The sequence below is a fragment of the Pseudomonas sp. GW822-FHT06B12 genome, from assembly GCF_058799675.1.
Window position 1 is genome coordinate 166607 of the sequence record NZ_JBXALR010000004.1, and the last position, 57671, is coordinate 224277.

Here is a 57671-nt window from a genome sequence, read left to right on the forward strand (position 1 = left end):
TCATCATGCCGAGCATAGACGCCCTCGCCGATCGCTTATCGACCTACCTCGGCACTGACCAGGTCAACCTGGTCCGCCGAGCGTACTTCTACGCCGAACAAGCACACGACGGCCAACGCCGCCGCAGCGGCGAGGCGTACGTCACGCACCCGTTAGCGGTCGCGAATATTCTTGCCGACATGCACATGGACCATCAGAGCCTGATGGCCGCGATGCTGCATGACGTGATCGAAGACACCGGCATTGCCAAGGAAGCGCTCTCTGCGCAGTTTGGCGAAACCGTGGCCGAACTGGTCGACGGGGTCAGCAAACTGACCCAGATGAACTTCGAGACCAAAGCCGAAGCCCAAGCCGAAAACTTCCAGAAAATGGCCATGGCCATGGCGCGCGATATTCGCGTGATCCTGGTCAAATTGGCCGACCGCCTGCACAACATGCGCACGCTGGAAGTCCTGTCCGGTGAAAAACGCCGGCGGATCGCCAAGGAAACCCTGGAAATCTATGCGCCCATCGCCAACCGGCTGGGTATGCACGCCATCCGCGTAGAGTTCGAAGACCTGGGCTTCAAGGCCATGCACCCGATGCGTTCCGCGCGGATCTACCAGGCGGTCAAACGCGCCCGGGGCAACCGCAAGGAAATCGTCAACAAGATCGAAGAGTCCCTCAGCCACTGCCTGGCCGTCGACGGCATTCAGGGCGAGGTCAGCGGTCGCCAGAAACACCTCTACGGCATCTACACGAAAATGCGCGGCAAGCGTCGGGCTTTCAACGAGATCATGGACGTCTACGCGTTCCGGATCATCGTCGACAAGGTCGATACCTGCTACCGCGTGTTGGGGGCTGTGCATAATTTGTACAAACCGTTGCCGGGGCGCTTCAAGGATTACATCGCAATTCCCAAGGCCAACGGCTATCAGTCGCTGCACACCACGCTCTTCGGCATGCACGGCGTACCGATCGAAATCCAGATCCGCACCCGTGAAATGGAAGAGATGGCCAATAACGGCATCGCCGCCCATTGGCTGTACAAATCCAGCGGCGACGAGCAGCCAAAAGGCACTCACGCCCGCGCCCGCCAGTGGGTCAAAGGCGTGCTGGAAATGCAGCAACGCGCTGGCAACTCGCTGGAATTCATTGAAAGCGTGAAGATCGACCTGTTCCCGGACGAGGTCTACGTGTTCACGCCGAAAGGCCGGATCATGGAGCTGCCAAAAGGCTCCACGGCGGTCGACTTCGCTTACGCAGTACACACCGACGTCGGCAACAGTTGCATCGCCTGCCGGATCAACCGTCGCCTGGCGCCGCTGTCCGAACCGCTGCAAAGCGGCTCGACGGTCGAGATCGTCAGCGCTCCGGGCGCACGGCCGAACCCGGCCTGGCTCAACTTCGTGGTCACCGGCAAGGCCCGCACGCACATTCGTCACGCGCTGAAATTGCAACGCCGCTCCGAGTCCATCAGCCTGGGCGAACGCCTGCTGAACAAGGTGCTGAACGGTTTTGACAGCTCGCTGGAAAAAGTCCCGGCCGAGCGCATCAAGGTGATGCTCAACGAATACCGCCTCGAACTGATCGAAGACCTGCTCGAAGACATCGGCCTGGGCAATCGCATGGCTTATGTCGTCGCTCGTCGTCTACTCGGTGAAGGCGAACAGCTGCCAAGCCCGGAAGGTCCGCTGGCGATTCGCGGGACCGAAGGCCTGGTGCTCAGTTACGCCAAGTGTTGCACGCCGATCCCGGGCGACCCGATTGTCGGCCACCTGTCCGCCGGCAAAGGCATGGTCGTGCACCTGGACAACTGCCGCAACATCAGCGAAATCCGGCACAACCCGGAAAAATGCATCCAGCTCTCGTGGGCCAAGGATGTCACTGGCGAATTCAATGTCGAACTGCGCGTCGAGCTGGAACACCAGCGCGGCCTGATTGCCTTGCTGGCCAGCAGCGTCAATGCCGCCGACGGCAACATCGAAAAAATCAGCATGGACGAACGCGACGGTCGTATCAGCGTGGTCCAACTGGTGGTCAGCGTGCACGACCGTGTACACCTGGCTCGCGTGATCAAGAAACTGCGCGCCTTGACCGGGGTGATTCGCATCACCCGCATGCGCGCGTAAGCCCCCCCCTCATAACAAGGAGTCATCCATGACCAAGACTGTTATCACCAGCGACAAGGCCCCGGCCGCCATCGGTACTTACTCCCAGGCGATCAAGGCTGGCAACACCGTCTACATGTCCGGTCAGATCCCGCTCGATCCAAAAACCATGGAACTGGTCGAAGGCTTCGAAGCCCAGACCGTCCAGGTGTTCGAGAACCTGAAAGCCGTGGCCGAAGCCGCTGGCGGTTCGTTCAAGGACATCGTCAAACTGAACATCTTCCTCACCGACCTGAGCCACTTCGCCAAGGTCAACGAGATCATGGGCAAGTACTTCGACCAGCCTTACCCGGCGCGCGCCGCCATCGGCGTGGCGGCCCTGCCAAAGGGTTCGCAGGTTGAAATGGATGCCATTCTGGTCATCGAGTAATACGCACGGCGCGGCCTCCCAGGCTGCGCCGACTTCGTTCTGTAAGGATCTCCTCATGCGCAAAGCGCTAGCTCTCTCGTTGCTCGCGGTGTTTCTCGGTGGCTGTGCCAGCAACCCTGCCGATCGCGACATCAGTGGCACCTGGATCAACCAGTCAGCAATCGATGCGGCGTCCAAGGGCGGCCCGTTGCGTGAAGCACTGCAAGCCTATGGCCCGAACCTGGAGTGGGACGTCAACACCAAGGCTGGCCAGGCGCGCTACAGCAATGGCTTCGAGAAAATCGAAGGCAAGGTACTGGGCGAGCAGTCCGGCGCCTGGAACGTCGAAATTTATGGCAGCCCTGCCACCGTATTGAAGCGCGACGGCAAACAACTGCAGCAAGTGGCCAACGACAACGAGCCAGGGCAACTGTTTGACCGCGCCATAGATGCCGCTCCTGAAGGCGCGCCATTGGGCGCCAGCTTCGAGCGCGCGCTGTATTCAGCCTATCTGGGCGGCAGCTGGAAGATCGTCAACGGTCCAGGCGAAGGCAGCACCGTTCAGTTCCAGGCCGATGGTGCCGTTCAGGGACTGCCCGGCGCCGACCGTTACGCGCTGTGCCTGGCGGGCGACTGCGCCTCGATGAGCGGCGGCCACGACACCGTCTGGCTGCAACAGAGCGGCCAGGGCAACCCGTGGATCTTTACCCGCAACGGTAAACAGATGGAGATCTTCCAGGCGGTCAACGGATCCCAGGCGGACGAAGTGCCTTCGTTCGCCCCTGGCAATCGCCAATGGACACTGGAAAAACAGTGATCCTGCTCTAATTGCAACGTAGATCCAATAATGTGGGAGCGGGCTTGCTCGCGAAGAGGCAATAACATTCAACATCTTGGTTGACTGTTACACCGCCTTCGCGAGCAAGCCCGCTCCCACAGTTGTTTTGGCGGCTTGAGATTCAGCAGCGGCCTTCAAGAATCGCTGCGTACCCTTCGCGAAAGCTCGGATAGAGCGGTGTCCAGCCCAGCGCCTTGGCGCGAGCATTGCTGCAACGCTTGCTGCCCGTACGGCGCACGCTGGCGTCGTCGGCCCATTCGGTCACCCCAAGGTACTCGCGCAACCAGCCCACCACCTCTGCCAACGGCGCGGGCGCGTCGTCGACGCCGATATAGCAGTCATCCAGTACGGCACCCTGATGATCCGCCTTGAGCAAGAAGGCCAGCAAGCCTGCGGCGTCGTCGGCATGAATACGATTGGCATACAGCGGCGGGTCGATGGCCACGCGATACCCCCCACGCACCTGCGTCAGTAACCGCTCACGACCCGGACCGTAAATCCCGGTCAAGCGCACCAGACTGGCAGGAATGCCGCTGTTTAAAGCGACCTGCTCAGCTTCCAGCATCACTCGCCCGGAATAGCCGTCTGCTTGAGTCGGCGAAGTTTCATCGACCCATTCACCATTCTGCTGCCCATAAACGCTACTGCTGGAAACGAACAGCAGGTGCTTGGGCGCCTGACCGTAGTCGTTCAGCCAACCCAGCACATACTGCAAGCCCTGGACATAAGCGGCGCGGTAGCCGGCTTCATCGTGATCGGTGGCGGTCGCGCAATACACCAGATAATCCACCGCACCGACGGGCCAGGTTGCCGGGCAGTCTTCATTGAACAAGTCGCCGGCAACGCCAATAACGCCCTCGGGCAGGCGCGAGATGTCACGCCGCAAGCCATGAACCTCCCACCCCGAAGCCAGCAATTGAACGGCCAGACGGCCGCCGACATCACCACAACCGGCGATCAAAACAGAAGGCGCGGACATCAAAATTCTCCCATCAGAAAGGTACAGGCTAGCCCCGACATTGGACGTGCGGCTAGCAATCAAAGAAAAAAAGAGACTCTATTACTTTTGTTAACAAGAATTACTTGCAATAATGCCAGCCACTTTTGTTCTCGGCCTACGAGGCCTGGAAGGACATCAAACCCTCTTTTTTTCTCTCAGGTCCGGCCAGCATGACACGTAATCCTCTCTCCGCTTCGCCAACCACGCTTGCTCGTCCAACTCGCGCCCTGAGCGCGGTCGCCGCGCTGTTGTTCAGCCTGCTGCTGGCCCCGACCAGCGCATTCGCCGATGAGCCGACTACCGCCACCGCACCGGCTGTAACAGCAGCCTCCGCGCCAACCGTTCATGCAAACGCCGACCACGCGGCCCCGGTCGTGACGCCCGTCGCCGCCGAAGACGCTGCCGCTGATGCACCTGAAGTCCTCGAAGCCGACAACTCCCTGGGCATGGCCCATGACCTGTCGCCGTGGGGCATGTACCAGAACGCCGACATCATCGTGAAAATCGTGATGATCGGCCTGGCTATTGCCTCGATCATCACCTGGACTATCTGGATCGCCAAGGGCCTTGAGTTGTTGGGTGCCAAACGTCGTCTGCGCGGCGAAATCGCCCACCTGAAAAAAGCCACCACCCTTAAAGAAGCCAGCGCCAGCGCGGCCAAGGAAGGCACCCTCGCCAACCTGCTGGTCCACGATGCCCTGGAAGAGATGCGCCTGTCGGCCAACAGCCGCGAAAAGGAAGGCATCAAGGAACGCGTCAGCTTCCGTCTTGAGCGTCTGGTGGCAGCCTGTGGCCGCAACATGAGCAGCGGCACCGGCGTGCTGGCCACCATCGGCTCCACTGCACCGTTCGTCGGCCTGTTTGGCACCGTCTGGGGCATCATGAACAGCTTCATCGGCATCGCCAAAACCCAGACCACCAACCTCGCCGTCGTTGCTCCCGGCATCGCCGAAGCCCTGCTGGCCACCGCACTGGGCCTGGTGGCCGCGATTCCTGCGGTGGTCATCTACAACGTCTTCGCACGCTCCATCGCCGGTTACAAGGCCCAGGTTTCCGACGCTTCGGCTGAAGTCCTGCTGCTGGTCAGCCGCGACCTCGATCACCAGCCGGCCGAGCGCACCGCCTCGCAACCGCACATGGTCAAAGTAGGGTAATCCGCCATGGGCTTGCATTTAAAGGAAGGCGCGGACGACGATCTCGCCGAGAACCACGAAATCAACGTCACGCCGTTCATCGACGTGATGCTGGTACTGCTGATCATCTTCATGGTGGCCGCCCCGCTGGCCACCGTGGACATCAAGGTTGACCTCCCCGCCTCGACCGCCAAACCGGCGCCGCGGCCAGAGAAACCGGTGTTCCTCAGCGTCAAGGCCGACCAACGCCTGTACCTGGGCGAAGACGAAGTCAACGCCGAAACCCTCGGCGCGACCCTCGATGCGCGAACCCACGGCAAGAAGGACACGACCATCTTCTTCCAGGCCGACAAAGGCGTGGACTACGGCGACCTGATGCACGTGATGGATGCCCTGCGGGCCGCCGGCTACCTGAAAGTCGGCCTGGTCGGACTTGAGACGGCAGCCAAGAAATGATCACGACGCGCCAAAAGCTGACGCGTTACGGCGCTAGCCTGGCCGTGGTGCTGGGCGTCCATGCGGTCGCGATTCTGCTCGCGCTCAACTGGAAGTCCTCGCCGCCTGTCGAGCTGCCGCCGATGGCGATGATGGTCGAGTTGGCGCCGCTTCCGGCACCACCGCCACCGGCACCGCCCAAAGTCGTCACGCCGCCACAGCCACCAACTCCGGTGGAAGAGCTGCCATTGCCGAAACTCGCCGAAGCGCCAAAACCGACGATCTCGGTGCCCAAGCCAGTCAAACCCAAGCCCAAGCCTCAACCGCCCAAGCCTGTGGAAAAAAAGCCTGAGCCGCCGAAGGAAAAGCCGGCCGAGGAGAAACCGAGCGACACACCGCCGACCAACGCTCCGACGGAGAAATCCGCGCAACCTGCCCCCGGCCCGTCGCTGGCGCAGACTGCCGCCAAGGAAAGCTGGCAAGGCACGCTGTTGGCGCACTTGCAGAAGTACAAAAAGTACCCGCAAGCTGCTCAATCGCGTGGCAAGGAAGGCTTGAACCGTCTGCGCTTCGTGGTCGATGCTCAAGGTCAGGTGCTGTCGTACGAACTGGTCGGTCGTTCCGGCAACGCCGATCTGGACCGGGCCACCCTGGAAATGATCCGCCGCGCCCAGCCACTGCCCAAGCCACCGGCCGACATGCTGAACAACGGCTCGATCGAAATCGTTGCGCCGTTTGTGTACTCGCTGGAAAAACGCCGGCGCTAAGACGCAGTAGATTCCCATGTGGGAGCGAGCCTGCTCGCGATGACGGCGCAACATTCAACATTGACGTCGACTGTCATACCGCTATCGCGAGCAGGCTCGCTCCCACAGGGTTCTCCAGCAGCAGGAAGATCTTCGATCTTTTATGAAAGGCACCGAAAGGTGCCTTTTGCATATCTGCCAGCGCCAAACATGCATTGCCCAGTGTCGCGCTCCTGCCCCAGTCTGATAACGTGCGTCTATCGATTGCAGCCGGTATGCTTGGCCGCATCATCATGGACGCCCGCTATGACCCTCACAGAATTACGCTACATCGTTACCCTCGCCCAAGAGCAGCACTTCGGCCACGCGGCCGAGCGTTGCCACGTCAGCCAGCCGACCCTGTCGGTGGGCGTGAAAAAGCTTGAAGACGAACTCGGTGTGCTGATTTTCGAGCGCAGCAAAAGCGCGGTGCGCCTGACCCCGGTTGGCGAAGGCATCGTCGCCCAGGCCCAAAAAGTCCTCGAACAGGCCCAAGGCATTCGTGAACTGGCCCAGGCCGGCAAGAACCAGCTGACCGCTCCGCTGAAAGTCGGCGCGATCTACACCGTCGGCCCGTACCTGTTCCCGCACCTGATTCCACAACTGCACCGGGTCGCCCCGCAGATGCCGTTGTACATCGAAGAAAACTTCACCCACGTGCTGCGCGACAAACTGCGCAACGGCGAGCTGGACGCGATCATCATCGCCCTGCCGTTCAACGAAGCCGACGTGCTGACCCTGCAACTCTACGACGAGCCGTTCTACGTCCTGATGCCGGCCCAGCACCCGTGGACCGAGAAAGAATCCATCGACGCCAGCCTGCTCAACGACAAGAGCCTGCTGCTGCTCGGCGAAGGCCACTGCTTCCGCGATCAGGTGCTCGAAGCCTGCCCGACCCTCGCCAAGGGTAACGACGGCGCCAAGCACACCACCGTCGAATCCAGCTCCCTGGAAACCATTCGGCACATGGTCGCCTCAGGCCTGGGCATCTCGATCCTGCCGCTCTCGGCTGTCGACAGCCACCACTACGCCCCCGGCGTGCTCGAAGTGCGCCCACTGGCGCCGCCGGTGCCGTTCCGCACCGTGGCCATCGCCTGGCGCGCCAGCTTCCCACGGCCGAAAGCGATTGAAATCCTCGCTGACTCGATCCGCCTATGCTCGGTGGCCAAGCAGCCAGCGGTTGCGGGTTAAGCGTTAGTAATGGCTGAGCTGTCGCAAGTGTCGGTCACGGCACTCAAGGGTGTCGGCGAAGCCATGGCCGAAAAACTCGCCAAGGTTGGCCTGGAAAACCTCCAGGACGTGCTGTTCCACCTGCCGCTGCGCTACCAGGATCGCACCCGTGTGGTACCGATCGGCCACTTGCGACCGGGTCAGGATGCGGTGATCGAAGGCACCGTCAGCGGCGCCGACGTGGTCATGGGCCGACGCCGCAGCCTGGTCGTGCGCCTGCAGGATGGCACCGGCGGGCTCAGCCTGCGCTTCTACCATTTCAGCAACGCGCAAAAGGAAGGCCTGAAACGCGGCACCCGCGTGCGCTGCTACGGCGAAGCCCGGCCCGGTGCGTCGGGGCTGGAAATCTACCACCCGGAATACCGCGCCATCACCGGCGACGAACCGCCGCCAGTGGATGAAACCCTGACGCCGGTCTACCCGCTCACCGAAGGCCTGACCCAACAGCGTCTGCGCCAACTGTGCATGCAAACCCTGACCCTGCTCGGCCCCAGCAGCCTGCCTGACTGGCTGCCACAAGAGCTGGCGCGGGACTACCAACTGGCGCCTCTGGCCGACGCGATCCGCTACTTGCATCACCCGCCCGCCGATGCCGATGTCGATGAACTCGCCCTCGGTCATCACTGGGCGCAGCACCGTTTGGCCTTCGAAGAACTGCTGACCCATCAGCTGTCGCAGCAACGCCTGCGCGAAAGCATGCGCGCACTGCGGGCGCCGGCCATGCCCAAAGCCACCCGGCTGCCGGCCCAATACCTGGCCAACCTGGGCTTCCCGCCGACCGGTGCGCAGCATCGGGTCGGCAATGAAATCGCCTACGACATGAGCCAGCACGAGCCCATGCTGCGGCTGATTCAGGGCGACGTCGGCGCCGGCAAAACCGTGGTCGCCGCCCTCGCTGCCTTGCAGGCGCTGGAGGCCGGTTATCAAGTGGCGCTGATGGCGCCCACCGAAATCCTCGCCGAACAGCACTTCATCACCTTCAAGCGCTGGCTCGAACCGCTGGGCCTGGAAGTCGCCTGGTTGGCCGGCAAGCTCAAAGGCAAAAACCGCGTCGCGGCACTGGAACAAATCGCCAGCGGCACGCCGATGGTTGTTGGCACCCACGCGTTGTTCCAGGACGAAGTGCAGTTCAAGAACCTCGCGCTGGTGATCATCGACGAACAACACCGCTTCGGTGTACAGCAACGGCTGGCGCTGCGGCAGAAAGGCGTTGGCGGGCGGATGTGTCCGCATCAACTGATCATGACCGCCACGCCGATTCCACGCACCCTGGCCATGAGCGCCTACGCCGACCTCGACACCTCGATCCTCGACGAACTGCCGCCCGGCCGAACCCCGGTGAACACCGTGCTGGTCACCGACACCCGCCGGGTTGAAGTCATCGAACGAGTGCGCGCCGCCTGCGCCGAAGGGCGTCAGGCGTATTGGGTGTGCACGCTGATCGAAGAGTCGGAAGAGCTCACCTGCCAGGCCGCCGAAACCACCTATGAAGACCTCACCGCCGCCCTTGGCGAGCTGAAGGTCGGCTTGATCCACGGCCGCATGAAGCCCGCCGAGAAAGCCGAAGTCATGGCGCAGTTCAAGGCCGGCGCGCTGCAGTTGCTGGTGGCGACCACGGTGATCGAAGTCGGCGTCGACGTGCCCAACGCCAGCCTGATGATCATCGAAAACCCGGAACGCCTCGGCCTGGCGCAACTGCACCAGTTACGCGGCCGCGTGGGCCGGGGCAGCGCCGCCAGTCACTGCGTGCTGCTCTACCATCCGCCGCTGTCGCAGATCGGTCGTCAACGCCTCGGTATCATGCGCGAGACCAACGACGGCTTCGTGATCGCCGAGAAAGACCTCGAGCTGCGCGGCCCCGGCGAGATGCTCGGTACCCGGCAAACCGGCCTGCTGCAATTCAAGGTCGCCGACCTGATGCGCGACGCCGATCTGCTGCCGGCAGTGCGCGACGCGGCCCAGGCATTGCTGGAGCGTTGGCCGCATCACGTCAGCCCGTTGCTCGACCGCTGGCTACGACATGGGCAGCAATACGGCCAAGTGTGAGCACCGTCTCAGTTTCTGGGCGATGGTTTTAAACAAGCTGGTTATACTCCTGCAATTGTTTGAAAACGGACACACACCATGACCGAAGTTGCCCTCGCACCCGAAGCCCCGCACGCCCCGTCTGTTATCCGGATGCTGCTCGGCAAGCTGGGCATCAGCTACGCCGAAGTGCTCGATCGCCCGGGCCTCAACCCCGCCCGCAAGGTGCAAGCGGTGTTGCTCGACGACGCCGTCGGCGCGCTCATGGTGCTGTTCCCGCAGAGCCAGTTGCTGGACCTCAACCGCCTCGCCGAACTCACCGGCCGCCGGCTCACCGCCGTGCCGACCGAACGCCTGGAGCGCATGCTCGGCAAACACAACCTGAGCTTTTTGCCCGGCCTGCCGGCGCTCACCAGCTCGCCGTGCCTGTACGAAGAAAGCCTGCTGCGCGAACCGCAGTTGCTGATCAACTCGGGTGAGCCGGGCGTGCTGCTGGAAATCACCAGCGAAGACTTCAAAAGCATGCTGACCAAGGCCAGCGCCGCAAACTTCGGCGAAGCCCTGAGCAGCATCCGCCCGAACCTCGACCGCCCCGACGATGACCGCGAGGAAATCACCCAGGCGGTGCAAGCGTTCACGGCACGGCGCATCCAGCAACGCCTGGAAGCGACCATCGAGATTCCGCCGCTGGCTGAAACTGCACAAAAAATCATCAAGCTGCGGGTCGACCCCAACGCCACCATCGACGACATCACCGGCGTCGTCGAAACCGACCCGGCGCTGGCCGCGCAAGTGGTGAGCTGGGCGGCGTCGCCGTACTACGCCTCGCCGGGCAAGATTCGTTCAGTGGAAGACGCAATCGTCCGCGTGCTGGGTTTCGATCTGGTGATCAACCTGGCGCTGGGCCTGGCCCTGGGCAAAACCCTGAGCCTGCCCAAGGACCACCCGCAACACACCACGCCGTACTGGCAGCAATCGATCTACACCGCCGCCGTCATCGAAGGCCTGACCCGCGCCATGCCGCGCGCCCAGCGCCCGGAAGCCGGCCTGACCTACCTCGCCGGCCTGCTGCACAACTTTGGCTACTTGCTGCTGGCCCACGTCTTCCCGCCGCACTTCTCGCTGATCTGCCGGCACCTGGAGGTCAACCCGCACCTGTGCCACAGCTTTGTCGAACAACACCTGCTGGGCATCAGCCGTGAACAGATCGGCGCGTGGCTGATGCGCTACTGGGACATGCCGGATGAGCTGGCCACCGCACTGCGTTTCCAGCACGACCCAAGCTACGACCGCGACTACGCCGAATACCCGAACCTCGTCTGCCTGGCCGTGCGCCTGCTGCGCAGCCGCGGCATCGGCTCCGGCCCCGACGAAGAAATCCCCGACACCCTGCTCGACCGCCTCGGCCTGACGCGCGACAAAGCCGAAGACGTCGTCAGCAAAGTCCTCGAAGCCGAAGTGTTGCTGCGCGAACTCGCCTCGCAGTTCACCCAGCCCTAAAAGCATTCGTCGGATCGCCGCCCGGAGCAAGCCCGCTCCCACAGGGTTTAGGTGATCCCTGTGGGAGCGAGCCTGCTCACGATGAATCCACCCCGGTCTACCTGAAAGACCTCAAGCCTTATCCTTCCTCGGCCTCAAATACTTGGTCAGCCCCTGGAATCACTCACCAGCGCCGGGTTGCCCTTGATCTGAATCGGGTACTTGAAGGGCTCTTTCCTTCGATCTCGGCCTATGCGCCCACGAAGACAAAAAACAAGCGCCCTGCTATGATTTGACGGCAAATAGAGGGCTTTCCGATGACCCAAACAGCCGCTGTCAGTGTTGCAAGTCAAGTCCGCGAGCTTGCAAAAGATCACAAGGTCACTGCTGAACGTGACGGCATGAGTCGTATGGCCATGACCATTACCCGTTTGGCTGGCGACGTCGTCGAGTTGGATGGCGTTGAACAGTTGCTCGTCAATCTCAAGAAAAAAGGCGTTCTGAGCAAATCCGAGACCCTGGCGCTCCAGGGACGCTACCTTCAGGAGAGGCGTTCCCAGAAACGTAGCGCATGACTTTTGATCCGTTCGGCGATTTCGAAACGGCTGGATACCTTCAAAATTCGCTGCAGCTGAAAGATCCCACTGAAGTAAAAGAGTCAGAGCATTTCTCGTTCGAATTGAGTATCGAAGAGGCACTTGCCTATTTGGCCAAGAAGAAGCCCATCGACTACAAGACAGTACTCAGCGTTCACAAAATCCTGTTCTCCGGCTTCTATCCTTGGGCAGGGAAAGACCGGAATGAGCTCGTGCCTCACCTGGCAGTCTTCAAAGGCTCACACGACGACCCCAGAAGCACCGTCTTCGAGCACCCGAACTCCATCAAGATGTCTGTCGACTATGCACTTGAGCTGGCAGCAGATAAAAAACACTTCAGAGGCCACCCTGGCGGGGTCATGGGCCAGCTGGCTTTCGCACACCCCTTCCTGGACGGCAACGGGCGCACGATTCTATTAGTCTTCATGGAGCTCTCCTATCGGGCCAAGTTCGCCATCGACTGGTCAAGGACAAGCAAGGACGACTACCTGCGGGCGCTCAGCGACGAGATCCGAGAGCCTCGCGAGAGGCATCTCGATAACTACCTGAAACCGTTCATAGTCGACATATCCAGTCGCGACGAGTGGCCAGCGACCATCAGTGGCATCAGGGGCCTCGATGGCCTGGACAAGGAAGGCATCACCCACGCGAGCCTGGACAACCCAGAAGTCCAGCAGATCTACAAGACATACAGAGCACAGCCACTCGACACCCAGGAGCCTCCTGAATCGGATGACTGAAGAGGCGAACTTGCTCGCGGAGAATCTCCGCCTACCTGAACGACCTCACGCCTTAGGCTTGGCCTTCCTCGGCCTCAAATACTTGGTCAACCCCTGGAACCACATCACCAGCGCCGGGTTGCCCTTGATCTGAATCGACTTGTCCTGAATCCCGGTCATGAACGCCAACTGCTTGTTCTTCGCCTGCATCGTGGCAAAGCCGTAAGCCGCATCTTTAAAAGCAATCGCAAACGCCGGCTCTGCATACACACCGGCCTTGCTGCTAATGCGCTGATCCTTCACCACGAAGTGCCGCGCCACCTTGCCGTCCAGCGTCTGCAACTGGAACACCAACTCTTTATCACCCAACTGCTGCTGAAACGCCGGATTGGTCCGACTGGCCTTGCGCATCAGCAAGCCCATCATCCACAGAAGAAAACGAAATTTCATGCTCAAACCCCAAAAGAAAAATGAACGCTGGCGCAGTGTAGCGGCTTAACACCAGAACGCCACCGTTGCGCAGCGTTAGCAGAAGATGAAGCGCTTTTTCAGCACGATGACCACCAAGTCACGCCCTCCCCCCCGGCTGATTGATCATTCCCACACCCCACATGGAACGACCTCCATCCCCGTGGGAGCTGCCGAAGGCTGCGATCTTTTGATCTTAAGCCTCCCAATCGCAACCCCCCGTCCTCGGACATTTCCTTCAAGTTGTAGCGGTGTTCGGTAACTAGCCCGGCCTGCGAGTCAGGGCTAGTCTCACCCTGTCACCAAAAAACGGTGACACGGACGTGCAAGTCCGCCCTGGAACACAATTGGTTATGGCTAATGACCGAGCATTTTCTTATGCTCGCGAATCGTTATGGCGACTGTGTATGGGAGACCTTCGGGTCTGCTGGTATCTCCGGGCCGGTCTTGCACACCTATGCACAGTTGCCACCACTTTCGAAGCGCAAGCGAAACGGTGTCAGCTCCAATTACCGGAAGACACCTAATGATCAAGCCAACACCAAATCCACCAGAAGACCCAACCACCTCCCCCTACGAATCCCTCGATTCGAAAAAACTCCACGAAGCCGCCGAACGCGCCCTCGACCACCACCTGATCCCACCACGCCACAAAATCCACCTGGCCGACGCCCGCAAAGGCCAACTCTTCATCGTCGCCCCAGACGTCGACACCGACAGCCTCCTGGCCAACGCCTCCGAAGACATCGCCTCCATCAAAGCCATCGCCGGCGACCTCGCCTTCGAAATCGAAGGCTCCCGCCGCAACGTCGCCCTGGCCATCTACCGCATGGCCGAAGGCGCACAACTGCTGATCGACCGCGCCATGGACAACCTCGATTCACCGAATCCGGTGGAGTATCGGGTTAAGGTGTAAGCCTGCCGAGGGGCACGACAACACTGGCGCGCCCCTCGGTGCCTCTCTAAATCGCAAAATCCAAAACCTCACTGAGCATCCAGCACTTACCACGCACGAATCGATACTCAACCAAGTAGTCGGTATCAGGCTTATTCAATATGGCCGTAGCGTGATCCCTGCTCAGCTCTTTCACGCTTAACGCCAGACCCTCAGTCTCTCGGTGGACGCGATCAGGCAAGAGCGGAAATTTAATCTGCTCTCCTCCCAATGCCCGCTTTTCCTGTCGCGGCTCGGGCTCAGCATCTACCGTGGCCACAAATTGCAGAGGTCGTTGAGTAAAGGCTTTCTGCACAGCCGGGCTCTCCGAAAAGGAAGTGAGGAACGCATTGAAGTCAGTAGATGGGCAGGAAATGCCAAAAACATCAGGCACGATATTGTCCAGATAGGCAGAACGCTCCCGGCTCATTCTTGCGATGCAATTGTCCACCGTTGTCATATACGCGGGCATGCTCGACTCAATCTCAAAAGCTTCGAGCGGACAATCCGTATCGCGTAACTTAATCCAGTTGCGCTGTGATTCTTTTACCTTCGCCTTGAATGCCTGCCCCGCGTCGGGCTGGGCTCGATACTGGGAGTCGAGCCGCGCCATCAGCTTCTGGTAACTGGCATTAAGCTGGGAATCCGCAACCTTCTTCGCGATTCCTGCACACGTCTCAATCTGCTGACTTGCAGTCATTTCGTTGCAATCCACCTGCGCAAACGCAATGGAGATCGGCACAGATGCACCGCCTGCTAACGCGCAAACAAACACCACCATAAAACGCTTCAATACTTTCACGCGGTAATCATTGCTCATCTGCATCACCAGCCTTGGCCAAGCACTGCGCATACCCCTTCGCGAATCCAGTATCAAAGGTCAACGCTATTGGTTCCTCAAGCTCCGCCGAGGTATTGCGCAGTACATGCTTGGAGACGTCGTACTCAACCCAACCAATGATTCCCGTGCCATCCGTCTCATAGAAAAGCTGAGCCCGGATCTTTTCACCGTCATCTTCATCGATCAGCAGATTGACCTTGTCCTTGGTGACGTAGCGAAATGGGAAATTACTGCTGCGGACCATCTCGGTGAGATAGCCGTAACAACCACCGTCAGTCGCAGACGCTACGGGCACAAACAACAGAATCCCTACCATCGTCGCCATAAAAAACCTGATAAAACTGCCCATCCATATCATCCTTGTTCAATATCCGAACACCTTGAAACCCTAAGTCACCAACGATCAGGAACCCTCAACCTTCAATAAACGAAAGTCGTTGTTCGTAAACTCGTAATAGCGGACTCGATCACCACTGACTAGCGTCTCTCCGCTCAAGTCCACTTCAGCGTCAGCGGTAACCCCAGAAACCATAATCAGGTTACTGCCGGGCTTGAAGGTCATATGGAAATAGCCGCCCTCTTCTCCAGCCATGTAGTAGGCATTCGGCAGGCTCGCGACCACCGCGCCCGTGCGAGCGTCCAACACCTCACCGCAGATAGTCCCGCCACCACAACCCATGGTGTGCACAATATAGTGTCCGGCAAAATTGACCTTGCGCGTGATGGCCTGCGCCCGGTACTCCCCCCAAAGCGGGTTGCTATTTTCGACCGGCAACAACGCATGGTTCTGCCCGGTAAACACCTCGGCAACCTTGAAGTCCTCGAACTTCAGATCGGCGGCGAAACACAATGATGTTGAGATGGCGAGGAAGCTGCCAAATAACGCTGAAAGTCCTTTCACTCTGATACTCCTGGATTTCAACAGTCTTAAAAGAACAAATGCAGAATGACCACAGCCTCATTGAAAGCCTATGGTTGATACGGTTTTCTTGACCCCTTCAAACGCCTCCGCGCTAAGCCGCAACGGTGCGGAATCGTTTTCCGCCGCCCCGACCAAAACCTGGTCGTCATGCACAAGGCAGAAGCTAATGCGCTTAAAAATGTGCCGAGCCGTGTCGACATAACCAATGATGAAGCCATGCCAGTTCGCACCGTTTATAGCCTCAAACACGTAGTCCTCTGGCCTTCCGGCGTTCGGCGCCGCCACCCAGCCGTTATCGGTCAAGGTCCCGGGGCACTTGAGGTCGTTACCCTCTCGGATCAACTGCAGCTGCGGGCTGACCTCTACTCGCTGAACGGTGGCCTCAGGCGTGAGCCGCGAAAAGTTCTCGGTGTTTTCACAGATCAAGCCAAACCATTTATCCGCCAAACTGCCGCGCTTGCGAAAACCCCACTCATAACCTGCAGACATTTCGGCCTGCCAGAGGTAAGGCAGGGTCTTTTCCGTCGGTGCGGTAATCGACTCGATAAACAGCACATCCGGGCTGTTGAACTGAAGATACTGATGCTTCAACAAGCCTAATGAAAAATGACAATTGTCCAAGAACACCAGGGCATGAACCGGGCCTTGGACAAACTGCACGTTACCTGACGCATTACCTACAACGACGGTGTTATTGACGGTTTCGTCCACCGAAGATGCCCATGCCAACGAAGGCAACATCACGATTCCTGTCAGTATGCGCCTCACACAACACCTCCTTGTGCCCATTGCCATTGAAGATAGAAATCAGGGACAGACTGCGATTCTTCAGCCAATATCGTGGTCTGCCCCAAATACTTCCAACTCTAGACTCTCAAAACTCAACATGGTTAAGAGCATTACTGCGTATCACAGATCGGCCCACTGAGCGCTTCACCTTCAACCTTAAACTTACATACCTCAGTAATGTCTGCGCCCTGCGTTAGAGGCATAAGCGTTAGAGTGAGCAAAAGCTCATTATTGGAAAACTCTCCTTTTTCCAGAACAACCTCGGAGAAATCAGTATTGAAGCTTTTCCCAGAAACACTGCAAAGCCCCGTTGAATTACTGGCAGCACCTTTGCCGCCTGGTTTCAGGACCTCAACTTTTATGCATGGACTGCCAAGCAGCTGGTAATAGCGAATCAACTTACCAGAAATGACAGCCGTATCAGCTTTATATATATTTACGACTGAATTCTTATCATCCATGGCCAAGGCACAGCAGGAAAAAACCATACCTACCAACAACATTAAGCTTTTCATTTCTCACCCTAAGAAAATCAAGGGACAGACCACGATTCTTCTTAAGCCAATATCGTGATCTGCCCCTGACATACTTACTCACGCCCGCTCAACAGTCATTTCTTTTGACCATCTATTGAACTAAGCAACCCTTTCAACGCAAATATATCACCTTCAAAAAAACTATTACACTGAGAAACAACCACATAACCTTCGTTTATTTCCCTCTCAAGGGTACTACACACTACTCCCGCGCCCTCGTTACCACCTTGCCCTTCGTATGCAACATCTTTCATACTGATCAACTTCCAATTTTTCTGCGTCATCTTTAACTTTGCCGCAGTTGACGCATCGGAATAACTCAAAATCGCATCAGGATATGGCAATTTAATTAAATTATTATAAGGCGGCGAGGCCCCATCCCCCACCACTTTCAAAACAGCTTCCAAATCCTTCCCCGCAACAATAAATGTTGGAAGATCCTCAAGATTTGTCTCATAAGAAGGCTGATCACGAGGGGCTAACTTCAGTATATTTACATTTCCTTCCTGGATACAACCAGCAACTTTAAGCTTTGATTGCGACATATCAAATGTGCACTGCCTTTCTTCAGCAGATACCAACACTGAAAAAGAAACAGAGCAAATAAAACTCAATACAGAAAAAGCAAATTTATACTTTATCACCCAACACATCCCATTTTCGCCGACCTATTCCAGATCGAGACCAGGTGCAATCTTGCCCAGATAGTCCGAGTGCTCGGACAAAGCGGACGAATCTTTTTATTAAGGCAACCCAACACACCTTTCAAATAAATTTGTCCTCTTTAGCCACTTAACATCACATGTATTATCTAACGTCAGCATCCGTCCACATTTTCGCAAAGGACCCAACCGCGTACTTCTTTTTTCTTCACTGTTATGTAAAGAATAGAAACCCATCCGGCTGAGACAGCCTCCTGTTTTACCTTGTCACCCTTTACCAAATACATCTTTGTATCAGCTGCCATGGACTTCGACAAATATATTGACGTCTTTTTATTAACATTTAGATCAGGTAGGTTACCGCTCGCCCAGCCACGGTAATTTTTAGACGTCAGTTGAGAAACAACAGTATCGCGAGTTTTGAAAGGATAGGTGTAAATCGGCTTATCATCATTGTCGTCTGAAGAGAGAACGTCAGCACCACTTCCGAAGTAATCCGTTAATCTTTCATCAAGGGTGAATTCCCCCTCGTTTTTGTGAAATGCCATTACGCTGAAATAGTCGCTTCCGTAGCTTATCCCGGTAAAGGCACGAATAGGTGCGCTATGAATGACAAATAACTCCTTATCACCATTCACTACATTTGCTGTGAAAACGTCTCGTACTTCGCCGGGATCTGCAACATAAGGCAACCGTGAAATGAATTTTGTGATACCGGTAGAGCAATCAAAAAAGCTGACGCCAAACCCCATTTCCGGGTTTGGCTTGCCCTCATCCTCAAGTACGGCGATTGAGCTGAAAACAATCATCCCCCCCTCCACCGCTAACGGTGGATAAGGTGCGTCCTTAAGTGCTTCACATGCAAAAGTATAGGAAGCACCAAAAAAGATCACCAAAACCAATAACCGCATAAATCTCTGGAAAAAAATCATCCCACCCTCAAAAAATTAGGCACAAGGGACAAAGCACGATTCTGTTTCAACCAATATCGTGATCTGCCCCTGATATATTTCCCCAAACACTCAGTTAACGTTTATATTTTTTTAATGTATTCCTTTATTGAGGCAGCGTCTTTATATGCGAATGTTTGCTCCTCACCCTCTTGATACCCATCAATGCCGCTCAAACGCTTATCAAAACGAATCAATTTATTGACAACCAAGTTATTCTTTGCACCTTGCTCGTAACCATAGACTTGATGAAGAGTCCCATAAGTACCAATACCTCTACTCGTGAGCTCCCAGGAAACCAATACAAACACATTCTTTTTCCCCCTGACAGGATAAAAGAATATCGACTCTATCTTCGGAGCCGATCCAGCAACATCGTACTTATCTACCAGCGTTCTTACAGCACTGCCACCACTTTTTATCACATCCAACACTAGCGACACAGGAAACTCCGCATTACCTGTTTCTAAAAACGATAGCTCTCCCCCCTCTACAACTGTAGTTTTGTATGGCCCTTGAACTACTTTGCCCTGTAAATACTTCCCATTGTCTTGAGCGACGGCTACCCCCGTCAACACAAACAAGAAAACGAACGCAAAAATCCTGAGCATTACAGATAGCCTCTTAATCAGAGATTCACTAACGTCGCTAGAGCTTGGTATCTGATATTCCTATCTGTGATAGCCCCTGGGGACAGGCCGCGACTTCTCTTCTATCGAAATCGCGGCCTGCCCTTGATGTACTTTCCTCTCAATTAAAAACAGAGAATAATTCCACCAGAATATCTGCTAACATCCGTCCGTATCGACACATTGGACCCATCCCCGAATCTCTTTTCCTTTTGATGTTTTAAACATAACTCCGATCCACCCTGCCTCCACCGACTCCTGCAAGACCGAATCTCCCTTTATTAAATACATTTTTGTCACATCAAACAAATTTGCAGAGCTATAAATCGATGTCTTCTTACTAATAGTAAGCTTGACCACTTCCTTATCAGCCCATTTCTTATATGCTGCAGAGTTAATTTTCGCGACAATTTCATCAGCAGTCTTATATGGATACCTGTATGCCAAAACTGACTCATCGGCATCGGATGCGATATCCCCACCCACCCCAAAATAATTTGATAGCCGCTCATCCCTTACATAGCCAGATGGCGCATTAGAATAGACATGAACAGTGTAATAGTCCCCTAGATACTTTACACCCGTATCTGCTCTAATTTCGACACTATGAATGACAAACAGTTTAGGTTTAGCATCGACTTTGTCATCTGCCAAGAAGGCGGCCTTAACATTTCCCGTCGCCGCTAGAAATGGAAGCCCCCCTATACGCTTTTTTACACCGTCAGCACAGTTTACAAAGTCAATCTCGATAGCAATATCGTCGGAGTCTTGACCCTCTTCACCCGCCAAAGGCGCATTATTAAAAACTACAAACCCCTCATCTGTTTTAACAGCTGGAAACGCATCACTTTTTGGTGACTCACAAGCCAGAGAATTTATTGCATAAAAGGCAAACAGAAACACAAAGAATTTAAACAGCTTAATAGTTTTCATACCGAGCAGGCTCCGTACAGCTCTTCAAAAATATTAGCAATATCTTTCGTAAACTCAACCCTTTCAACGAGCCCCTTTAGGCCTGGGTTAATCACTCTAGTTACCGCCCTGATTTTTTGATCCATTGACAAACCGCTGTCATCTGCAATAGGACCGATGCTATTCGACTTCCAGAACCAAAGCCCTGTTTCAATAATAACTTTCGTATCGCTTTCCACCAACCCTGGGTTTGCATCAATCGCTACACCAATAGCTTGAGCACAAGAGTGGTAATTAGCATAGTGGGTCAGGTGAAGTAGACCCCGCCCCCGGTAATCATTTTGAGGGTATTGAGTACTACCAAAGCTGTGCCTACCATAACCCGGATCATTATCGATCAAATGATCATCAACGTACTGAATTTTCTCTGCTTGAGTTAAGTTCAACCCCAGCCTTGTAAATCCTGAGTTTATCGCTGTTGGCGCCATATTATATAGAGAAGTCGGAGTATAACTCTGTCGACTATACCGCAGACTCTCACGAAACTTCTTAAACCTCCCAGTCTCGTGCTTACCCTGCCCCAATAGATGGATTATCTGAGAGCATGAATTTACCTCGTACTTCGAAAACATTAGGTTCGCAGCATTGATGAAGTCATCTACGAACCCATCAGTAACTGATGGAGCAGAAATCCTTTTCATAAATTCATGTGACAAAGCGATATTTTTCCCGCATTTCTTACACTTGCTAGACCCAGACCTAAGAAAACTTGAAACTAGTCCAACAGGATGAATATGCTGCACATTAATATCGCTAGTTATTCCTTGCTGTCCAACCAACTTATCCCACCAACTCAAACTCTCGATCCGCGCCTTCTCTTCAACCCATCCCTTATGCGGATCCGAGTCGCTGTGCCCCATTAGCTCATCCAGGGCATCCCATTTTTCTGCCTTATATTGCCACTCGCTCTCGTAGCGCGTAACCATCTGAGAAATAGGTTGTGAGAACCAGGGCTTACCGAGGGCCGCTGTTATTTCTTCAGGTTTCAGTTTGCTATCGCCATTCTTATCGAGGATTTTATATAACCGCTTCTTCGCAAGACTATCGTCAGCGTTTCCGACGTTCGGCAGGTAAGTCGCACGCTCCTGTTCGGTGAGACTTTCCTGCGCGTGAAGGAAGGCAGCTAGGTGATCCACATTACTGACGGTTTCTTCAATAAAAGTGAAGCCTTCCCACTCAAAGGGCGAATGGCGCGACAGAGTGATGTCTGGCTCCGCAAACCAACCGTTGATCTCGTTGCCATCCGCGTCGCACAGCAATCCATCTAGACGCCACCAAAGCGTGTAGGTGGTTGCTCCGTCCATGACAATAGGCGCCTTGATTTTCTTCTCAGCGGGTAACGCTTCCAGCACACTTACAGGAACAAAAAAATCATAGCCAACTACTTTATTTGCATCAGCCGCTTTAGGAGGGTTCGTAGCGCTCATGCCCTGCACATGAGTGATCAACAGGCTGTTTTTTTGAATTTTGAGCAACGTTTTTTCTGCGGCCGGCAAACTTGCGGCCTTGGACTTGCTCAGCTCAGTAAACGCCTTGACGTCTTCGCAACTGAACACCTCCAAGTGCAACAAGTTCTTAGGTGCTGCGTCCGTATGATTTTGATATTTACCGACATGCCCCAAAACCTCACCGGCCCTTATTTTATAGGTCTGTGTTAAAGGGACTACCTCTCCCCTAGGGCTTTTCGGTTCATTCTTTGGTTCGAGGGAGTCCAGCCAAACGTAGCCGGGCAGCTTTCCATCTGCACCCGGGCTCAGCATGGGCGTGGACTGACCGCTTACGATCTCCACCAACTTACGAAATTTGTTGGGCGTCTGCTCGTCACCGAGTTTGATCTGTGTCCCAGCAGGTAAAAATCCAATCGGCTGGCCATTGGTGTACGCGCTTCGAATGTTTGCCCCTTTTTGCTCACCCGGTAGAGGATCCTTAGCATCCTTGCCTACAAGATACTGATCCCCGGAAAGGTGCTTCATCTGGCCTTTAAACACCCAACCGGTATTTGCCGCTAACCCCGGAAACTCAGGAGTGACACTGATGATCTCAAGCCAATTCTGAGTTGCCGGAGCAGGCTTTGTCAGCACTGTGGTTCCGCAAGGCAATACCGCTAATACCGGAAACTGTGTTGAGTTTCCGCTACGAACCCTGATCCCCAATGAACTATCCGGGGCACTCGCTTTTACTTGATACAGCCCTTTCCCCCAGAAGTCGGGTCTTTTAAGCGCCGGATTCAACTTGTAGGTGTCCCAATCCAGCAAATGCATATACAGACTGAAAAAGGTCAGGCTTGGCCCTGGCGCCGCTGCCGCAGGTTGCGCGCCGGGGGCAGGTGCTGGCGCAGGAGGTACGGGAACCTCCAAACGGTGTTTAACCAACACGAAACCTGTTGAAAAGACTGAATGCGTCGAGCCGAAATCTGATTTTGGATAAACCTCATCAATGCGATAGGCAACCACCTCGCCATCCGCAATGCAGCGAACCTCAGCCTTGTCCCCCACCACCAGACCACTGGCCTCGTCGAAGTGAACGCCGCCATGCCAGAGACCGTTAGAGCCCAATGGGTAATAACCATCCTCGGCCTGCGCCAACGCCTTGTAGTACTGCTGCGGATCCGTCGCATCTGCTCCCCCTACTTTGAAGGGATACGACCATTTCTCTACTTTGCTGGTTGTTTCAGTCATTACCAATTACCTGAATCCTGATCCCTGGTGGCTTGGAGTGCCGTCGGTGTCTGTTAGCCGGAAAAATTGAGCATTCGTTTCGGTTTGCGTTTGATCTGTTCCTCAGGCGCATTCCCCAACGCCTGATCCATCAAACTCCCCGCCTTATCCTTATCCGCAGCCCCCGGCAACACCGGCGGCTTAATCCCAATCCCCGTCCCACTCCCCGCCGAGCCCCCAGCATTAACCTTCACCACCGGCCCAACGACAGTCACACCACCCGCATCCAGCTTGATAAAACTCCCACCGCCCTTGATCGTCAGTTCCGAGCCCGCCTCAATGACCATTTTGTCGCCAGCCTTGAGGTGGATTTCTCTCCCTACGCTGGTGAGCTGCGCGGTGCCGAGTTTGATGTGTTGGTTCTGGCCGATGGTCAGGTGGTCGTCCATCCGCGCTTCAACTTTGCGGTCGGCAATGGTGGTGCGGTGTTCTTCGGCTTTGAGTTCGGTGTAGGTGTTCTTTTCGACGGTGTCGTGGCGTTCGTTGCCGACGCGGATTTTCTGGTCGTGCTCGATGTTTTCATCCCAGTCGCGTTGGGCGTGGATGAAGATTTGTTCGGCGCCTTTTTTGTCTTCGATGCGCAGTTCGTTGTAGCCGCCACCACCGGGGGAGCTGAGGGTTTTGAAGACGGTGCGGGTTTTGTTCGCCGGCAAGGCGTACGGCACCTGGTTTTCGGTGTGGTACAGGCAGCCGGTCACCAGCGGTTGGTCGGGGTCGCCTTCGAGGAAGGTGACGAGCACTTCCATGCCGATGCGCGGGATGGCGATGGCGCCGTAGCGGTCGCCGGCCCAGCTGCTGGAGACGCGCAGCCAGCAGCTGGTTTTGTCGTCGGCCAGGCCTTCGCGGTCCCAGTGGAATTGCACCTTCACGCGGCCGTATTGGTCGCAGTGAATTTCTTCGCCTTTGGGGCCGGTGACTTGGGCGGTCTGGCTACCGAGCACGCGGGGTTTGGTGTGCAACAGCGCCGGGCGGTAGAACACGTCCCACGGGGTGGCGAGGAAGCGGTTGCGGTAGCCCTGGTGGAAGTCATCTTTGTTGGCGGTGGTGTCGCTGGTCACCGACTCTTCGAGGACTTGCGGTTGTTTACCTTCGTGGATGACTTCGGTCAGCAGCCAGAGGTCGTTCCACTCGGTGCGCGGGTGGTCGGAGATCTCCAGGAAGTGGCCGCTGACCAGGGTGGTCTGGTCGCCATGGCCTTCGGCTTGCTGGTAGTCGGCGCGGTGACGTTCCAGCGCTCGCTGGCTGAGGAACTTGCCGCGTGCGCGCTCGGTGAAACGGCCCGGATAGTCGTAGTCTTCCAGGTCCGGTTCGTCACTTTTGCCATCGGGTTTGTAGGCCGATTCCAGTTGCAGACGCGGCTTCTCGAAATCGTAGTCGCGGCGCGTGGTGCGGTTGGTGCGGGTTTCCAGGCGCAGGGTGAAGCCTTTGATCACCGGCTCGTCGGCGACCATGCCGCTGCCCTGCACGTAGGCGGTGGGCTGGCCGAGTTTCGGGAACACGGTCTGGTCGTCGCCGAACACCAGTTTGTGACCCTTGGCGTCGTGCTGGAAGTGGTAGTGAATGCCTTCTTCCTCGCACAGCCGCTGGACGAAATGCAGGTCGGTTTCATCGTACTGCACGCAGTAGTCGCGATCCGGGCACGGCTGGCTCAGCTGGAAGCTGTAGGCGTTGCCCTTGATGCCGTGTTCTTCGAGGATCAGCGCGATGATTTTCGGCGCCGACATCTGCTGGTAGATGCGCTGGTTGGTGCGGTGGCGCAGGTATTCGAGTTGCGGCACCAGCGACACTTTGTAGCGGGTCAGGCGCTTGCCGGCATCGCCTTGGGCGACGCGATAGATCTGCCCGTGGATGCCGCTGCCTTTGGGATCGAACGCCAGGAATGCCTGCTTGTGCAGCAGCGTTTCCAGGTCCAGATCGGGGTTTTCGCTGACCAGTTCCAGGTCAAAACGAAAGGTCTGGCTGATGCCTTCGGTGCCGGTGAACGACAGCACTTGCAGGTCACCCTGAAAGTCCGCAACGGTCAGGCTGAAATGGGTTTCGTTAGAAGGGTTGAACATTGCTTGCTCCCTGTTCGGTAGTCATCCGTTGCGCCTGCTGCGCAGACGTTGCAGCCAGGACGAAGTGGCGCCCATGGCGGCACGCGCCAATGTGTCATGCAGCTGGGCGGCAGTCACGGTGCGTGCCGCCGCATCGAAAGCCAGCGCCGTGCGCAGCGCCGGCCAGCAGTGTTTCGGTAGATGTTTGGGCGCTTGCAGTTCACGGTCCAGGCGTTCGTCACGGGCCTGGGTCGACGGCAAGCGGCGGAACGGGTGTTTGCCGCCCGCCAGCTCGTAGATCACGCAGGCCACCGCGAAGAGGTCGGCGCTGGCGGTCAGCGGCGCGCCTTCCAGCAACTCCGGCGCGGCATAGCCCGGCGTCCAGGCGTTGAAACGGCTGCGGCTCAAGTGCGGCAGGCCGGGTAATACGCCCTCCTCGGCCTGGCCGAGACCGAAGTCGAACAAGCGCACGCCCTCCTCGCTGAGCATCACGTTGCTCGGTTTCAAGTCGCCGTGCAGCACACCGCGACTGTGGGCATAGGCCAACGCGTCGAGCAGCGGCAGCGCGATGTCCCGCAATTCTTGCCACGGCAGGCCCAGGGGCCGTTCGCAGAGCAGTTTGTCCAGCGTCAGCCCGCGCATCAGTTCCATGGTGATAAAGGCGCGCTGACACTCGGTGTCCACTTCAAAGCTGTGCAAACGCAGCACGTTGGAGTGGCGCAGGCGCCGGGTCAGGGCGAACTCGCTGTAGAGCAAGGCACTGGCGTCCGGCGATTCGGCAAATTCTTCGCTGAGGATTTTCAGCGCAACATAAGGGTCGGGGTCACCGAACTGTTCGTGCAGCAGGTCCCGTGCGCGATACACCGCGCCCATGCCACCGGCACCGAGCAAACGCTCGATGCGGTAACGCCCCGCCAACACGTCCGGCAACGCGCCAACGCTGGCCCGCATCGGCGCCACGGCACGCGGCGCCTCATGGGATTTGGCGAAGGCGAAGTAGGTCAGGTTGGCGGCTTCTTCGTCGCTGACCAACAGCTCGTCGAGCACAGGTTTGAGTTCACTCATTGGCGGATCACCACGGCGGTCAGGTTGTCCCGCGCCGCCCCGCGCAAGGCGCCGTCGAACAAACGCTCCAGCGCCACATGCGGCGCGGTCAGGCTCAAGGCGTTGCCCAGCGCGTCGCTGCTCAAGCCTTGGTACAAACCGTCGCTGCACAGCAGGAACGCATCACCGGGATAAACCTCGAGTTCGAGCACGTCCAGGGTCAATTGCTCGCTGGCCCCGACCGCACGGGTCAAGGCGCTGGCGGCTGGATGAGCCCGGGCTTGCTCGACGCTCATCTGTTGTTCGTCGATCAGTTGTTGCATCAGCGAATGGTCCTTGGACAGCTGATACAAGCGCTGCCCACGCCACAGGTAACAACGGCTGTCGCCGGCCCAGATGCAGGCCGCGCGATTGCCGTCCACCAACAACGCCACCACCGTGCTGCCCATGATGCTGTCATGGCGCCCGGCGGTGACGGTTAATTCCTGGCCCAAGCGGCGGTTGAGCCAGTGCAGGCACTGGCGCACGCCTTTGAGCCGCTCGTCGAAGCTGTCTTCGACGGGCAATTCCGCCAGGCTGGCGACGATCAACTGGCTGGCGATGTCGCCACCCTGATGACCGCCCATGCCGTCCGCGACCACCCACAGGCCATGCTCTGGGCTGTCGAGGAAAGCATCTTCGTTGCGCGCCCGAACCTTGCCCGGATCGGTACGCGCCGCGCTGCGCCAGGGACTGGCAACCAGCATCAGAGCTGCACCGGCATACGGAAGGTGCGCAACACACCCATGTCGAACGGGTTCGGCGTGCGCTGACTCATCAGCAGGTAGTTGGCGCGCAGGCCACCCACATCAGCCTTGAGCACCAGCACGTCGCGACCGGTCAGGTATTCGGTCTGCATCAAATCGAACAGACGGAACAACGACCATGGGCCGGAGTTTTTCTCGATGCCGATTGGGCGGCCAGCCATTTTTTCGAGGACCAGGCTGGTGCGACCGTCTTCCGCATCGGTTGGCCATTTAAAGGCCACCGGCACGATCGGGCCATGGCGGTATTCCATGGTCTTGTCGCCAAAGCGGAACTCGGAACGGCTGACAGCCGGGTCGAGGGTGTACGGCTCCAGTTTGAACTGAACCTGCGGCTCGGCCGGGTTTTCGGCAAAGAAGCTTTGGCGGATCACTTGGGCCGCGGCCATCTGGTCGAGGTAGACCTTGGACATCGGCAGGCTGTGACCGTCAATGCTGCGCAGGCGGTAGTTGCCCGGATCACCGCTGACGAAAGGCCGCATGTAGTTTTCGAAGAAGCGATCGGCGATGCCCTGCGCCTTGAAGAACTCGCGGAAGTCGCTGATCGCAACGTCGCTGGTGCTGTGGGCGTTGAACGGATAACGCTTGTTGATCGCCTTGCCATAGAAGCTGTACAGCTCGCTCTGATAGCGCTGGTTGAGGTACTGGTAGGAATCGTTGAGCACCAGACGCCAGGTGTCTTCGGCCAGGACGTTGAACCACACGCTGATCGGGCGCGGCAGGCGACCCGAAGCGTTGCGCAAGTTGCTCAGCGCATCGCGCTGGCCGCTCATGCGGGTCTTGGCCATTTCGAACGCGGCCTGATCCGGGGCACTGGCACGCGCCAGGCTGGCCAGTTGCAGTTGCAGGTCGTTCAGCGCTTGCAGCGCCGGGGTCAGGTCGGCAGCCGGGCCGTTGTTGTCATCGAGCAAACGGTGCAGTGGTTCGAAGCGCCGTTGCAGGGATTTCTTCGCGGTGTCTGGCAGGTTTTTGGCGGCCAATGCATCGCCCGCCTTGCCAGCCGCGGCTGCGGCGACCTTACCCAACGCGCCGCCCTTCTTGGCGAGCAGTTTTTCAGCCGCATCCGTCGCATCTTCGGTGTTGTCGACGGCGGCCGGGAAGCGCGTGTTCTCACGCACTTCCACCAGCATCTGCAGGATCGGCGAGTTGGCGGACGTCAGCCCGGCCAATTGTTCAGCGCCTTCACCGGCGCTGTTGATCGGCTGCAATGCCACCTGACCGACCGCTTCGCTCCAGAAGTTGGCATAGTCGCGGAAGTACAGTTGCTCCAGTTCGACCATCAGGCGGCGCAAGTCCATGCCGCTCATGCCCGAGCCTTCGCCCAGCACCCAATTGTCACGCAGGATATCGGTGACCAGTGCCGAGCCCTGGACCGAGAAGTACTGCTGATAACCCTGTTGGGTGTAGAACCCCGGAATCGCGTAATCGGTGCCGACGAACAGCGCGCCCTGCGGACCGAGGTGTTGACTGAAGCGGTATTCCGGCAGATTGCGAGCCTGCTCGCGCAGCATCCGGTAGACCACGGTGGCCAGCGATTCGCTGCGCAGAACCTGACGCGCCTGGGCAACCAACGCATCGTTGAGCGGGTAGATAAACGGCTGCTTGAGCAGGCGTTCGAAGTGCCCGTTCAGACCGTTCTGCACCGCAGTGTTGCCGGCGTAACGCACGGACCAGTCCTGCGCCAGCCAATCTTGCAGCCACGCCGGATCGCGACGGTCCTTCATGTTCAGCATCAGGTAGGCGCGCAGGCTGTTGAGCAGGCGATCGCGGTCCTTCATGTTGTTGCGGATCTGCCCTTCGAGCAGTTGCGCTACGCGTGGCAGCAGCTGGGTTTCAAGTTCACGCTGATACGCGTCCTTGACCACCGGGTTGCTCTCTTGCCCCTGATACAGACCACCGCGCTCGAACATCGATACATCGCCCTTAGGCGGGAATACCTTGGTCGCTTCGTAGCTGGTGTCGAGCGTTTTGAGCACGCCCATCGCGTCATCGCGAGCGGTCAGTGCCGAGCGCTGCTGGCTCCAGGTTTGTGCCAGCGAACGCAGGTGTTCCAGGCGTTCGTAGTTGGCCGAGAAACCGGTCGCCCAGAGCAGACCGAACAGCCCCAGCGCCGCCAATGCACCGACGTACAACGCACGCTGGCCCCAATGGATACGGCTGCGCTCGCGCTTGTCCAGACCGGCCAGATCGGCCTCGGGGAAAATCACCCGGCTGAGCAAGTGGTGGATGAACCGCGAACGACCGCTGCGCAAGGTCGGCAACACACCGCTGTTGATGCCAAGGCTGGCGCCGATACCGGCGGTGCTCTGGTCCATCTGTTGCTTCAGGTGCGGCGCGCTGGTCAGGTAGAAACCGCGCAACTGGCTGACGCGCTGGTAGCGGTTGCCGGTGAACGCCATGTCGACGAACAGGCACAGACGCTCGCCGATCTGCCCCAGTTGATGCGGGAAGTCGAGAATGCGACCACGGCGCTGGGTGTCGCGCTCCTGGTGCATGCGCATGATCACCTGGCTGTTGAGGCGACGCAGCAGCTCTTCGAACTCCGAGCGCAGCACGGCCACGTCGGTGCCGCTCTGCTCTTTACGGAAGCTGGTGCCGAGCACCTGATCGCTTTCTTCGCGGGTCAGCTGATCGAAGAACTCGTCGAAGCCCAGCAACTGGTCGGCCTTGCTCAGCACCAGATAGATCGGCAGGTCGACGTGGAGTTTTTGATGCACGTCTTGCAGACGCGCACGCACCTGACGCGCCAGGGTGTCGAGGTCTTGCTCGGTGCCACTCAGCAGCAATTCAACTGGAATGGTCACCAGCACGCCGTTCAACGGACGGTTGCGACGACGCTTGCGCAGCAGGTCGAGCAAGGTGGTCCAAGCGCTGCCGTCGACATCCACGTCCGGCTGGGTCAGGTAACGTCCGGCGGTATCGATCAGTACGCCGTGATCGGCGAAGTACCAGTCGCAATGGCGGGTGCCGATGGTGTCGCGAGTGAGTTTGCGGTCGATCTTGTTGATCGGAAACTCAAGGCCCGAGAAGTCCAGCAGGCTGGTTTTGCCGCTGCCCTGTGGACCGATCAGCAGGTACCACGGCAGATCGTTGCGCCAGCGTTCGCTGCGGCCGCGATACAGGCTGGAGGTTTTCAAGGTGCGCAGTGCGTCTTTGAAACGCGCACGCAGCTCCTTTTGCTCCTCGTCGATCAGCTCTTCGCGGCGAATACGGTCCTGGCCGTCTTCGGTTTCTTCAACGGCTTTTTTGCGCACACCGGCGCGCCAGCTGACGAAGACCATGGTCAGGCCCCAGATCAGGAACAGCACGCTGATGGTCAGCAGGCGCGAGGTCGAGCCTTCCCAGAACTTGTAATCATCGACGGCCAGCAGTGGTCCGACGAACCACACCAGCAGCGCGACGAACAACACCAGCAGCAGGGTCCAGACCCAGGTCTTGCGCAGGAACGCGCCGACTTTCTTGAAAAACTTTTTCATCTCACGTCCCTGTTTTACGGCTTCGACAGCTGCTGAACCGCGGCTGGATCAAGCGGCTGATAAGGTTGCAGAACGGTGTCGCGCTGCTCGCCGAGCACCCAGGCAAAACCCGAATACATCACCACCAGGCACACCAGCGTAAACAGCGCCACCATCCACCACGGCACGATGCGCACCAGGCTGCGGCGCTTGTCGTTGAGGCCTTCCCAGTGCGGCGACAGTTCACGCGGCACGTCGCCGCGCAGCTGGCGAATCTGCCGATAGAGCGCATCGCGAATGCCGTCGAGTTCCAGCATGCCGCGCGCCTGCACCCGGTACTTGCCCTCGAAACCGAGCGACAGGCACAGGTACATCAGTTCCAGCATCGGCAGGTGTTTGACCGGATTCTTCGACAACCGATCGAGCAGCTGGAAGAATTTCTCGCCGCCAAAAGTCTCGTTGTGGAAGCTGCTGAGCAGGCTCATCTGCGACCACTCGCTTTCGTTGCCCCACGGGGTGGTCACCACCGCTTCGTCGACCACGGTGCACAGCACGTAGCGCGCAGCCATCACCTGGCTGCTCTCGGCGCCGTTGTGCAGTGCACGGACTTCGAAGAGTTTCAGCGCAGCCGTCAGCCGCTCGTTGAGCGCGTGCATGTCTTCGCGGGTGTCGCTGTGCTTGAGCCGCACCACTTCCGACAGCAGATCGGACGACGCCGCCACCAGCGAGTTGAGGCTGATGTTGAATGCTTCCGCCGGACGCAGGCGCGCGGCGTAGATCATCCGTTCTTCCAGTTGCTCGAAACGCGGCGGTGCGGCGAAATCGGTCAGCGGACTCTGTGCCGGGCCATGGCCCTGGCGATCGAGCAGGACGGTTTTGTCATCCTGGTTGTGCTCCATTTCCTTGATCATATCGGTCAGTTCCTGATGGCCCAGAATTTCAGTTCAAGCTCGGCGAATTCGCCGGACACGTGGAACGCGAAGCCGCCGGAGCGCTCCAGTTGTGCCAGGTCTTCGGAACTGAGTTCGAGGATGAAATAGGTTTTGTTCGAGTGGAACGGGATCTGCCGCGGCGCCACCGGCAAGGGTTTGACCTTGATGCCCGGCAGGTGCAGGTTGACCAGCTGACGGATGCGCTCCACCGGGCCGACCTTGAGGTGTGCCGGCAGGCGATGCCGCAGCTCTTCGGAGTCGCAGTTGGCACTGGCCGCCAGCACGAACGACGCCGTGCCCAGCAGTTTGTGGTCGTGCAGCGGCGACACGGTGATCCCGTATTGACGCGCTTGCAGCACCAGTTCGATGGCGTGCTGTTCGAGCACCATCGACAGCACCTGACGAATCGCTTCCATCAGTTTGCGGAAGCTCGCGCCCTGGTCGCTGTGCTGATAGCGGCTGTCCAGACGCGGGCGTTTGCTGTCGCTGGCAAAGGTCGACAGATCGCCGAGCATCGACAGCAGCGTGCGGTACAACTCTTCCGGGTGAACCTGTTCCAGGCCCAGGTAATGGCGCAGAACCAGTTCGGTGCGATTGATCAGTTGCAGCATCATGAAGTCGCCGACTTCCGCGCCACCGACCTTGCCGTTCGAACGAATTCGGTCGGCAATGGTGTCGCCACGGTGGCCGAGCATGCTGATGACTTCTTTGAGGCACGACAGCAGGTAGCCCGACGCGTGAGCGTGGATGAAGGTCGGGACGAAGTCCGGGTCGAGGCTGATCACGCCGTCGGGCGTGGTGTCGAGGACTTCGCAGATCTTCAGTTTGACGTAGGCCTGGTCGCTCTGCTGCTCGCCGAGCAACAAGCGAAAGTCCGGGCGTGCGCAGCTGACCTGGCTGCTGGAATCGTCGCCCGCATTGGAGTCGGCGACTTCCGCTTCGTACGCGGTGTAACGCGCCAGCACGTCGGATTGCTCCGGGCGACGGGACTCGATGTGGTTACCGGTGACCAGCGGCAAGGCCAGGTAGATCGGCGTGTTACCAGTGTTCGGCGGTACGTCCAGCGCCAGCGGCTCGGTGTTGCCGCCGAGTTCGAACAGGCTGCCGTCCGGGAGAATCCCCGAGGCCTGGCTGATCACCAGTTTGCCCATGTTGAGAAACTGCAAATCGATCTCGAGCCCCAGAAACCCCCAGGTGTAACTGCCCAGCAACTGGGTACGGGTTTTCATCTGGTTGTCGTAGTAGCGATCGTTGTGCTGGAAGTGCTGCGGGCGCAGCAACATGCCTTCCTGCCAAATGACTTTATGCACGTTCATGTTCAGTCATCCGCCTTGGCGAGCTTTTGGTTTTTGTCATGAATACCGGTCTGATCGAGGGTCAGCTCGGCCACGGTCAGATCGGCTGGGGTGACTTGAACCACGTAGCGCCATTGGGTTTCGCGCAGGTCGCGATACGCCGCGAGCACGCCGACGTAACGGCTGCCGCTTTCGACGCTGAGCTTGAACTCGACGGTTTCACCCGGACGCAGCTCCAGCTCTTCGCTGGCCACCAGGTCCGGCGACAGGGATTCCTTGGCGCGCTCGTACAGGCTGAAGAAGTCAGCGTTTTCGAAGGCCACCGGGTGTTTGAGCTCAATCAGTCGCACGACAATCGGCGATGGTCGGCCATTGAGGTCCGGGTTGACCTGATCGCTGGCGGTCAGCTTGAGGTTGAGTTTGGTGACGGTGGAATACGGCGAAATCGACGAGCAGCCGGCCAGCAGCGCCAGGGCGGTGAACGCTGTCAGCATTTTGATTATTACGGCCTTGCAGCGAGACATGCGGATCATCCTTGGTGGTCGGTGTGTAGGGTGGAAATCAGGCGGATCTGTTCTTCGTAGGCCTGGGCGAAATCCCGCGCCAGCAGGCGTTCGCTCCAGTCATCGTCCTGACGCAGCGCCTGGTGATAACGGCCGTAGGCTCTCCAGCGGCTGCCCGAGGTGGCGAGCAGCGGCTTGTTGCCGTCGCGCTCGAAACGCAGGGTCAGTTGCTGTGGCGAGAAGTGTTCGAGGGTGCCGCGTACCGCCGCGCGGCTGGCGGTGAGCAAGGCCACCTGGTGCGCCTGCAAATCACGGAACGCCCGCGAAATCGCCTGCCCGGCCGGCAACTGGCCGGGTTTGTCGCCCTGCAACAGAATGCCCAGTGCTTCACCGGCATCGACGGCAAATTTCAGCGGGTTTTTGCCAGTGCCTTGAACCGTGGTCTGCGCCAGACGCAGTTCGTTTTTCAGCTCAGAACGGGTGCGCAGGCTTTGCTGCAAACCGCCGACGCTTTGCTTGAGCAAACGCGCGGCGTTGATCGCCAGGGCTTCGCGGCTGTCGTGATCGAGGCCTTTGAGGTCGACGCCCAGCGCATCGCCGAAATGCTCCCAGAAGCCTTCACTTTGACGCTCGACCGCCTTGGGCGCCGGCGCAGGTTCCGGCGCGGCAGGCGCGGCCACCAGTTCCGGCACCAGCAGGCTTTCCATGTCGATGCGTGCGTAGTCGGCACGCTGGCGCGGCTCCTGACGCGGCGCATTGAGGGCGCTCAGTTCGTCGATTTCCGAGTAGACCCGTTCCTGCTGATCAAGCGCCATGAGCGGATCAAGGTCGAGAAACGCATCGTCTGGAATGATGCTGCCGGCGGCTTGCGGGCGGCCGACTTCGGTATCGAAGGTCGCCGGGTCGCGTACCAGCCGCGCACGGATTTCGAAATCCCCCAGCACGTAGACGCTGCCGTGTTCGATGCGCTGTGCTTCACCCTTGCGCAGACGCGCGCCGCTTTCGCTGGCCTGAATACCGTTGCTGCTGGTGTCGGTCAGGAAAAACGTGCCGTCGCGGTAGCTGATCAGCGCGTGATGGTTGGACAGGTGACGCTTGCGGTCCGGAATGATCCAGTCGCAATCCTCGCCCCGCCCGATCACGCCGCCAGCCTGCTTGAAGGTCTTTTGGCACAAATCCGTGGGCACGAACTGCTTGGTGTTCAGCATTTCGAAAACCAGTTCCATGATGTCGCTCCTTGCGGTCACTTGCCGCGATTGACCGCCTGCGGATCACCCAGAGGGCGATAGGTGTTGTCGTTGAATTTGTAATTGCCGCTACAGCCGCCGAGGCCGCATAGAACGACGAGGGTCAGCAGGACGGCTTGCCAGTGACGAACAGACATCAGAGGGTCTCCAGGGCTAAACAATGCACAAAGCGCCGACCCTTGAGGGCGGCGCTGACAGAAGCAAAATGGGTGAGATGACGCGTCATGGGCCTATCCATCGAAATCGCCGAGATTGATGTTCAGGCGCCCGAGGCGGTACAGCAGCGTGCGCCGTGGCAGGCCGAGTTCGCGGGCGGCGAGGGTTTGGTTGCCGTCGTTTTTGCGCAGGCAATCAAGCAACAGGCTGCGCTCGACCTGCTCCAGACGTTCGCGCAGGTTCAGGCTACTTTCCTCTGGCGCGACGTCGATGCGCAGCGAAAAATGTTCGGCCAGCAACTCGCCGCCTTCGCACAGCAGCACGGCGCGCTCAACCAGGCCTTTGAGCTCACGGACATTGCCGGGGAAGGCGTAGCTCGACAGGTGATCGAGCGCCGCGTCGGACCAGCGCACCGCATCGCGTTGCAGGAAGGCGCAGGCCTTGTCGGCAAAGTGTCGGGCCAGGTCGAGGATGTCGCCTTCACGCTGGCGCAAGGCCGGCAGCTCAATCGGAAACTGCGCGAGGCGGTAATACAGGTCTTCGCGGAATTTGCCTTCGCTGACCAGCACCGCCAGGTCCCGGTGAGTCGCGGCGATGATGCGCACGTCGATTTTGTGGGTGTCGTTGGAGCCCAGCGGACGAATCTCGCCTTCCTGCAATACCCGCAATAGCTTGGCTTGCAGGGACAACGGCATGTCGCCAATTTCGTCCAGCAACAAAGTCCCGCCGTTGGCCGCATCGAACAGCCCGGCGCGGTCACGGTCGGCGCCGGTGAAGGCGCCTTTGCGGTAGCCGAACAGCTCACTTTCCAACAGGTTTTCGGGGAACGCCGCACAGTTCTGCACGATGAACGCCTGGGAGCGGCGCGGCCCGCAATCATGGATGGCCCGCGCCACCACTTCCTTGCCGGTGCCGGTTTCGCCGCGCAGCAACACGGTGTACGGGCTGTGCAGTACCTTGCTGATCAACTGGTAGGTCTGGCGCATCGCCGAGCTCTTGCCGATCAACCCGTAACCGCTGGCGCTGGGCACGCTGCTGGGCATTGGCGACACATCGCCCACAGGCCGACGCAGGCGTTGCAGCAGGTGCAATTGCCCGAGTACGAACGACCCCAGTTGCCCGAGCGAATCGGCGAATCCCTGCAATTCAACCTGTTCGCGGCTGGCGCACAGCAGCAGGCCGACCACCGCTTTTTGCGGACTGACCAGCGGCATACAGAGCAGCGACTGCCACGGCACTGCCTGAGCCGGCAGGAAACTGGTTTCGTGCAGGCTGCCACTGAGCCCCGTGAGGCTGAGCACGCGGTTCTGGCACAGCGAGAATTGCAGCAGTTGCTCGCCGTTGTAGTCGGCCGGCAGGCTCGCGGTTTCCCGGGGTTGCAGGATGCCCTGCAAACACTCGGCGTTCAGCCCGAGGCTGGTGTGGGTGGCGTCGAGCAGGTACAGCTGGCTCAGCTCACAGCCACTGAGTTCGGCCACCGCCCGCACGAAATCACCCAGCAGCGCCGCGCCGTCAGCCGCGCACGACAAGCTGGCGAACTGCGCCAGCAAGGCCTCGGCATACTTGAGCGGTTGCGGCACTCGAGTGAACATCACAGCCACCTCAGGCGAACTCGCAGGTCACGCTAGCGTCGCCATCGAGCGTTGCGTGAACGCGCTTGAGGCTTTCACCGGTAGCCATCGCATCGAGCAAACGATCCGCCACCAGCGGCAACACGTGCAGGTCGAGCAAGTGGTCGATCAGCCGCGCGCCGCTGTCGCTTTGGGTGCAGCGCTCGGCCAGGTGATCGACGAGGTTCTGGCAGTAAGTGAAATCCAGCTGACGGCGGTTCAAACGTTCGCCCAGGCGACCCAGTTTGATTTCGATCAGCTCGCGCAGCACCGGGCCGCCGACCGGGTAGTACGGCACCACGCGCATACGCGCCAGCAACGCCGGCTTGAAGTGTTTGCTGAGCACCGGGCGGATGGTTTCTTCGAGGACTTCAGCGGTCGGCCGCGCACCGTTCTCGCAGAGTTCGCTGATGCGCTCGCTGCCCAGGTTCGAGGTCATCAGGATCAGCGTGTTGCGGAAGTCGATTTCACGCCCTTCCCCGTCGTTGGCCACGCCTTTGTCGAAGATTTGGTAGAACAGGTTGAGCACGTCCGGGTCGGCCTTTTCGACTTCGTCGAGCAGCACCACCGAGTACGGTTTCTGCCGCACGGCTTCGGTGAGCATGCCGCCTTCGCCGTAACCGACGTAGCCCGGCGGAGCGCCGATCAGGCGCGAGACGGTGTGCTTCTCCTGGAACTCGGACATGTTGATGGTGGTGATGAAACGATCACCGCCATACAGCAAGTCGGCCAGCGCCAGCGCGGTTTCGGTCTTGCCGACACCGCTCGGGCCGACCAGCAGGAACACGCCCACCGGCGCATCGGGTTTGTTCAGGCCGGCGGCGGTGGCGCGCATCGAGCGGTCCAGCGCGTGAACGGCTTGCTCCTGACCGCGAATCCGGGTGCGCAGGTCGGTGGCGAAGCTCGCGACCTTGGCGTTGTGCTCACGGGCCAGTTGCGCCAACGGCACGCCAGTCCAGGCACTGATCACTTCAGCCACCAGACGCGGGCAGACTTCGAAACTCACCAGCCGTTCTTTGACCTGGGCATCGGTCAGCGCGCGGTGGGTTTCGTTCAGCGCGGCTTCCAGGGCTTCAACGCTTTGCGCTTCGTCCACGGCCGCTTCAAGGGTTTCGATCACCGTGCCTTCGGCGTCTTCTTCAACCGTGACGGTCGGCTCGACGGCAGCGGCTTCGCGAGCTTTGGCCAGTTGCTGACGCAGCTCCAGCAGGCGTTCGGCCAGTTCCTTTTGCTCGGTCCAGAGGGATTCCAGGGCGACCATTTCGTCTTCGGCGGCGTCCAGGCGATCCTCCAGAGCGTCGAGCGCTTCGTGGTCGATCAGCAAACCGGCTTCGGCATCGCGGCGCAGGGCCTGACGCTGACGCCCACCTTCGGCCAGTTCGCCACGCAGACGCTCGAGGCTCTCCGGCGCGGCGGCGAGGCTGATGCGCACGCGGGCGCAAGCGGTGTCGAGTACGTCGACCGCTTTGTCCGGCAACTGCCGACCGGCCAGGTAACGCGCCGACAATTCCGCCGCCGCGACCACCGCGTCATCGCGCAGGTAGATGCCGTGGCTCTTCTCATAAACCTGAGCCAGGCCACGGAGGATGGTCACTGCTTCGCTGACGGTCGGCTCGTGCAACTGCACCGGCTGGAAACGACGGGCCAGGGCCGGGTCTTTCTCAAAGTATTTTTTGTACTCGGCCCAGGTGGTGGCAGCGATGGTGCGCAACTCGCCACGAGCCAAGGCAGGCTTGAGCAGGTTGGCCGCATCCGAACCACCGGCATTGCCGCCCGCGCCGATCAGGGTGTGGGCTTCGTCGATGAACAGGATGATCGGTTTCGGCGAGGCTTTGACTTCGTCGATCACGCCTTTGAGGCGTCGTTCGAATTCACCTTTGACGCTGGCGCCGGCTTGCAGCAGGCCCATGTCCAGCGACAGCAGTTCAACGCCCTTGAGCACCTGCGGCACTTCACCGGCCGCGATGCGCGAAGCCAGGCCTTCGACGATCGCGGTCTTACCGACGCCGGCTTCACCGACCACAATCGGGTTGTTCTTGCGCCGACGCGCGAGGATGTCGACCATCTGCCGAATCGCGCCATCGCGGCACAGCACCGGATCGAGTTTGCCGTCGCGGGCTTGCTGGGTCAGGTTGTGGGTAAAACGTTGCAGCAGGGATTCGCCCGGTACTGCCGGTTTGCCGGTCGCCGGTTGTTCCTTCTGCGACAGGGCAAAATCCTTCAGGCGATCAATATTCAATTTCGCCAGCAATGGCTGGTAACGGCTGCCGGCATAACGCATCGGGTTGCGTAGCAGCGCGAGGATCAACGCGGCCTGCTCGACCTGGCTCTGACCCAGTTCGAGGTTGGCCACCAGCAACGCATCTTGCAGCCACTGCACCAGTTCCGGGGCGAATACCGGGTTGCGCGAGGCGCTGTGCTCGACCCGCGATTGCAACGCAGCGCTGAGTTCGCCAGCGTCGACTTCGGCGTCTTGCAACGCGCGTGCGAGCAAGCCTTGCGGGCGCTCCAGCAGGCCCAGCAGCAAGTCTTCGACGAGGATTTTGCTGCCGCCACGGGCAACACAGCGTTCGGCCGAACTTTCCAGGTCACGACGGGTTTCGGCGTCCAGCGCCTGGATAAGTTGTTGCAGGTCTACGTTGATCATTGGTCATCCATCCTTAATGAATTTTGCTACCCAGGGTCACCACGCCGTCCGCGTGTTCGCGGCCCAGCCAACTGGTCCACCCAAGGCGACAGGCGTTCTGCTCACCGATGCGCAGTTCGCGGATTTCTTCCTGGCGCAGGACCAGGCGAATGTCGTAATCGAGCGGGTCACGCAGGGTGAACCGCACCAGCGCGCACAGCGGCTGGTAGCCGAAACCGATCGGCAGGAATTCGTGAAAGCGTTGCCAGTCGAGCTCGCGGATGTGAATCCGGAACTTGCCGCTGCGGTCGCGCACGCTCTCGCCCAGCACCAGGTCTTCACCGAGCGCGCTGTTGGCGCGGCCCAAGCGGTTACGCTGCTCGTCGAGGATTTCAACGCGGCGCTCGATGCACTGCTCGATGGTCAGTTCGGCATGTTTGAAGTAGTAACGCAGCACGGCTTCGATCAGCGCCGCCGAGTGCGCCCGCAAGCTCAACAGGCCGAGGTACGGCAGCAGGCGTTTCCAGTTCAGTTCCTGAGCCTTGCGGATGTCTTCGCCACCCAGGCCGATCAGCGCAAACAGCTGCGAGGAGAACGGGTCGAGGGCACCGCTCTCGAAACTCGCGCGGTAGCGGTACTTGCGCCAGATCGGCAGCATCAGCCGTTGCAGGCGATGGTGGAACAGGTCAAGGAAGTTGCGCGTCGGGTTGCCGTCTTCGCTGTCGCCCAGCGCTTGCTCGCCGTAGAACGCCGGCAGCGGCGAACCGGAACCGACCAGGCCGATCAGGTTGAAACGCAGGCGCGCGCGCAGCTGCCCGTGCTCGTGGAAAAACTCCACGCGATCGACGTCGCTGCCAGGGAAACCCAGGCTCGGGTTGGCCTGGAATTCCAGCTGGTCGTACAAGTCCTCTTCGCTCAGGTACGGGTGGGCATCGCGCAGCCGATCGACGACCAGCAGCACGGCCTGAAACAGCGAGTACTCGCGTATTCCTCGGGTCAGCCCGCTTAAAGCAGAGGCTGAAGGCCCATACGTGGTGTCCATTGGTACACCTCTCCCTGTGTGCTTTTTACCCGCAGCTCGTGGTACGAATTGAGACTGGCGTAAAGCGCGAAAAACTCGTTAAGAACCGAAGCGAAGACGAACAGGTCGCCTTCACCGATATAGCCTTCCGGGTCGATGGTCAGCTCGGTGCGCAACCCGCGCAGCGGCAACCCGCGGTGCAACCGGTCGACGTGCTGGTGCTTGATCGACTTGAGCCCGCCCAGCAGGCGTTTGCTGACCTTCTCTGCGTGCTGGTCGTAGTAGCGCGGCAGGTCGTAGGTTTCGAGAATCACCTTGAGCGCGTCGACGTTGGCCAGCGACAGGTAGTTGAGCGACATGTTGCTGATCAGCTTCCACAGGAAGTCACGGCTCAGCGGCGGAGCGAAGCTCGACGTGGCCGGGGTGATGTTGCGGAAACTGAGGAACTCCGGGGTCTCTTCACAGGCCATGCAGATGTCGCCGAGCTTGAGCCTGCGTGGCAGGTTCTGGTTGGTGCACATCAGCTCGATCGACAGCGTTTCATGGGCTTCGGTGTGGCGGATGCCGAAGCTCAGGTAGGTGTCGAGGCCGTCATGCAGCAGCGAGGTGCGCTGGCGAATGCTGTAATGCGGACGGCTTTGCGGCACGTCGAAACTCGGGTCGTGCTCGAAGGATTCAAACGGCACGTATTCCTGATAACCCAGGCCACCGGGCTTCCAGCCGGTGACGCCTTCAACCGAAAACACCCCGCAGTTTTCCAGGTCGTATTCGGCCGGCAGCAACAGGTATTCGTCCTGTTTACCGTCGAGGCGAATCGGCAAGGCGTCGTGCTTGAACAGGTTGACGATGGGCGTGCAGTAGAGCTTCACGTTGTCCAGCGTCGGGCGCAGACGCTGGATGCCGCTCTTGCGAATGTCGAAGCGCAACTCCAGACCGCGCATCTGCTTGAGGGTGTCTTCGGGCAGTGCCTTGAGCAGATCCAGACCGTTCAAATCGACGAACAGGAACTTGTCCTGGAAGGCGAAATATTCCTGCAAGTAGCGATAGCCACGGAAGGTGTTCAGCGGATACGGGATCAACGCTTCTTCTTCGGCAAAACCTACCGGCTGCACACGGTCGCCGGGCATTTTGAACGCCATCGGCGTGCCGTTGGCGCCATTGAGTGGCTTGCCGGCCGCGTCCAGCGGAATCAGCTCGATGCCTTCCAGATTGCGCAACAGGCTCAGGTAAAGCATCTGGCTGATGTAACGCTCACCGGCCAGGTGCAGGCGCAGACGACTCAGGTTCAGCTCACCGATATGCCCGTCGCAACTCATCTCCAGGCGCAGGCTCAACAGCGAACCGTCGCCCTTCACCGAGTACGTCAGCGCAGTCAGGTCCAGCGGCAGGACTTCAGTCGGATAGCAGGTGCGAAACCGGCAACGCACATCATCGATCGGCACACTCTCGATCGGCGTATCACGCTCGACCTGCAACGCCGGCCCGGAACGCTTCAACGGGTCGAACTGCAAAATACTGAACGCCGGCAACGGCCGCATGTAGTTCGGCCACAGCAAATGCATCAGCGAGTGGCTGAGTTCCGGCAACTCGTCATCGAGCTTCTGGCGCAGGCGGCCAGTGAGGAACGCAAAACCCTCCAGCAACCGCTCCACGTCTGGGTCACGCCCGGCCTGCCCCAGGAAAGGCGCCAACGCCGGACTGCGCTCGGCGAAACGACGACCCAACTGGCGAAGTGCGGTGAGTTCGCTTTGGTAGTAGTGGTTAAAGGACACGGAGGGTTACCTTCCTGGTGTTGAATCTCATGAATAAACTGTCCTGTAGAGCGCAACCGTCAGGCCTGAAACCGTGTAGCCGGCGATGAGCGGATAAGGCAAAAAGGCCACCCAGCCGAAAATCATCGCGAAGCCGGCAAAGTCCCCTGTCAACAAGTTCGCCAGTCCGTAAACCACCCATGGCACGGCGTAAAAAGGGATGAACATCAGCGGTGCCCGCCAGACTTGCCGCAGCACCAGTTGTTCGGTTTTACAGTCCATGAACCGCATCGCCCACAGGGCAAAAACCAGATAAGCCGGCGTCCCCAGCGCGAGGACATAGATCGATAGAACCTGTCGCCACTCCAGATCTACTGAGTTGCCGATGATCTGCTCTACCAGCATCAGGACCAGCAACGCCACGAGCGGGAGCCACAGGGCAACCTTGAAAAAATTCAGATGGTTCTTACTAAGCATGGCTAGCCACCGAAGCCATACCGAAGGTGGCTCCGTGAGAGGCAAAACCACCGTTGGTAGCCTTGTAGGTCATCGCAACCCAGTTGTTCAGAAACACGTATCCGACACACCCCACGGTATGGAAAAACAGACATAGGGAGAGACGGACGTTTTTGTTCATGCCGGATTCATGTTCCCGTAGTAGGAACCCGCGACTTGCATAGCGACAACGATCGCCAATGCAATGAATGTCAGTGCTCGATGCAGCCGCGACTCTCGGATACCCCGATGCAGTGCCGTCAAGAGCAGTACCAGACAGAGCATGGCTAGGCTGCCAAACAAATCGCTGTCGGCCACCACCATCAGGTAAAAACGCAGTTCGTCCGGCAAGGCGATCATGGGCATACAAACGGGGTCGACTTCACGACTTGACCGCTCCTTGCTTAACGCGCCACCGGGTAAATGCAGTATCAACGGCTCTTGTTATCAAAATGGCAGAAATAGTCAAACCACCCGCAAGAGCGCAATACGCCATACCTCGTATAGGATATTGCGGAAACATGTAATACAGTATCGACAACATCATAAATATTGCCACACAAAACTTGATCGATATTTTATTAATAAAAACCAAAATAAAATTCAAAAAAGCAAAGAAATAAAAAATAAAATACATGCCCATACCTATTGCCACCCCGCGAGAAGTAAACCCCCCTACGAGTTCCTTATAGATAGGAACAGCGTAATTATTCAATACAATATAAAGAACACAAGCCAAAATATGGACTATCAAACCAATAACTATTCGACTATTCATTTACTGAGCAACCTGCTTATTCCATACGCCATACCGTTCCAAAAGTTCTTGAGAAATTGGACTCTCCAGGAGCATGGTTGAAACAGGACTGTAAGTAGTACTTGACGTAACCATCTCTGCGGCCGTGCTTCGAATCGGGCTTACGCTGTGCTTTACCACCTCGAGATGAAAGTTTTTTGAGGCCCATAATGCAGCCCTCAAAATTATAAAATTATCGTACTCGTTATTGTAGTCGGCCTTGGCACCAAAGAGGCTGCCATCTCCATACTCAATACCCGTCACAATGGTTTTCTCAATTGCGACATCTTCAGTTAGTTCCTTTTCCCAATACAGCCGAAAGGTATCAACGGCGAATGGAATTTGGCCGATACCGTCAGTCCAGTAGGGTTTATCGACAATAAATACCATCAGGAACCCACTACCGCCTGCGTCCCGGACTTTCCAGTCAGCATACGATTGCGAGCCATAAGCTGCAGACGGACGATCTACAATTGCGTAATCAATAATTTGCTGCCACGTGAAATGCTTATAGGCAACATAAGCTTCTGTTCCTTCTTGAGATGACTCCGGGTTTACCCAGACTAACTCTCTATAGTGATCAGCCAACGGTTCAAACCATTGAATTTTTTCTGCGTACAATTTTTCTGCCGACAGTATCCTGAAAGGCTTATCACATATATCAGGCTTAAGCCCAAACAACGGAACACCATTATTTCGAGTAACCAGCCATATATTCGGCAAATGTACCGACTTCGGTTCAACGTCTTCACTAGCCGTAGTTTCAGCTTCGACTTTGAGTTCAGTCACGCCATCCGCCGTCACAAAGATGTAAGAAACACCGTCAACAACAATGCTGGCTTCCACGTTTCTTACTCCGCCGAAATGAAAATTGTGACAGGTTCGGCTTTCTTGCCCGTCGAAAAGTTGCCAGACATACCAGACGAAGTTGATCCAACTTTCTCAATCCCACTTTGAGAGCGAATGGTGTAGTTCAAACCTTCAATAGCTTTTCCATCAGCCGTTTTAAAATCGAAAACGCGATTGAATATCCCAGGAATAATCACCGGCAACGGCGCCACAAACGGCGCCGGCGTATGCGAGTTCCCGATAATCACCGTCGAAGACCCAGCAGTAACTTTATTGCCATGGGTCCCTACGGAGTCCACGGTCGCCGCCGGTTTGCCGTTAATCAAAACGGTACTCGCCAACCCGCCGGAGATCGCGCTGCCACAGGCCGAGACATCGTCCAGGCGGGCGGCCGCGAGGCCGTCGAAGAATACGTCGCCGGAACCCGAGACGATCGGGTTGGTGCCGTGGCCGGGGAGCGGGCAAGCAGTAGGGTCGGTGACGCGGGCTGCAGGTTTTCCGGACATTGGGTCTTCCTTAGTTGACCTTGACTTGACCGCTGCCATCCAGGCGCGCGGCAAAACTGACCTGACGCTTGAAACCCTCAACTTCCAGCAGGCCTTCGATGCTGAAGGTCAGCCTGAGTTGATCGTTGTCTCGCGGCAGGGAAACGACACGCACGTTGGTGAGGCGTGGCTCGTAGGCTTCGATGAAGCGTTCGATGGCCAAGCGGGCCTGACTCAGGGAGTCATGCAGGCTCAGGCGCATGTCGTTGAGATCGGGTAGCCCGTAATCGGACAGCGTTTGCACGCTGCCCGCACGGGTGCTGAGCATCTTGGCCAGATGGGCAGCCACCGACGCCATGGCGGAGACCTCGCGGCTCCAGCCGACGCGTTTATCCGCGTCGCCACCCAGGCGTTCGAAAAGGCTGCCGTATCCAGTCATGAGTTAGCTCCGCTTACTCTTTGTCCAGCTTGCCAACCAGCGACAGGGTGAAATCGGCACCCATGTACTTGAAGTGCGGACGCACGTTCAGGCTGACGCGGTACCAGCCAGGCTCGCCTTCAACATCGCTGACGATGATCTGGGCTGCACGCAGCGGACGACGGCCACGGACTTCGGCGCTCGGGTTTTCCTGGTCGGCGACGTACTGGCGGATCCACTTGTTGAGTTCCAGCTCGAGGTCGGTGCGTTCTTTCCACGAACCGAGTTGCTCGCGCTGCAGCACTTTCAAGTAGTGAGCCAGGCGGTTGACGATCATCATGTACGGCAGTTGAGTGCCGAGCTTGTAGTTCAGCTCTGCAGCCTTGCCTTCAGCGCTGATGCCGAAGAACTTCGGCTTCTGCACCGAGCTTGCGGAGAAGAACGCGGCGTTGTCGCTGCCCTTACGCATGGTCAGGGAGATGAAGCCTTCCTCGGCCAGTTCGTATTCGCGACGGTCGGACACCAGCACTTCGGTCGGAATCTTGGTTTCGATTTCGCCCATGCTTTCGAAGTGGTGCAACGGCAGGTCTTCAACCGCGCCACCGCTTTGTGGGCCGATGATGTTCGGGCACCAGCGGAATTTGGCGAAGCTGTCGGTCAGCTTGGTGCCGAACGCGTAGGCGGTGTTGCCCCACAGGTAGTGCTCGTGGCTGTTGGCGACGGTTTCTTTGTACACAAACGATTTCACCGGGTTTTCTTCCGGATCGTACGGGTTGCGCAGCAGGAAACGCGGCACGGTCAGGCCGATGTAACGCGAGTCTTCGGACTGACGGAAGCTCTGCCATTTGGCGAATTGCGGGCCTTCGAAGTGATCTTTCAGATCCTTCAGGTCCGGCAGGCCGGTGAAGCTTTCCAGGCCGAAGAATTTCGGACCGGCAGCCGCGATGAACGGCGCGTGAGACATGCACGCAACGCTCGACACGTACTGCATCAGCTTCACGTCCGGGGAGCTTGGTGACATGAAGTAGTTGGCGATGATCGCGCCCACCGGCTGGCCACCGAACTGGCCGTATTCTGCGGTGTAGATGTGCTTGTACAGGCCAGCCTGCATCACTTCCGGCGAATCTTCGAAGTCGTCCAGCAGGTCTTGCTTGGAGACGTTGAGGATTTCGATCTTGATGTTTTCGCGGAAGTTGGTGCGGTCGACCAGCAACTGCAGACCACGCCACGCCGATTCCAGCGACTGGAAGTCCGGGTGGTGGAGGATTTCGTCCATCTGACGGCTGAGCTTGGCATCGATCTCGGCGATCATGCGGTCGACCATGGCCTTCTTGACCGGCTCACCGTTGTTCTGCGGCTTGAGCAGTTCTTCGATGAACGCCGACACGCCACGCTTGGCGATGTCGTAGGCTTCGTCGTCCGGGGTCAGACGGGTTTCGGCGATGATGCTGTCGAGAATGCTGTATTCGCCGTTCTCGTTACTTTTCTGCTGCGCTGCACTGGTGCTCATAGTGTTGGCTTCCTTGGCTGATGGGGACTCAGGCGTCCTGGGCTGCGGCGTTCAGGCCCAGCTCACCCAGTACGCGACCGCGCGATTCGTCGTCGGCGAGAACGCCTTCGATGGCTTTGCGGAAGGCAGGTGCGTTACCCAGCGGGCCTTTGAGGGCCACCAGTGCGTCACGCAGTTCCATCAGTTTTTTCAGCTCAGGCACTTGCTCGACCAGGCTGGCCGGGTTGAAGTCCTTCATCGAATTGACGCGCAGTTTCACCGCCAGCTCTTCGGTGTCGCCTTCTTCCTGAAGACGGTTCGGCACGCTCAGCGTCAGCTGCAGTTCTTGCTTGGCGAGGACTTCGTCGAAGGTCATCTTGTCGATGCTGATCGGCTTGCGATCTTCAACTTTGCGCTCGTCCGCGCGGTGGGTGTAGTCACCGATTGCCAGTAGTTTCAGCGGCAGTTCAATCTCTTCCTGAGCACCGCCGGTGGCGGGTTTGAAGGTGACGTTGATGCGTTCCTTGGGGGCTACCGAGCCTTCTTTGGCCATGGCTTTTCTCCTTGCGGTTGTGGCCCTGGGGCCTATTCGAGTACCACTTCGAGATCGAGGTGGCACAGCCTGCGATAAATCTCTTCCTTGCGTTCTCGCACTGCGTGGTTCTGCGGCAACAACTCACAGCAGCTATGCAGGAGGTGCAGCACTTCCAGCGCAAGATCAGGCTCCCAGGCGTGCAAGCCTGAGTTCTGTAATTCTGAATCGAGGGTTTCGAGTTGGGTCTTGGCCAGTTCGTATTTCTTGGCCAGGAAGCACAGCCGCGCCAGGCTGAACTGCCAGAAGAACCGCACGCGCCCACCGTGGGCGGCTTGCAGGCCTTGCTTGAGAATTTGCACCGCGGCCTTGAGGCCGTCCTTGCGCAGCACCGGCAAGACTTCTTCGAGCGCCAGCTCCCAGGCCGGTTGGCTGCTGCTGACTTCGACCTTGCGCGGCGCGCTGGCGGTTTGCAGATGGGGCATCACGTTGGCGCTGATCCAGGCGCGAGTGGCCGGATCAGCGAACGGCGCGCCATCGTGGTAACGCAATTCGACGATGCCCGGCAGGCGCTGAATCAACAACGCGAAGTGGATTTCCACTTCGCGCATGGCCAGGTCGGCGTGCAACCCCTGCAAACATTCCCAGACCAGCCGCTGGCCATCGAACCAGAACGGCGCCTTGGCCAGGCTGGCTTCAAGCTCCACCAACAAGTCGGCGAATTGCCCCTGATCGAAACGGTCCTGGTAGATTTTCAGCTTGTCGGCCGGTAGCCCACGCAACGCGGTGATTTGCTCGGCGTTGCGTTCGGGGACGGCGTCGATCGGCAACCACAACAGCGTGCGATTCAGGCGCAGGGCGCGCAGGTCGGTGGCTTTCTGTTTCAACCACCAGGCGCACAGCGGACGCGCATTTTCCTGCTGCGCGCGCAGGGCCTTGTGGGCTTCTTTTTCGTTGTCGATCGGCGCGCCGGGGGTGAACAACTGGGTCGCAGCCTGTTTGACCTGAGCCACCACCGCGCCGACAGCGCCGGGCTCCGGCTGGTTGTCGGCGGCGCGCTGGACCATGTTTTTCAGGCGGCGGGAGATCGGCAGCAGCAGCGGCGCGTCGTCGCCCAAGTGCGCGGTGCAGGCGGCATCGAGGCCTTCGAGGTGCTCAACCAAACGGCGGAATAGCGGCAGTTGCTCTTTGATCGCAACGTTTTCGTTCAGCACCTGCTCGAGACGCGGCACCAACCAACTGATGGCGGCGGAGCGGGTACGGGCCTTGTTCGGGTGAATCTCGGCCCAGTGGTTTTCACACAGATGGTGCAGCAGGCCGAGGCCGGCGAGCAGGCCCTGAAAGGATTCGCGCTGATACAACGCCCAGGTCAGCCAGGCGCCGACCCGCAAATCCTTGGATTGGGTTCGCAGCAGCGCTTCACTGTTTTCGCGGATTTTCAGCCAGTCGATCTGACCGCTTTCATGCATGGATTGGGCTTTGCCCAACTCGCTTTCCAATGCCTCATATTCACTCGAAAAGCGAACATCCTCGCCCGCAAAATTCTCTTTGGAAACAGAGCTTTTGGCGAGTTCAAGGTAATGAGCAGAAAGTTTGCTTGAGTAGGACATCCCTGGCCTTTAATAGTATTACGGTCTGTACGCTTACCGGAGTTTCGGTGCGTTGGACAGTATCAAGAGCATCGCGTAAGACTCATCCAATTGAGTACCGTGCTCTTTCAAGTGGTGCGCATCCTACTCACGATGATGGCCACTAGCAAGCATCGAATTAAACAACAAGACGAAGTGTTCCCTCTGGCGTGTAGGCGATCACCCTATATATGACAGGGGATACCCTGATGTCAGACTTGACCTTTCCACCTTCGACCAGAATCCCCCGAAACCATTGAGCCAGAGCGGTCCATCAACCCTGTGTATCATCACTGAGGAATTCATATCCTGACGCTGACGCCAGCATGACAAAAATAGAAAATGAAAAATGTAGGAGCCTTCTGAAAGTTTCAGCCATCCATGAACAAAGCGATGACTGAAAAAAAGCATATTAAAAATGCCATCAAAATGATGGCACCTTCATATGTCACCAATCCCCGGATGTGTACTTGGCTCGGCCCAAAACTTCATTACCTCACTCCTGAACAAAAAATGTCGAAAGTCCTTCGCACATCGCCGCCGCAAAAAAAAACTGAAATAATCAAACTTCGGACCACGCGTCAGCCCCCCTTCCGACACCAATCCTTTTGCTGAGGATAAGCACATGTTCGCCGGCCAAGGTTTCGAACTTTGATCCCGTTTATTCACACGATTTTAAAGGGCGAGCCTTTGAAGGAATTGAAGCCATCAGCATTTTGTATTCGATCCAGGGGTTGAACTGGACAGCGAATACCCTGATTTCAAGGCGGAGCATTTGTTCAGCCGATACGCCGCGGAACCTGGCCGACGTTATGGAAGCAGAATGGCGGATGACGTGCAGTTGCCAGAGGAAGCGAGCGCTGAATCACTTGCAAGCGCAGGAGATGGCGGCGCATGGCGCCAAATACAGATCATTCCCACGCAACACGTGGGAATGATCAAAGCCCTACAAAAACTCAATCAAACGTTCGGGCAAGGTACCGGTGCCCAGTCGCCCAGGTCAGGGTTTTTGCACATGCTGTTGACCTGAGTGGTGCCTGCGCTGGCGACTTGTTTGCTTTCGGCCTGTTTGGCTTGTGCGGTCTGCAGGGTTTTCTCGGTGGTGACTGCTTCTGTCGGCACGGTTGGCAGCACCGGTTTTTTCGCCGGTTTCACTGCTTTTTTGCCCTTGGTCGGGGTCACGACCGGTGTGGTATCGGCGGTCGCCACGGCGACCACGTCGGTGCGCTGCACGCCGACTTGCTGCAGGTCTTTTTCGTAGGCCTGGGTGTAGTTGTTCAGGTCTTCGCTGGCTTTACCGTTCACCGCGACGATCAGGTCGTTGGACTCTTTGAGGCCAGAAACAATTTCTGCCAGGCGCTTGCGGCCCTCGATATCGTTGACGGTTTTGGCTTTGCGGTCAGCGACCAGTTTGGTGAACGCGCTCTGATAGCACTGCTGGGACGCCTTGGCGTACGCGGTGCTGCGGTCGATGTCGGCGGCGCTTTTGTTGACGTCGGAGGCGTAGGACGCGATGCGCTGGTTGTCATCGGCGATCTGCTTCTGGCGCTCGTTGTAGTAACCGACCGCGCCGCCCGCCAGGGCACCGCCCGCTGCACCGATGGCGGCATTGCGGCCACGGTTCTCGGAATCGGTCAGGGCGCCCAACAGTGCACCGCCGACAGCGCCGACAGCCGCGCCGGTAACCACCGACTTGGTCATGTTCGAATCGGTGGCGCGCAGGTGCTGCACCGGCTGGTAGCAGTTCGGGTAGTACTCGACCTTGGTGCTCGAGGCAACCTTGGAAGTCGGTGACGTGGCGCATCCAGTCAGTACAGTGCTGAAGCCGACGGCAATCAGCAGCAAATGACGCTTGGAAACTGAGGCAAAAGGTTTACGAGAGGAAAGCATAGTGATGTTCTCTTTTAAGGTTTGACCCGCTCAGCACAGCCCACCGCCGTCTGAGTCCCTTCCAAAGCTCGCTGTACAACAAACGATCAAGACCGCTGATCGTTCGATGCGAGCAATTCCTTCAATATCGCCGCCGGGTCGGCTCGTCGTTGCTGACGATAATCACCGACATGGCGAACGAATAACGTCGCGCGCGCCACCAGGCTTTTGCCCAGTACCGGCTTGCGCTCCAACTCTTCCTTGATGCGTTGAAACTGCGCCTGGATCACGACATCGGTGTAGCGCGTGCCAGTCGCCAGGTTGTCGATGTAGATCGCCACCGCGCCATCCAGCGCGCTGCGGCCGTTGTCGATAGCCATAGCGAACAGCTTGGCGCTGGCCTCGTCCTTGGCGTCCACGGCCTGCTGACGACTCTTGTGCAGATTGGTCAGGCGAATGTTGTAGTTGTTGATGGTCTCGGCCACCAGGGCCGCCGACTGGATCAGGTTGCCGGCCGCCTCTTCGCGCTGTTGGGCGATGAGCGAGACGTTGCGTTTGAGCTCTTCGTTGACCAACCCCAACTCGGCTTGCAGACGCGGATCGACGCTGGCGGCAATGATGCTGTCCAGGCGTTTGGTCGGGTCCTGGGCGTCGTCGATGGCATCGGTCAGCGAAGCCAGCCGGCCTTCTTTCTGCCATTGGGCAAACAGTTCCTTGTAGCGCGAACGGGGCGCCGACAACGCGCCAATCGCGACCCGGAAGCCGGTGGTTTCGTTGTTTTGCTCGGTGCCGTCGGCGGCGAACAGCGGATACTCGCGACGCATCCCGGTGAACAAGGTGCCCTCGCCTTCCAGGTAATTGCCGCCCTTGACCACGAAGCCGCCATAGGTGCCCTGGCGGCGTCCGGCATGCACGAGCTGGAAGGACTCCTGGACCATCTCGGCGGCGTTGCCGATTACATCGAACAAGCCTATGGGGTTGGGCAGTTTGGTACCGATCGGCATCAGCCGCGCAGCCTGGCCGGTGCCGCCGGCAACCTGATTGAAAACCGCCCAGTCCGCCAGTGGCCCATCGCTTTCGCTGCCGTCCAGGCGCCGGGGAAACAGACGCCCTTCCAGGTCCTGACGGCTGACGGCTTGCCCGCCACGGGCAGCGAATTCCCATTCGACCTCGGTTGGCAAGCGCACAAAACCCAGCCCGCCCTCTTCTGCCGAGGTGCCGCGACCGCTCACCGGCAGCAGGTCCTTGTGGTATTTCATCAGCCAGGCGCTGTACACCGCCGAGAAGCGTTCGGCCTCGAATCGCGACAGTTTCACCTTGGGCAAACGCCCGGCCATGCCTTGGGGAAGCTCGGCTTGCAGGGCTTCGCAGGCCGGCGCCGGCTCGCCGCTAGCCAACGATTGTGCCTGGGCCATGACCTGCGCGTATTGGCGGGCAGTGACTTCGTATTTGCCGATGAAATAGAACATCGGTTTGAGCGGAGTGTTGGCGTCGGTCTTGGGCATCAATGGGGTGATGCTCTTGCTCCAGTCCTTGGGCAGATCTTTAAGGGTGAACTGGCCATTGATGAAGTCCCGGCGATAGCCGGATATGAACGACTGCTGATAACCTGCCTCGCCTTCGCTGAACGGGTAGCCGAGGCTGATCTCGCGATCGTCCAGACTGCCCTGGGCCAGGATGTAGACGTAACGGAACACCATCTGCCCTTCGCACGGCAGCGGCAGGCTGACGTCATCGGGCAACGGCTTGGGGTTGTCCAGTTTGTCGGTGCCTTCATCAGCCCAGACCATGCCGGCCAGGCTCAGCGCCATGGCGGCGCCCAGTAACTTATACATCTCGGATTCCTTCACACGCCTGGATACGCGCTACTCGCCAGCCACCACAGACCGCCGCCACGGCGCTGACGCCGAATACTGCCGCCAGGGCCAACGCGTAGTGACGCGCCAGCAGATGGCTGGCGTACTCACCCGGCATCTGCACAAATAGATGGTTCAGGCCCGATTGCGCCAGGCCATACAGCCCGGCGCTCAACAGGGCGGCAAAGCCGGCGCTGTACAGTGCCTGTATCACCACAAATAACAGCAACGCCGCCGTGGAAAATCCCAGCAGACGCAACACCGACAACTCTCGACGCTTACGCTCGACCGCCGCCAGCGCCCCGGCAAAAATCGCCGCGAACGCTCCCGCCAAGGCCAATCCGGCGATGATCCAGAACACGATCGACAGGTTGCGGCTCAGCGATTGCACCTGGGCGATGGCCTGGGCCTGGGTCGAAACCAGCAGGTTCTGCGCAGCGAAGTACTGGCGCAACGTCTCGACATCATTGAGGTTGCGGGCGTACAGGCGAAACGCCGGATACACCCGCTGCTCCGTCACGCCCACCGCAACACCTGGCCAACCAAACACAGGCACGGCGCGGCCGTCCCGGTAATCTTCAGCCGCTTCCAGTAACGTCAATGGCGCGAACAACCCTTCCCGGGCGAAGGCTTCCAGCGGCAGCACGTGCAGCACCTGGACACGAGTGCGCTGCGCCTCGCCACGCCCGGCCACCTGCCGACCGAAACTGGCCTGCAGCCAATCACCAGCCTTGACCCCGAGTTTTTCGGCGGCGGTCTGGCTCAGCAGCACCTGATCCAGCCCTTGAGGCATCGGCAGACTGCCAAGCAAGGGATCGTTGGCGGCGGTGGGGATCATTTCGACGGTCACCGTCGAAACGTCAGCGGTCAGATCCGCCGTCGCGGCAATCTGCCGGGTGCGTGGCAAGGCGAACGCCACGTCACTGCGCCGGCTCAACTGTTCGATAAACGCGGCACTGAATCGGCCGCCACCCAAGGGAATGATTTCCCGGGTGGCCGGGTCGTTTTCCAGGCGCTCGGTCAAACTGCTGACCAAGCCGAATTTCAAGCCGAACAGCACCAGCAGCGGCGCGACCACCGCCACCAGCGCCAGTACCGAACAGGCCGACAGCCACGCATTGTTGCGGTAATCCTGCCAAGCCAGGGAAGCCATCAGCGCGCCACGCATCAGCCAGCCTCCCCAAGGGTGGCGGTGACACCGCCATCGACGTCGCGATGACAACTGATGCGTCGCACCTGCAAACCGCTGGCGCGGGCCAGTGCCTCGTCGTGGGTGGCAACGACGCAGCACACGCTGTGTTCACGAGCCTGGGTCACCAGTAACTGCATCACACGTTCCGCGTTGAGCGGATCGAGGGCAGCGGTCGGTTCATCGGCCAACAACAGGCGCGGCCCATGTGCCAGGGCGCGGGCGCAACTCACCCGCTGCCGTTGGCCGACGGACAAGTCGCACGGTCTTTTGCCCAGTTGATCAGTGATATCCAACGCCCCGGCCAGACGATCCACGCTGCCGTCGTCTTTCAAGCCGAGCAGTTGGCGCGACAGGTCGATGTTGCCGCGCACGTCCAGAAAATCCAGCAGGCCACCGGTTTGCAGCACGTAGCCCAAGTGCCGGCTGCGCAGGTCCGCCAAGGCGCTTTGCGCATCTGCGCGCCACAGCCCGGCAATGTCCGTCGTGGTTTGGCCGGACGCAAAATCAAACTGCCCGGCCTGGTCCGGAGCCAGCACCAGCGCCAGCAAATCGAGCAACGTGCTTTTGCCGCAACCACTGGGACCGACCACCGCCAGTTGTTCACCGGCACGCAGTTGCAGCCGTGGAATCACCAGGCTGTAGCGCTGGCTGCCGGCGCCCCGGCTTTTGTGCACCGCGCTCATGTTCAGCATCACGGCAGCGTCGACAACGGAACGCGGTACAAGGCATCACCCGGTTCGGCATCGCCGAAACGCACCCAGTTGGCCAAGTCGTTATGGAAGGTTTCGTAGAGGCGGATTTTCGAGTCCAGTTCGTCGATAAAGTCCTCCTGCTCGGCCACGCTCAGGGAGAGCCACAAATCCTGGGTCATGTTCAACGACTTGCTGCGGTAGGGCAGCCCTTCCAGGTACTCACCCAGAACCCCGCCGTCGGCCAGGTTGCCACCCTTGCGCAAGGCTGAGGGGTCGCGGCTCATGTAGGCACTGGCGCTGGCGATTTCCTGGAAGAAATTCTTCGGCGAGGTCTGGGTCTTGCGGGCGGCGTCGACGATCAGTTTCAGCGATTGCTGCAAGTCGTTGAGCTGCAGCTTGGTCAGCATCACGCACACCTGGAACGCCGGCAGTGCCGGGTTGGTCAGGTCACGATCGGCGGTCCAGGCGCTGACCAGTTGTGGCGCCTGGCTGGCGGCTTTACGCCCCAGGAAGTCCATGTGCATCGCGTAGCCGACGGCTGCCGATTTGTCGGTCAGGCTCGGCGCGGCGCTCAGCAGCGGCACGGTTTGCGGCGTGTTATTGCGCACCTGATGCACCAGGTCGGCAAACACCGAACCGATCTCGTCCACCCGCTCACCCAACTTGCGCACATCGGCGCCCGGTACCGGAATGTACAGATCGCCGATCTGCGGGTTGGCGTCGGCAGTCAGGGTGCGATATTGGCTTTGCGCACCGGCGTGGGTTTTCTTGCCAGCGTCGCTGAGCAAGTGCAAGGCGTAGATTTTGATCTGCTTGCCTAGCGCAGCCTGACGTACTTCGGCCTCGTTCATTTGTGTGGAGGCATACGGGTCGTTCTTGCGCAGGGCGCCAGCATCGGTGACCAACAGAATCAAGCGCCCACCATAACCGGACCAATCCATGCCCTCGACCGCTTCCATCACACCGGCAAACGCATCTTCGTTGAACGAATGGCTCGAGACCGTGGTCGCCTTGACCTGCCGCGCCAAGTCCATGAAGCGCTGTGGGTCGCGACCCTGTTCCAGGGTGATCAAGGTTTTAGCGACGTATTCCAGGCCCGGGGTTTTCTTGATGCTGTTGCGAAACCCCACCAGGCCGAAGCTGACACTGTCCAGCTCGCCGCGCTCGGCGATGTGGGTTTGCAGTTGGTGTACCACGTCGCGGACCTGATCGATGTAGGGCTGCATGGACACGGTGGTGTCGACGACCAACACAACGGCGGTGCGAAACGCGTCGGCATTGGCGGCACTGATCGGGGTGTTGCCGGCAGTGGTCTTCGGTGCATTGCCGGGGTCGATGGACGCCACGTTCAGCAACTGCACCGGCTGGCCGTTTTCATCGAAGCTCTCGCGCGAATCGAAGATCGGCAACAGGTAGAACTGGTTTTGCGGCACCGCGCTGGCGGCCGGTTCCAGGGCCAGCACTTGCTGATTGTCTTCGCGATTCTGCTGGGCCTTGAGCAACAGGTTTTTTGCAGCCTGCGGATCGGCCAGCAACCGCTCTACTTCACCGGGCTGACGCAGGAACATCACCGGCGCACGGCCAGAACGCTCGGTGAATTTGAGCACCAGGCTTTGCTTCCAGTCGCTGACTTGCTCGGCCGACAACCAGCCATCACTGCGCCCGTCGGTGGCGGTGCCAACGCGCAGCCACGGGCTGCCGGCAACCTCTTTGCGCTGATAGACGTAAAGCACGGAAAACGCCGGCAAGGCCTTGCCAGGTGTGGCCCCCGGTTCACCGGCGAGTTTGGCCCCCGGCTTGCTGAGCACTCGCTGGAACAAAGTTTTTTTGCCGGCCATCAAAAGCGGACGCTGACCGTCATCGACTTGTGTCACCACACGGGTCTTTACGGGTGGCTCTGGTGCAACCACTGCCGGTGTCGTGTTGGCCGGTGGCACTGAAACAACCGGCGTCCTGGCATCCGCTTCAACGTCACCAGACAACCACCAATAACCCACGCCGCCCAAGGCCAGTACTACGGCTACCGCGACGGCGGCGAGTGCGAATACCGGCCCCTTTCGTTCTTCCGGGAGCGTGGATTGCGGCGTCGGCTTCATAGCCGGCGCAACAGGCCTGGATCGAGATTGTTGCTCGGGGCTGGTCGGTATATTGATGGACACCGGCGTCAGTCCCGCCAGGTCATTGCCCGCTGGAATTGGCAACGGCCGGATCGTTGTCGCTTCAACCGATTCGCGCGGCAGATTATCCAGCGCCTGCAACAGCGCTTTTGCATCCGGGAAACGCTCGGCCGGATCCTTGGCCAACAGCTTGCGCAGCACCTCTTGATAACGGCCGTGGTGCACCGGTAGCTCCGGCAACGGTTCGGTCAAATGCGCCAGGGCCGTGGAGAGCGCGTCGTTGCCGGTATACGGCAGTTTGCCGACAAGGATTTCGTAGAGCACCACGCCCAGGGCATACAGATCGGCCCGACCGTCAATGTCCTGGCCGCGCGCCTGTTCCGGGCTCATGTAGCTGGGCGTGCCGACGGCGAAACCGGCCTGGGTGAATTGGGTGCGGTCGTCCAGGGACTTGGCGATGCCGAAGTCCGAGAGCACCGCCGTGCCATCGGCGCGGAACAGAATGTTCGCCGGTTTGACATCGCGATGAACCAGCCCCAGCCCATGGGCATAACCCAGGGCCGAGGCGATCTGGCGGATGTAGATCAGGCCCTGCTCCGGCGTCAGGCCGGCGGCGATGCGCTCCTTGAGCGTACCGTTGGGCAGGTACTCCATGGCCATGTAATACAGCTCACCGACATTGCCGATGTCATGGATGGTGACCGTATGCGGGTGAGACAGGCGCGCCAGAGTCTTGCCTTCGCGCAGGAAACGCTCGCAGAAACTCGGGTCGGCTGCCAGCGCGGCGGCCATGACCTTCAACGCCACCTTGCGCTCCAGCGAGCGCTGGGTCGCCAGGTAAACACTGGCCATGGCGCCTTCGCCGATTTCACCGTCGATGTCGTAGCCAGGGATCAACATGTTCGCAGTGAGGTTCATGCAGGCACCTTCACGACGATGACCGTGATGTTGTCCGGAGCGCCGCGCATCAGGCCCAGGGACACCAGGCTGCTGGCGATTTCCCCAGGCTCGTCGTGGCTCAGCACCTCGCGGATCTCATGATCTTCAACGGTCTTGTTCAGCCCGTCGCTGCACAACAGGTAACTGTCGCCGGGCTTCAACAGCAGCTCGACCATCGCCAGCTCCAGCTGTGCCTGTACCCCGATGGCGCGGGTGACAATATTGGACCGCGGGTGTACCCGGGCTTCGGCTTCACTGAGCAAGCCGCTGTCTTGCAGATCCTGGACGTAACTGTGGTCTCGCGAGATGCGTTTGAGCCGGCCGTCACGCAGGCGATACAAGCGGCTGTCGCCCGCCCACAGGCACACCCCGCGCAAATCACGAGCCGCCAGCACCGCCACCGTGCTGCCCATCATGGTCACGCTGCGGTTGGCAGTTTCTTCACGCACGGCGGCGTTGACCCGCAGCAGATCGGTTTTCAGCGCCGCGGCGTACTCATCCAGCGAACGGCCCACGGCAATGCTACGCAGACTGTCGACAATCAGACTGCTGACGTAGTCGCCCGCCGCGTGCCCGCCCATGCCATCGGCGACCACCCACAGGCCTTTTTGCGGCATGTCCAGGCAAGCGTCTTCGTTAACCTGGCGGACCATGCCGACATGACTTTTGCTTGCAG

The 57671-nt window shown here is 58.8% G+C and carries 52 protein-coding genes (1 of these 52 cut by a window edge); 12 read left to right on the plus strand and 40 right to left on the minus strand.

What is annotated here, in order from left to right:
* Window positions 1-5: 5 nt before the first annotated feature.
* From spoT to AC1RKH_RS10850, 3 genes are read left to right on the plus strand one after another with little or no spacing between them, the layout of a single operon-like run.
* Window positions 6-2111, plus strand: a complete 2106-nt coding sequence (gene spoT / locus AC1RKH_RS10840; protein ID WP_493062661.1) for a bifunctional GTP diphosphokinase/guanosine-3',5'-bis pyrophosphate 3'-pyrophosphohydrolase — start codon at window positions 6-8, stop codon at window positions 2109-2111.
* Window positions 2112-2139: 28 nt separating this feature from the next.
* Entirely contained in the window at window positions 2140-2520 is a 381-nt protein-coding gene (locus tag AC1RKH_RS10845; RefSeq protein WP_003229509.1) for a RidA family protein, read from the plus strand.
* Between the two features lie 55 nt (window positions 2521-2575).
* On the plus strand, window positions 2576-3316 hold the full coding sequence (locus AC1RKH_RS10850) for a hypothetical protein (protein WP_123426166.1): 741 nt from the start codon (window positions 2576-2578) through the stop codon (window positions 3314-3316).
* 142 nt (window positions 3317-3458) lie between these two features.
* On the opposite strand, the gene AC1RKH_RS10855 is transcribed toward AC1RKH_RS10850, so the two are convergent.
* Complete coding sequence (locus AC1RKH_RS10855) at window positions 3459-4316, minus strand: SDR family oxidoreductase (RefSeq protein ID WP_493062662.1); 858 nt, start codon at window positions 4314-4316, stop codon at window positions 3459-3461.
* A 191-nt stretch (window positions 4317-4507) separates the two neighbouring features.
* On the opposite strand from AC1RKH_RS10855, the gene exbB reads away from it, so the two are divergent.
* From exbB to AC1RKH_RS10895, 8 genes are all read left to right on the plus strand, one after another.
* Window positions 4508-5491, plus strand: a complete 984-nt coding sequence (gene exbB, locus AC1RKH_RS10860) for a tonB-system energizer ExbB (protein WP_493062663.1) — start codon at window positions 4508-4510, stop codon at window positions 5489-5491.
* Window positions 5492-5497: 6 nt separating this feature from the next.
* Window positions 5498-5926 (plus strand): TonB system transport protein ExbD, encoded by a 429-nt coding sequence (exbD, locus tag AC1RKH_RS10865; protein WP_054594656.1) that lies wholly within the window; start codon window positions 5498-5500, stop codon window positions 5924-5926.
* Complete coding sequence (locus tag AC1RKH_RS10870; RefSeq protein WP_493062664.1) at window positions 5923-6672, plus strand: energy transducer TonB family protein; 750 nt, start codon at window positions 5923-5925, stop codon at window positions 6670-6672. The genes exbD and AC1RKH_RS10870 overlap by 4 nt, the downstream gene beginning before the upstream one ends.
* Window positions 6673-6957: 285 nt before the next feature.
* Entirely contained in the window at window positions 6958-7881 is a 924-nt protein-coding gene (locus AC1RKH_RS10875) for a hydrogen peroxide-inducible genes activator (protein ID WP_123426163.1), read from the plus strand.
* Between the two features lie 9 nt (window positions 7882-7890).
* A complete protein-coding gene (gene recG, locus AC1RKH_RS10880; RefSeq protein WP_123426162.1) occupies window positions 7891-9966 on the plus strand; it encodes an ATP-dependent DNA helicase RecG in 2076 nt (691 codons plus the stop codon).
* Window positions 9967-10044: 78 nt separating this feature from the next.
* Window positions 10045-11445: an HDOD domain-containing protein gene (locus AC1RKH_RS10885; protein WP_493062665.1), complete on the plus strand. Its 1401-nt coding sequence runs from the start codon at window positions 10045-10047 to the stop codon at window positions 11443-11445.
* A 296-nt stretch (window positions 11446-11741) separates the two neighbouring features.
* On the plus strand, window positions 11742-11999 hold the full coding sequence (locus AC1RKH_RS10890) for a hypothetical protein (RefSeq protein WP_123426159.1): 258 nt from the start codon (window positions 11742-11744) through the stop codon (window positions 11997-11999).
* Window positions 11996-12760 carry a Fic/DOC family protein gene (locus AC1RKH_RS10895; RefSeq protein WP_493062666.1) on the plus strand — a complete coding sequence of 255 codons (765 nt, stop codon included), beginning with the start codon at window positions 11996-11998 and terminating at the stop codon, window positions 12758-12760. Before AC1RKH_RS10890 ends, AC1RKH_RS10895 begins: the two co-directional genes overlap by 4 nt.
* Window positions 12761-12805: 45 nt before the next feature.
* Here AC1RKH_RS10895 and AC1RKH_RS10900 read toward each other — a convergent pair whose 3' ends face one another.
* Window positions 12806-13189 carry an SCP2 sterol-binding domain-containing protein gene (locus AC1RKH_RS10900; RefSeq protein WP_493062667.1) on the minus strand — a complete coding sequence of 128 codons (384 nt, stop codon included), beginning with the start codon at window positions 13187-13189 and terminating at the stop codon, window positions 12806-12808.
* Window positions 13190-13733: 544 nt separating this feature from the next.
* Between AC1RKH_RS10900 and AC1RKH_RS10905 the strand changes: the two genes are divergently transcribed.
* Window positions 13734-14123: a DUF6124 family protein gene (locus AC1RKH_RS10905; protein ID WP_493062668.1), complete on the plus strand. Its 390-nt coding sequence runs from the start codon at window positions 13734-13736 to the stop codon at window positions 14121-14123.
* Window positions 14124-14169: 46 nt separating this feature from the next.
* On the opposite strand, the gene AC1RKH_RS10910 is transcribed toward AC1RKH_RS10905, so the two are convergent.
* The 38 genes from AC1RKH_RS10910 to AC1RKH_RS11095 form a co-directional block, all read right to left on the minus strand.
* Complete coding sequence (locus AC1RKH_RS10910; RefSeq protein WP_493062669.1) at window positions 14170-14961, minus strand: lysozyme inhibitor LprI family protein; 792 nt, start codon at window positions 14959-14961, stop codon at window positions 14170-14172.
* Window positions 14951-15331 (minus strand): hypothetical protein, encoded by a 381-nt coding sequence (locus tag AC1RKH_RS10915; RefSeq protein WP_493062670.1) that lies wholly within the window; start codon window positions 15329-15331, stop codon window positions 14951-14953. The genes AC1RKH_RS10910 and AC1RKH_RS10915 overlap by 11 nt, the downstream gene beginning before the upstream one ends.
* Window positions 15332-15385: 54 nt before the next feature.
* On the minus strand, window positions 15386-15883 hold the full coding sequence (locus AC1RKH_RS10920) for a hypothetical protein (protein WP_493062671.1): 498 nt from the start codon (window positions 15881-15883) through the stop codon (window positions 15386-15388).
* A 57-nt stretch (window positions 15884-15940) separates the two neighbouring features.
* Window positions 15941-16645, minus strand: a complete 705-nt coding sequence (locus AC1RKH_RS10925) for a hypothetical protein (protein WP_493062672.1) — start codon at window positions 16643-16645, stop codon at window positions 15941-15943.
* 158 nt (window positions 16646-16803) lie between these two features.
* Window positions 16804-17208, minus strand: coding sequence for a hypothetical protein (locus AC1RKH_RS10930; protein WP_493062673.1), 405 nt, complete (start codon window positions 17206-17208; stop codon window positions 16804-16806).
* A gap of 95 nt (window positions 17209-17303) precedes the next feature.
* On the minus strand, window positions 17304-17873 hold the full coding sequence (locus AC1RKH_RS10935) for a hypothetical protein (RefSeq protein ID WP_493062674.1): 570 nt from the start codon (window positions 17871-17873) through the stop codon (window positions 17304-17306).
* Window positions 17874-18046: 173 nt separating this feature from the next.
* Window positions 18047-18823 carry a hypothetical protein gene (locus AC1RKH_RS10940; protein WP_493184044.1) on the minus strand — a complete coding sequence of 259 codons (777 nt, stop codon included), beginning with the start codon at window positions 18821-18823 and terminating at the stop codon, window positions 18047-18049.
* A 101-nt stretch (window positions 18824-18924) separates the two neighbouring features.
* Window positions 18925-19452: a hypothetical protein gene (locus AC1RKH_RS10945; RefSeq protein ID WP_493062676.1), complete on the minus strand. Its 528-nt coding sequence runs from the start codon at window positions 19450-19452 to the stop codon at window positions 18925-18927.
* 177 nt (window positions 19453-19629) lie between these two features.
* Window positions 19630-20403 (minus strand): hypothetical protein, encoded by a 774-nt coding sequence (locus AC1RKH_RS10950; protein ID WP_493062677.1) that lies wholly within the window; start codon window positions 20401-20403, stop codon window positions 19630-19632.
* The gene (locus tag AC1RKH_RS10955; protein WP_493062678.1) at window positions 20400-23120 is read right to left on the minus strand and encodes a glycoside hydrolase family 19 protein; all 2721 of its coding nucleotides are present in this window, start codon (window positions 23118-23120) and stop codon (window positions 20400-20402) included. The genes AC1RKH_RS10950 and AC1RKH_RS10955 overlap by 4 nt, the downstream gene beginning before the upstream one ends.
* A gap of 53 nt (window positions 23121-23173) precedes the next feature.
* Window positions 23174-25216: a type VI secretion system Vgr family protein gene (locus tag AC1RKH_RS10960; RefSeq protein ID WP_493062679.1), complete on the minus strand. Its 2043-nt coding sequence runs from the start codon at window positions 25214-25216 to the stop codon at window positions 23174-23176.
* A gap of 21 nt (window positions 25217-25237) precedes the next feature.
* On the minus strand, window positions 25238-26260 hold the full coding sequence (locus AC1RKH_RS10965; RefSeq protein ID WP_493062680.1) for a serine/threonine-protein kinase: 1023 nt from the start codon (window positions 26258-26260) through the stop codon (window positions 25238-25240).
* A complete protein-coding gene (locus AC1RKH_RS10970; RefSeq protein ID WP_493062681.1) occupies window positions 26257-26985 on the minus strand; it encodes a PP2C family protein-serine/threonine phosphatase in 729 nt (242 codons plus the stop codon). The genes AC1RKH_RS10965 and AC1RKH_RS10970 overlap by 4 nt, the downstream gene beginning before the upstream one ends.
* Entirely contained in the window at window positions 26985-30518 is a 3534-nt protein-coding gene (tssM, locus tag AC1RKH_RS10975; RefSeq protein WP_493062682.1) for a type VI secretion system membrane subunit TssM, read from the minus strand. Before tssM ends, AC1RKH_RS10970 begins: the two co-directional genes overlap by 1 nt.
* A 14-nt stretch (window positions 30519-30532) precedes the next feature.
* Complete coding sequence (gene icmH, locus AC1RKH_RS10980; RefSeq protein WP_123426150.1) at window positions 30533-31408, minus strand: type IVB secretion system protein IcmH/DotU; 876 nt, start codon at window positions 31406-31408, stop codon at window positions 30533-30535.
* Between the two features lie 5 nt (window positions 31409-31413).
* Entirely contained in the window at window positions 31414-32745 is a 1332-nt protein-coding gene (gene tssK / locus AC1RKH_RS10985; RefSeq protein WP_071552761.1) for a type VI secretion system baseplate subunit TssK, read from the minus strand.
* A 2-nt stretch (window positions 32746-32747) separates the two neighbouring features.
* Complete coding sequence (tssJ, locus tag AC1RKH_RS10990; protein ID WP_493062683.1) at window positions 32748-33248, minus strand: type VI secretion system lipoprotein TssJ; 501 nt, start codon at window positions 33246-33248, stop codon at window positions 32748-32750.
* Window positions 33249-33253: 5 nt separating this feature from the next.
* Entirely contained in the window at window positions 33254-34453 is a 1200-nt protein-coding gene (gene tagH, locus AC1RKH_RS10995; RefSeq protein WP_123426148.1) for a type VI secretion system-associated FHA domain protein TagH, read from the minus strand.
* Between the two features lie 17 nt (window positions 34454-34470).
* The gene (locus tag AC1RKH_RS11000; protein ID WP_008030659.1) at window positions 34471-34611 is read right to left on the minus strand and encodes a hypothetical protein; all 141 of its coding nucleotides are present in this window, start codon (window positions 34609-34611) and stop codon (window positions 34471-34473) included.
* Between the two features lie 93 nt (window positions 34612-34704).
* Window positions 34705-36222, minus strand: a complete 1518-nt coding sequence (locus tag AC1RKH_RS11005; RefSeq protein ID WP_493062684.1) for a sigma-54 interaction domain-containing protein — start codon at window positions 36220-36222, stop codon at window positions 34705-34707.
* A 10-nt stretch (window positions 36223-36232) separates the two neighbouring features.
* Entirely contained in the window at window positions 36233-38887 is a 2655-nt protein-coding gene (tssH, locus tag AC1RKH_RS11010; protein WP_493062685.1) for a type VI secretion system ATPase TssH, read from the minus strand.
* A 13-nt stretch (window positions 38888-38900) separates the two neighbouring features.
* The gene (gene tssG / locus AC1RKH_RS11015; RefSeq protein WP_123426145.1) at window positions 38901-39908 is read right to left on the minus strand and encodes a type VI secretion system baseplate subunit TssG; all 1008 of its coding nucleotides are present in this window, start codon (window positions 39906-39908) and stop codon (window positions 38901-38903) included.
* Window positions 39872-41659 (minus strand): type VI secretion system baseplate subunit TssF, encoded by a 1788-nt coding sequence (gene tssF, locus AC1RKH_RS11020; RefSeq protein WP_493062686.1) that lies wholly within the window; start codon window positions 41657-41659, stop codon window positions 39872-39874. Before tssF ends, tssG begins: the two co-directional genes overlap by 37 nt.
* Window positions 41660-41686: 27 nt before the next feature.
* Complete coding sequence (locus AC1RKH_RS11025) at window positions 41687-42115, minus strand: hypothetical protein (RefSeq protein ID WP_493062687.1); 429 nt, start codon at window positions 42113-42115, stop codon at window positions 41687-41689.
* A 156-nt stretch (window positions 42116-42271) separates the two neighbouring features.
* Complete coding sequence (locus AC1RKH_RS11030; protein ID WP_493062688.1) at window positions 42272-42499, minus strand: hypothetical protein; 228 nt, start codon at window positions 42497-42499, stop codon at window positions 42272-42274.
* 16 nt (window positions 42500-42515) lie between these two features.
* Window positions 42516-42911 (minus strand): hypothetical protein, encoded by a 396-nt coding sequence (locus AC1RKH_RS11035; RefSeq protein WP_493062689.1) that lies wholly within the window; start codon window positions 42909-42911, stop codon window positions 42516-42518.
* Complete coding sequence (locus tag AC1RKH_RS11040) at window positions 42912-43775, minus strand: hypothetical protein (protein ID WP_493062690.1); 864 nt, start codon at window positions 43773-43775, stop codon at window positions 42912-42914. It lies immediately after the preceding gene.
* A gap of 5 nt (window positions 43776-43780) precedes the next feature.
* Window positions 43781-44284, minus strand: a complete 504-nt coding sequence (locus tag AC1RKH_RS11045; RefSeq protein ID WP_493062691.1) for a PAAR domain-containing protein — start codon at window positions 44282-44284, stop codon at window positions 43781-43783.
* Between the two features lie 10 nt (window positions 44285-44294).
* The gene (gene tssE, locus AC1RKH_RS11050) at window positions 44295-44702 is read right to left on the minus strand and encodes a type VI secretion system baseplate subunit TssE (RefSeq protein ID WP_054594682.1); all 408 of its coding nucleotides are present in this window, start codon (window positions 44700-44702) and stop codon (window positions 44295-44297) included.
* Between the two features lie 13 nt (window positions 44703-44715).
* On the minus strand, window positions 44716-46191 hold the full coding sequence (gene tssC, locus AC1RKH_RS11055; RefSeq protein WP_493062692.1) for a type VI secretion system contractile sheath large subunit: 1476 nt from the start codon (window positions 46189-46191) through the stop codon (window positions 44716-44718).
* Between the two features lie 28 nt (window positions 46192-46219).
* Window positions 46220-46723, minus strand: coding sequence for a type VI secretion system contractile sheath small subunit (tssB, locus tag AC1RKH_RS11060; protein ID WP_071552749.1), 504 nt, complete (start codon window positions 46721-46723; stop codon window positions 46220-46222).
* A 32-nt stretch (window positions 46724-46755) separates the two neighbouring features.
* A complete protein-coding gene (tssA, locus tag AC1RKH_RS11065) occupies window positions 46756-48312 on the minus strand; it encodes a type VI secretion system protein TssA (protein ID WP_123426136.1) in 1557 nt (518 codons plus the stop codon).
* A gap of 978 nt (window positions 48313-49290) precedes the next feature.
* Window positions 49291-50220: a type VI secretion system-associated lipoprotein TagQ gene (gene tagQ, locus AC1RKH_RS11070; protein ID WP_493062693.1), complete on the minus strand. Its 930-nt coding sequence runs from the start codon at window positions 50218-50220 to the stop codon at window positions 49291-49293.
* Between the two features lie 86 nt (window positions 50221-50306).
* The gene (locus AC1RKH_RS11075) at window positions 50307-52034 is read right to left on the minus strand and encodes a formylglycine-generating enzyme family protein (RefSeq protein WP_123426133.1); all 1728 of its coding nucleotides are present in this window, start codon (window positions 52032-52034) and stop codon (window positions 50307-50309) included.
* Window positions 52027-53223, minus strand: coding sequence for an ABC transporter permease (locus tag AC1RKH_RS11080; RefSeq protein ID WP_493062694.1), 1197 nt, complete (start codon window positions 53221-53223; stop codon window positions 52027-52029). Before AC1RKH_RS11080 ends, AC1RKH_RS11075 begins: the two co-directional genes overlap by 8 nt.
* Window positions 53223-53939, minus strand: a complete 717-nt coding sequence (locus AC1RKH_RS11085; RefSeq protein WP_493062822.1) for an ABC transporter ATP-binding protein — start codon at window positions 53937-53939, stop codon at window positions 53223-53225. Before AC1RKH_RS11085 ends, AC1RKH_RS11080 begins: the two co-directional genes overlap by 1 nt.
* Window positions 53939-56974 carry a serine/threonine-protein kinase gene (locus tag AC1RKH_RS11090; RefSeq protein ID WP_493062695.1) on the minus strand — a complete coding sequence of 1012 codons (3036 nt, stop codon included), beginning with the start codon at window positions 56972-56974 and terminating at the stop codon, window positions 53939-53941. Before AC1RKH_RS11090 ends, AC1RKH_RS11085 begins: the two co-directional genes overlap by 1 nt.
* On the minus strand, window positions 56971-57671 hold the 3' portion of the coding sequence (locus tag AC1RKH_RS11095) for a PP2C family protein-serine/threonine phosphatase (protein WP_493062696.1). The gene runs 31 nt beyond the window's last position; 701 of the gene's 732 nt are visible here — the last part of the coding sequence; the start codon falls outside the window, past its right edge — the gene reads right to left on this strand; it ends in the stop codon at window positions 56971-56973. Before AC1RKH_RS11095 ends, AC1RKH_RS11090 begins: the two co-directional genes overlap by 4 nt.

Coding starts and splice junctions, on each gene's coding strand:
- tssG (WP_123426145.1), bottom strand. CDS start 39,908: ATGGACACCACGTATGGGCCTTCAGCCTCTGCTTTAAGCGGGCTGACC.
- tssH (WP_493062685.1), bottom strand. CDS start 38,887: ATGATCAACGTAGACCTGCAACAACTTATCCAGGCGCTGGACGCCGAA.
- tssA (WP_123426136.1), bottom strand. CDS start 48,312: ATGTCCTACTCAAGCAAACTTTCTGCTCATTACCTTGAACTCGCCAAA.
- AC1RKH_RS10890 (WP_123426159.1), top strand. CDS start 11,742: ATGACCCAAACAGCCGCTGTCAGTGTTGCAAGTCAAGTCCGCGAGCTT.
- AC1RKH_RS11090 (WP_493062695.1), bottom strand. CDS start 56,974: ATGAACCTCACTGCGAACATGTTGATCCCTGGCTACGACATCGACGGT.
- tssB (WP_071552749.1), bottom strand. CDS start 46,723: ATGGCCAAAGAAGGCTCGGTAGCCCCCAAGGAACGCATCAACGTCACC.
- AC1RKH_RS10940 (WP_493184044.1), bottom strand. CDS start 18,823: ATGATTTTTTTCCAGAGATTTATGCGGTTATTGGTTTTGGTGATCTTT.
- AC1RKH_RS10915 (WP_493062670.1), bottom strand. CDS start 15,331: ATGGGCAGTTTTATCAGGTTTTTTATGGCGACGATGGTAGGGATTCTG.
- exbD (WP_054594656.1), top strand. CDS start 5,498: ATGGGCTTGCATTTAAAGGAAGGCGCGGACGACGATCTCGCCGAGAAC.
- AC1RKH_RS10965 (WP_493062680.1), bottom strand. CDS start 26,260: ATGAGTGAACTCAAACCTGTGCTCGACGAGCTGTTGGTCAGCGACGAA.
- recG (WP_123426162.1), top strand. CDS start 7,891: ATGGCTGAGCTGTCGCAAGTGTCGGTCACGGCACTCAAGGGTGTCGGC.
- AC1RKH_RS10905 (WP_493062668.1), top strand. CDS start 13,734: ATGATCAAGCCAACACCAAATCCACCAGAAGACCCAACCACCTCCCCC.
- AC1RKH_RS10930 (WP_493062673.1), bottom strand. CDS start 17,208: ATGAAAAGCTTAATGTTGTTGGTAGGTATGGTTTTTTCCTGCTGTGCC.
- tssE (WP_054594682.1), bottom strand. CDS start 44,702: ATGACTGGATACGGCAGCCTTTTCGAACGCCTGGGTGGCGACGCGGAT.
- icmH (WP_123426150.1), bottom strand. CDS start 31,408: ATGATCAAGGAAATGGAGCACAACCAGGATGACAAAACCGTCCTGCTC.
- AC1RKH_RS10855 (WP_493062662.1), bottom strand. CDS start 4,316: ATGTCCGCGCCTTCTGTTTTGATCGCCGGTTGTGGTGATGTCGGCGGC.
- AC1RKH_RS10895 (WP_493062666.1), top strand. CDS start 11,996: ATGACTTTTGATCCGTTCGGCGATTTCGAAACGGCTGGATACCTTCAA.
- AC1RKH_RS10925 (WP_493062672.1), bottom strand. CDS start 16,645: ATGTTGCCTTCGTTGGCATGGGCATCTTCGGTGGACGAAACCGTCAAT.
- AC1RKH_RS10945 (WP_493062676.1), bottom strand. CDS start 19,452: ATGCTCAGGATTTTTGCGTTCGTTTTCTTGTTTGTGTTGACGGGGGTA.
- spoT (WP_493062661.1), top strand. CDS start 6: ATGCCGAGCATAGACGCCCTCGCCGATCGCTTATCGACCTACCTCGGC.
- AC1RKH_RS10960 (WP_493062679.1), bottom strand. CDS start 25,216: ATGTTCAACCCTTCTAACGAAACCCATTTCAGCCTGACCGTTGCGGAC.
- AC1RKH_RS10870 (WP_493062664.1), top strand. CDS start 5,923: ATGATCACGACGCGCCAAAAGCTGACGCGTTACGGCGCTAGCCTGGCC.
- exbB (WP_493062663.1), top strand. CDS start 4,508: ATGACACGTAATCCTCTCTCCGCTTCGCCAACCACGCTTGCTCGTCCA.
- tagH (WP_123426148.1), bottom strand. CDS start 34,453: ATGGAACTGGTTTTCGAAATGCTGAACACCAAGCAGTTCGTGCCCACG.
- AC1RKH_RS10950 (WP_493062677.1), bottom strand. CDS start 20,403: ATGAAAACTATTAAGCTGTTTAAATTCTTTGTGTTTCTGTTTGCCTTT.
- tssK (WP_071552761.1), bottom strand. CDS start 32,745: ATGAACGTGCATAAAGTCATTTGGCAGGAAGGCATGTTGCTGCGCCCG.
- AC1RKH_RS11030 (WP_493062688.1), bottom strand. CDS start 42,499: ATGCCCATGATCGCCTTGCCGGACGAACTGCGTTTTTACCTGATGGTG.
- AC1RKH_RS10850 (WP_123426166.1), top strand. CDS start 2,576: ATGCGCAAAGCGCTAGCTCTCTCGTTGCTCGCGGTGTTTCTCGGTGGC.
- AC1RKH_RS11035 (WP_493062689.1), bottom strand. CDS start 42,911: ATGAATAGTCGAATAGTTATTGGTTTGATAGTCCATATTTTGGCTTGT.
- tssJ (WP_493062683.1), bottom strand. CDS start 33,248: ATGTCTCGCTGCAAGGCCGTAATAATCAAAATGCTGACAGCGTTCACC.
- AC1RKH_RS10875 (WP_123426163.1), top strand. CDS start 6,958: ATGACCCTCACAGAATTACGCTACATCGTTACCCTCGCCCAAGAGCAG.
- AC1RKH_RS10955 (WP_493062678.1), bottom strand. CDS start 23,120: ATGACTGAAACAACCAGCAAAGTAGAGAAATGGTCGTATCCCTTCAAA.
- tssC (WP_493062692.1), bottom strand. CDS start 46,191: ATGAGCACCAGTGCAGCGCAGCAGAAAAGTAACGAGAACGGCGAATAC.
- AC1RKH_RS10845 (WP_003229509.1), top strand. CDS start 2,140: ATGACCAAGACTGTTATCACCAGCGACAAGGCCCCGGCCGCCATCGGT.
- AC1RKH_RS10885 (WP_493062665.1), top strand. CDS start 10,045: ATGACCGAAGTTGCCCTCGCACCCGAAGCCCCGCACGCCCCGTCTGTT.
- AC1RKH_RS11000 (WP_008030659.1), bottom strand. CDS start 34,611: ATGTCTGTTCGTCACTGGCAAGCCGTCCTGCTGACCCTCGTCGTTCTA.
- AC1RKH_RS11005 (WP_493062684.1), bottom strand. CDS start 36,222: ATGTTCACTCGAGTGCCGCAACCGCTCAAGTATGCCGAGGCCTTGCTG.
- AC1RKH_RS10900 (WP_493062667.1), bottom strand. CDS start 13,189: ATGAAATTTCGTTTTCTTCTGTGGATGATGGGCTTGCTGATGCGCAAG.
- AC1RKH_RS10910 (WP_493062669.1), bottom strand. CDS start 14,961: ATGAGCAATGATTACCGCGTGAAAGTATTGAAGCGTTTTATGGTGGTG.
- tagQ (WP_493062693.1), bottom strand. CDS start 50,220: ATGCTTTCCTCTCGTAAACCTTTTGCCTCAGTTTCCAAGCGTCATTTG.
- tssM (WP_493062682.1), bottom strand. CDS start 30,518: ATGAAAAAGTTTTTCAAGAAAGTCGGCGCGTTCCTGCGCAAGACCTGG.
- AC1RKH_RS11045 (WP_493062691.1), bottom strand. CDS start 44,284: ATGTCCGGAAAACCTGCAGCCCGCGTCACCGACCCTACTGCTTGCCCG.
- AC1RKH_RS11085 (WP_493062822.1), bottom strand. CDS start 53,939: ATGCTGAACATGAGCGCGGTGCACAAAAGCCGGGGCGCCGGCAGCCAG.
- AC1RKH_RS11025 (WP_493062687.1), bottom strand. CDS start 42,115: ATGCTTAGTAAGAACCATCTGAATTTTTTCAAGGTTGCCCTGTGGCTC.
- AC1RKH_RS11080 (WP_493062694.1), bottom strand. CDS start 53,223: ATGCGTGGCGCGCTGATGGCTTCCCTGGCTTGGCAGGATTACCGCAAC.
- AC1RKH_RS10970 (WP_493062681.1), bottom strand. CDS start 26,985: ATGCTGGTTGCCAGTCCCTGGCGCAGCGCGGCGCGTACCGATCCGGGC.
- AC1RKH_RS11075 (WP_123426133.1), bottom strand. CDS start 52,034: ATGTATAAGTTACTGGGCGCCGCCATGGCGCTGAGCCTGGCCGGCATG.